The sequence below is a fragment of the Streptomyces sp. 8N706 genome (genome assembly GCF_052245415.1).
In the GTDB taxonomy this organism is placed as follows: Bacteria; Actinomycetota; Actinomycetes; order Streptomycetales; family Streptomycetaceae; genus Streptomyces.
On sequence record NZ_JBQQBW010000046.1, the window covers coordinates 1 to 54,202 of the forward strand.

Here is a 54,202-nt window from a genome sequence, read left to right on the forward strand (position 1 = left end):
GCTCAGTACGGTTGCTCGCCTCCGGCACTCGGGTCCGGTGCCGGTGCTCTCCCCCCGCCGTGCCCCCGCGACCCGGCGCGCCCATGGTTCCCCGCCGCGCCCGGCCTCTCCCCCCGGCCACCGGCGGAGCACCCCCGGACGGAGTCCGGGGGTGCTCCAACGGCCCGCGACCTTCGGCTCGCTCGCCGCTGTCCGATGCCGTCGGTGTCCGTCGGGCGTCAGAGGGCGTCCGGGCCGCGTTCCCCGGTCCGCACCCGGACCGCCGAGTCGACCGGAACCATCCACACCTTGCCGTCACCGATCTTGCCGGTACGGGCCGCCTTCACCACGACCTCGATCAGCTGTTCGGCATCGGCGTCCTCGACCAGCACCTCGATCCGGATCTTCGGCACCAGGTCGACGGTGTACTCGGCGCCGCGGTAGACCTCGGTGTGACCGCGCTGCCGCCCGTATCCGCTCGCTTCGGTGACCGTCAGGCCCTGAACCCCGAAGGACTGCAAGGCCTCCTTGATCTCGTCGAGCCGGTGCGGCTTCACGACCGCCGTGATGAGCTTCATGCGTCCACCTTCTTGTTCTTCGCCTGCTGCGCGGCCGCCGCGGGCTCGTCCTGGCTGCGGGCGGGCACCGTACTACGGCCGGCCGGCGAGCCACCGACCGCGGTGAAGTCGTATGCGGTCTCGGCGTGGAAGGCCTGGTCGACGCCGGAGGTCTCGTCGTCCTCGCTCGCCCGGAAGCCGATCGTGACGTCGACGAGCTTGGCGAGGATCCAGGACACCACGAAGGAGAAGGCCATCACCGAGAAGGCTCCCACGGCCTGCTTGCCCAGCTGGGTCAGGCCGCCGACACCGTCCGTGGCCAGGACACCGACGAGCAGGGTGCCGATGACGCCACCGACCAGGTGGACGCCGACGACGTCGAGGGAGTCGTCGTAGCCCAGCTTGTACTTGAGGCTGACGGCCCAGGAGCAGACGGCACCCGCGACGACACCGATGAGGATCGCGCCGAAGGCGTTGACGTGCGCACCCGAGGGCGTGATGGCGACAAGACCGGCGACCGCGCCGGAGGCCGCGCCCAGCGTGGTGAACGCACCGTGCCGGATCCGCTCGTACGCGAGCCAGCCGAGCATCGCGGCACCGGTGGCGACCTGGGTGTTCAGCGCCATGTTGGCGGCGGTGCCGTCGGCGGCCAGCGCGGAGCCGGCGTTGAAGCCGAACCAGCCGAACCACAGGAGGCCGGCGCCCAGCATCACCAGCGGCAGGCTGTGCGGACGCATCGGCTCCTTCTTGAAGCCGATGCGCTTGCCGACGACCAGGACCGCGGCGAGCGCGCCGATACCGGCGTTGATGTGCACCGCCGTACCACCGGCGAAGTCGATCACCTCGAGCTTGAACAGCCAGCCGTCGGCCTGCCACACCCAGTGCGCGACCGGGAAGTAGACGACGCTGACCCAGAGCGTGATGAAGAGCGCCCAGGCGCTGAACTTCACCCGGTCGGCGAGCGCACCGCTCATCAGGGCGGGGGTGATGATCGCGAACATCAGCTGGAAGAGCGCGAAGGCGAAGACCGGAATGCCTTCCTTGCCATCGGTCAGCGTCTCGGGGCTGATGCCCTGGAGGCCGACGTGGTCAAGGTTGCCGATCAGGCCGGCACCCGTGTCATCGCCGAAGGCCAGGGAGTATCCGTACAGCACCCACAGCACGCTGACGATGCCGAGGGAGATGAAGGACATCATGAGCATGTTGAGGGCGCTCTTCACCCGCACCATGCCGCCGTAGAAAAAGGCCAGTCCCGGCGTCATCAGCATGACGAGCGCGGCACTGATCAATACGAATGCGGTGTCTGCACCATTCAATGTCGAGTCTCCTCGAAGCGACGGCCCGTGCGGGCAGTAATTTGATGTGGGCCGGTTTTCGCCACGACATTGACGCAGGCCGGTTTCAGTCGATGCCGCCGGGTGTTTCGCAGCAGTGACGAAGAGCGCCTGTGTGTTACGCGCAGGTGAACTCTCGGCGGGGCTCCCCGGCACCCGGCTACTCTCCCGCGGACACGGGAACCGGCCGCGACCGCCATCCGGATGACCTGGCATGGGGGGCCGAGTCGGGCTTCACGGGGTGGCGGTCGCGGCCGGGGTCGGGAGGCCGCAGGGGGCAGCGGCAGGAGGAGGATCCTGCGCTCAGACGGCCTGGGCGGTGTCCAGGGCGTCCGGCAGATGTATGGCGAGCTGCTCGGTGAGACGGACGACCTCGGCCACGCCCCCGAAGCTCCGGGCGGCACTGTCCACGGTCTTGCGCAGCCGGGTGTTCACCCTCTCCGAGCGGACCCTCCGGGCGATGCCGAGCGCCTGTTCCGCCAGCTCCACGGACTGCTCGGGCTCCTTCTTGAGCAGATGGACCGTGGCCATCCCGATCAGGTTCAGCGCATACGACCGCAGATGTTCTGTGTCCTGGCCGAAGAGGTCGACGGCCTTGCGCATCACCGGTTCGGCGAGCGAGGCGTACGTCGGGCTGCGTCCGGCCACATACGCCAGGTCGCGGTAGGAGTGGGCGTTCTCGGCGTTCAGCTCCGCCTCGGAGAAGAACCGGATCCAGTCCGGGTCGCCGTCCGCCGCGGAGGCATCGGTGAAGGCGTCCTCGGCCATCCGCACCGCGCGGTGGCACTTGTCGGGCTGGCCCATATTGGCGTACGCCCGGGCCTCCATCGCATACAGCATGGCCTGCGTCCGCGCCGTGGAGCAGTCCCGGCTGCCGTACTGCGCGAGATGGACCAGCTCCAGGGCGTCGTCGGGGCGCCCCATATGGATCATCTGCCGGCTCATATTGGACAGGACGTACGAGCCGAGCGGCTTGTCCCCGGCCTCCTTCGCGGCGTGCAGGGCGAGGACGAAATACTTCTGCGCGGTGGGCTGGAGGCCGATGTCGTAACTCATCCACCCGGCCAGCTCGGCGAGTTCTGCGGCGACCTTGAACAGTCTTCGGGCCACTGCCGGCGGATGCGGCTCCTGGAGCAGATCGGTGACCTCGTGCAGCTGGCCCACCACCGCCTTGCGGCGCAGTCCGCCGCCGCACTGGGCGTCCCACTGCCGGAACATCACCGTGGTGGCCTCGAGCAGGTCGAGTTCCGGCCCGGAGAGCCGGGCCCCGCGCCGGGGGACGGCCTGCGCCTGCGGGGGCAGCAGCAGAGCGTCCGGCAGGCCTCCTGCTGGGGTGGGAACCAGCCAGCGCTGCATCGGCTCGATGAGGGCGGGCCCGGCGGCGAGCGCCAGCGAGGTCCCCAGGAAGCCGCGCCGCGCCAGCATGAGGTCGCTGCGCGAGAACTCGCTGATCAACTCGACGGTCTGCGGTCCCGTCCAGGGCAGATCGATGCCGGACACCGAGGGCGACTGGTGCGCGGAGCGCAGCCCGAGGTCCTCGATCGCCACGACACATCCGAAGCGCTCCGAGAACAGCTCCGAGAGGATGCGCGGGATCGGCTCGCGCGGCTGCTCGCCGTCGAGCCAGCGGCGCACCCGGGAGGTGTCCGTGCTGATGTGGTGCGCACCCATCTGACGGGCCCGGCGGTTCACTTGGCGGGCGAGCTCGCCCTTCGACCAGCCGCTGCGCACGAACCACGAACCCAGCTGATCATTGGGGCGCTTGTCAGCGTTCGTACCGCCACCGCCGCTGCCGCCCACCTGGAACGCCCCCATCCCGACCCTGCTGTCGTCTGCGAACCGCCTCCGGGGTGCCGCCCTGTACGGCCTCCCGTCCCGTGAAGTGCCCTGGCGGCCGGGCGGCAGACGGACTGTCATGCCTCCGGCATACCCAACAGCGGGCGCACTCGCGGGGGTTCAAGCACTGAAAGTAATCCTACGATCACTGCTGCCGCGAGGTCGATCCCGGAAACGCCACCATTCGCCACCCCTTCGAATGAACTCCTTTACAGCGCTTCGCGATTCACTTGAACGGGACACCGAGAGAAAAGATGGAGCGATGCGCACAGGGGCGCACGCGCCGCCACGCACTACCCGACGTGCCACACCACGCCACCAGATCGAGGGGGCACCCACGGAGTGACGACACACGGTGATGGCGAGACTCCATGACGTAACCATCGGCGACTGCGACCCGTTGGAGGGAGCATGGGCTTCACGATCGGCGGCATCCTCGACATGCGGTCCGGCTCGCGGCGGCGCGGCCGCGCGTCCGAGTCCACGGCGGTGACGGCGGTGGCGGAGTACACCGGCCTGTGGGGTTGGGACGTGGCCCCCGGCGCCCGGGCGAAGCGGACCGGCGGTGACGGCGTCGGCGCGGCCGAGTGCTCCTGCGGGACCTCCGACTGCCCCTCCCCCGGCGCGCACCCGCTGAACTTCGCCCCCGAGGTGAGGGCCGGGGCCACGCTCCAGGAGGTCACCGCCGCCTGGGGAGAGGTTCCGGGTGCTGCCGTGCTGCTCCCCGTGGGCCGCTCGTTCGATGTGATCGAGGTCGCCGAGCCCACCGGCCGCCACGCCCTGGTCCGGCTGGAGCGCATGGGCCTGCCTCTGGGGCCCGTCGCCGCGACCCCGCACGGGCGGGCGCTGTTCTTCGTCGCCCCCGGCGCCGCCGCCGAGCTCCCCGAGCTGCTCTACCGCATGGGCTGGGACGACGCCGAACTGGATCTGCACGGCCTCGGCCCCGGCCGCCACATCACCGCGCCACCGTCCGATCTGGCCGGCCTGGGGCCGATGCGCTGGCTGCGCCCGCCGACGCTCGACACCGCAGGACGCCCCCCGCAGGCCCGTGTGCTGGTGGGCACCCTCGCCTACGTCTGTCACCGCTCGGCGGGCTGAGAGTCCTCGAGCACCGGGCGGTCCGAGCGGCCCGCGGGCACCGCTCGGCAGTCCCAGCGGCCCCGGTACCGGGCGGTCCGAGCGGCCTCCGGCACGAACCGCGACGCACAGCAGAGCGCCCCGCCGCAGGGAGACCCGCGGCGGGGCGCTCTGCTGTCGCGGGCCGTCGACTCCTCACCCCCAGTCGCTATGACGGCAAGCGGCCGGGCCCACTCGACGGAGTACGCCAAAGGCCCGGCCGCCGGGCGGTGGTCAGTCGCCGATGAGTGCGTCGACAAAGGCCTCCGGCTCGAACGGGGCGAGGTCGTCCGCGCCCTCGCCCAGCCCGACCAGCTTGACCGGCACACCGAGCTCGCGCTGCACCGCGACCACGATGCCGCCCTTGGCGGTGCCGTCCAGCTTGGTCAGCACGATGCCGGTGATGTCCACGACCTCGGCGAAGACCCGCGCCTGGACCAGGCCGTTCTGTCCGGTGGTGGCGTCCAGCACCAGCAGCACCTCGTCGAGCGGGCCGTGCTTCTCCACGACCCGCTTGACCTTGCCCAGCTCATCCATGAGGCCGGCCTTGGTGTGCAGCCGTCCGGCGGTGTCGATGAGGACGACGTCCGCGCCCTCCTGGATGCCTTCCTTGACCGCGTCGAAGGCGATCGACGCCGGGTCGCCGCCCTCCGGCCCGCGGACCGTACGGGCACCGACCCGCTCGCCCCAGGTCTGCAGCTGGTCGGCCGCGGCGGCCCGGAACGTGTCGGCCGCACCGAGCACCACGCTGCGCCCGTCGGCCACGAGCACCCGGGCCAGCTTGCCGGTCGTGGTGGTCTTGCCGGTGCCGTTCACGCCGACGACCATGACGACACCCGGCACCTCCATACCGCCGTCGGTGCGCACGGCGCGGTCGGCGTCGGTGCCGATCAGCTGAAGCAGTTCCTCGCGCAGCAGGCCGCGCAGTTCCTCGGGGGTGCGGGTGCCGAGTACCTTCACGCGCTCGCGCAGCCGCTCGACCAGCTCCTGTGTGGGCGCGACGCCCACATCGGCGGTGAGCAGCGTGTCCTCGACCTCTTCCCAGGTCTCCTCGTCGAGGTGTTCGCGGGAGAGCAGGGTGAGGAGGCCCTTGCCCAGCGTGTTCTGGGACCGGGACAGCCGGGCGCGCAGCCGTACGAGACGGCCGGCCGTGGGCTCGGGGATCTCGACCGGCGGGACCGGCTCGGTGACGATCGGCGCTTCGGCCTCGGGTGCCGCCGTGGCCTGGGCCTCGGGCAGACCGACTTCTTCGATGGTGCGGCGCGGTTCGTCGCGCGGCGTCTCGGCTTCCTCGCCGACATGCGGTTCGGCGGGTGGAGCGGTGATGGTCGGCGCGCTCGGCGGCGCCGAGGGCGGCAGCTGCTTCTTCCTGCGGCTGCCGACCACGAGACCGCTGACCAGGCCGATCGCGACCAGGGCGATGACTACAGCAAGGATGACGATTTCCATAACGCACCCAGTATCAGTCACTCTGGGGGTTCTCCCGCATCTCCCCCCACGGAGTTTCCGCATGCCCCACACGCCCGACGGCGGCGCCCGTGCCCAGAGCGCGATCGAGACCCGCGGCATCGAGCCGGTGCCCGAGCACGAGCGTCACGGACGGGTCCGTGAGCTCTTCCCCACCTGGGTCGCCGCCAACATCAGCGTGCTGCTGCTCACGATGGGCGCGGGTCTGGTCGTCTTCAACGGCCTCAACCTCTGGCAGATCCTGCTGGTGGGCGGCTGCGCGGCCGGCGTCTCGTACGGCATGGTGGGGGCGCTGTCCGTGGCGGGCAAATGGGGCGGCGCGCCCGGTCTGACCCTTTCGCGAGCGACCTTCGGGGTCCGCGGTAACCATCTCCCGGGCATGATCATCTGGGTCGCCCGGTTCGGGTGGGAGACGATCAACGCGGTGACCGGCGCGTACGCCCTTCTCACGATCCTCGACCTGCTGTTCGGGATCGAGAGCGGCACCGCCCTGATCGTGCTCACCCTCGTCGCCTTCGTCGGGTGCACCTTCCTGGTCAGCGGCATGGGCCGCGGGGTGCTGCAGATATGCAATACCTGGTCGACCTATCTCTTCGGCGCCTTCAGCGTGCTGGTGCTGGGGTATCTCGTGGCGAACACCGACTGGGCCGGCGTCCTGTCCCGCCCCGCGGGCGGCACCGCCACGCTGGTCGCCGGTATCGGCACCATCGCGGCCGGCGGTATCAGCTGGGTGCCCTCCGGCCCGGACTTCGCGCGCTATCTGCCGCACAGCGCCTCGGGCCGGCGGATCGTGGCGACGACGGTTTCGGGTGCGGGCCTCGTGGTGGTCCCCATGGTGCTGATGGGGGCGGTGATGGCGGTGAGCGTGCCGGATCTGGCCAAGGCCACCGACCCCGTCTCCTTCCTCGGCGAGGTGCTGCCGGCCTGGCTGGCAGTGCCGTATCTGATCACCGCGCTGGTGGGCATGCTGCTGATCAACAGTCTGTCGATGTACTCGGCCGGGTTCACCGCCCAGACGATGGGCGTCCGGCTGCCGCGCTCGCTCGCGGTCAGCGTCAATGCCGTGATCAGCCTGGTCGGCGGACTGCTGCTGATGCTGGTGGCCAAGAGCTTCTTCGGTTCCTTCATCACCTTCCTCACCCTGCTGGCTGTCTCCTTCTCCGCTTGGATCGGGGTCTTCGCGGTGGACATGGCCCGGCGCCGGGGCCGGGCGGTGCGCTATCACGAGGACGGGCTGCTGCACACCGGCCGCACCAGCCGCTACTGGTACGCGGGCGGATTCGCCTGGCAGGCGGTGCTCGCCTGGAGCGCCGCGCTGGTCGCGGGCCTGTGCTTCACGAAGGTGGACTGGTTCACCGGCCCGCTGGCCACCACCTGGATCGGCGCCAACGGCCTGGGCTGGGCGGCGACCATCCTCATCGCCGCGGCGGCCTTCGCCCTGCTTCCGCCACCCCGGGAGAACGATCCGCGAAGCCGCGCCGAGGGGCCGGACGCCAGGCCCGCCGCGCGGGACCGTACGGGCCAAGCGTCCGCCGACCTGTTCAACTGACGGAACGTCAACTAGCCTCCGCTTCGCCCGCCCACGGCACCCGTTCATGGCGAAGGGGATGCCGGTCATGCCCGTCACGGTCGTCCGGTTCCATCTCGTCGACCCCGCCGCAACGCCCGGGACGCTGTCGCCCCGCTACCGCTCCGCCGTCGGGATGGCCGCCTACGCCGACGAGCGGGGCGTGTCCACATACGGCAGCCATCTGCTGCGCTAGGCGCGCACGTATGCCTCCTGGAGTCCGGGGCGTGGGTGCGCTCCGCCGTGCGGTCCTGCGAGCGCCGCGAGCGTGGCGGAACTGCGGCGCGAGGGGGTCCACCGCATCGTCACGCGCGAGGAAGTGTCTGGCGCTCTCCGCGTCGGCGGGCAGCACGAGCAGTCCGGTGCTGCACCCGCTGTGCGGCGGCACGCCGGTCGAGGAGGGCAAGGCTCATGCTGCACTTGTCCGGCGAACAGGTACTGCCCCGGCTCAGGGAGTGAGCCGGGGCAGCCTGCCGTGAGGAGAGGGGCAGCGGGGGATTTAGCCCATCTCCTCCAACGCCTTGCCCTTGGTCTCCGGCACCCACTTGAGGATGAAGGGGATCGAGAGCACGGCGAAGACCGTGTAGATCACATACGCGCCTGAGAGATTCCAGTCGGAGAGGGACGGGAAGCTCACGGTGATGACCCAGTTGGCCACCCACTGGGCGGAGGCGGCGACGCCGAGCGCAGCGGCGCGGATCCTGTTGGGGAACATCTCGCCGAGCAGCACCCAGACGACCACACCCCAGGAGAGCGCGAAGAAGAGCACGAAGGCGTGGGCGGCGACGAGCGCCACGGTGCCCTGGAGGTCGGGCATCGAGATGGCATCGCCCGTCCCCGTCTTGTACGAGAAGGCCCAGGCGGCCAGGCCCAGCGAGAGCGCCATACCGGCGGAGCCGATCAGGGCGAGCGGCTTACGGCCGATCTTGTCGACGAAGAGCATCGCGATCACGGTGCCGACGATGTTGATGATCGACGTGGTGAAGGAGTAGAGGAAGGAGCTGGTCGGGTCGATACCGACGGACTGCCACAGCGACGACGAGTAGTAGAAGATCACGTTGATGCCGACCAGCTGCTGGAAGACCGAGAGGCCGATACCGATCCAGACGATGGGCAGCAGTCCGGCCCGGCCGCCGAGCAGATCCCGGAAGGTCGACTTCTGCTCGGTGCGCATCGCGGTCTCGATCTCGTCGACGCGGATGTCGAGATCGACCTCCTTGCCCTCGACCTCTCTGAGGACCTCCCGCGCGTCGGCTGTGCGGCCCACGGAGATCAGGAAGCGCGGCGACTCGGGAATCACGAAGGACAGCAGCCCGTAGATCACAGCCGGGACGACCATCACACCGAGCATGACCTGCCAGGCCTCGAGGCCCGCTATCTCACCGCGCTGGTCGCCGTCGGCGATGTTCAGAACGCCCCAGTTGACGAGCTGGGAGAAGGCGATGCCGATGACGATGGCGGCCTGCTGGAAGGAGGCGAGCCGGCCGCGGTAGGCGGGCGGGGCGACCTCGGCGATGTAGGCCGGGCCGATGACGGAGGCCATACCGATGGCGACGCCGCCCAGGACCCGCCACAGGGCCAGGTCCCACAGCGCGGTCGGCACGGCCGAGCCGATGGCGCTCACCGTGAAGAGCAGCGCCGCGATCTGCATCACGCGGATACGGCCGATGCGGTCGGCGATCCGGCCCGCGGCGGCGGCACCGGCCGCACAGCCGATCAGTGCGGCGGCGATGACCTGGGCGAGGGTCGACGAACCGACGTGAAACCGGTCACGGATGGCCTCGACGGCGCCGTTGATCACCGAGCTGTCGTATCCGAAGAGGAAGCCGCCCATCGCGGCGGCGGCCGTGATGAAAATGACGTGGCCGAGATGCTCCGGCTTGGCCTTGCGGCCTTCTGTCGCAGGTGGCTGCGCGGTGCTGGTCAACGTTTACTCCTTGGCCCGGCCGCGTCGCCGGGCATGGGGGGCACTTCCAGTGGGGCGCAACGCCTGGTAGCCACCACTTGAAGGTAAAAGGAACGTTGCAGAGACTATTCTTTCAAGTATCGAAGTCAATAGGTCGTGACCAGAATGTTTCTGAGACCGCCATCAGGGCTCGCGTTCAAGACTTGAAGCTTGCGCGGGAAAGGCTGGTCAGCGCAGCCTCTGGCTGATGACCTTCGAGACCCCGTCGCCCTGCATCGAGACGCCGTACAGGGCGTCCGCGACCTCCATCGTCCGCTTCTGATGGGTGATCACGATCAGCTGCGAACTCTCCTGGAGCTCCTCCATGATCCGGATGAGCCGCTGGAGGTTGGTGTCGTCGAGCGCCGCCTCGACCTCGTCCATCACATAGAACGGGCTCGGCCGGGCCTTGAAGATCGACACCAGCATGGCCACCGCGGTCAGCGACCGCTCACCGCCCGAGAGCAGCGACAGCCGCTTCACCTTCTTGCCCGGCGGCCGGGCTTCGACGTCCACGCCCGTGGTGAGCATGTTGCCGGGGTCGGTGAGGACCAGCCGCCCCTCACCACCCGGGAAGAGCCGCGAGAAGACGCCTTCGAACTCACGGGCCGTGTCCCGGTACGCCTCCGTGAACACCTGCTCGACGCGCTCGTCGACCTCCTTCACCACCTGCAGCAGATCGGCGCGGGTCTTCTTCAGGTCTTCGAGCTGCTCGGTGAGGAACTTGTGGCGCTCCTCCAAGGCCGCGAACTCCTCCAGCGCGAGCGGGTTCACCTTGCCCAGCTGCTGGTACGCACGCTCGGCCGCCTTGAGCCGCTTCTCCTGCTGGCCGCGGACGTAGGGCACCGGCCGGTTGCGCGGGTGCTCCGGGTCGTCCGGCAGCTCCTCGCCCTCGGCGGGCGGGGACGGTGGCACCAGCTGGTCCGGGCCGTACTCCATGACGAGTCCGGCCGGCTCCACCCCCAGCTCCTCCAGCGCCTTGGTCTCCAGCTGCTCGATCCGGAGCCGCTTCTCGGCGCCCAGCACCTCGCCCCGGTGCACGGAGTCGGTCAGCTTGTCCAGCTCCGACTTCAGGTCCCGGCCCCGGTTGCGCTCGGCGACGAGTCCGGCCTCGCGCTCCGCCTTCGCCTGCTCCGCCGCGGCCCGCTCCGCCTCGGCCCGTACCAGCGACACCTCGACATGTGCGAGCAGCTGGCGGGCGCCGTCCGCCACAGCGGAGGCCACGGCGGCCTCATGGCGGAGGCGGGCGCGCCGCTGCTCCGCTCGCGCCCGTGCCTCACGCTCGGCGCGCGCCCCCCGGTCGAGCGCGTCGGCCCGCCCCGCGAGCCCCTTGAACCGCTCCTCGTGGGTACGGACCTGGAGCCGCGCCTCCATCTCCGTCTGCCGGGCGTTGGCGCCGTCGGCGGCGAGCCGGTCCCGTACGGAGGTGTCGGGCTCCTCCGTCCCGTGCGCGAGCGTGGACTCCTCCTCGGCCACCATGAGCCGCTCGGTGAGCTCCTCGACCTCCGCCTCGGCGTTGAGCAGCGCTTCCTCGGCCCTGGCCGCGGCAGCGGTCATCCGCTCGGCCTCGCCGGCCGCCCCCCGGGCCTGGCCGGCCAGCCGCCCGAGCGACTGGGCGACCGTCGACTTCTCCCGGTCAGCGGCGCTGCGCCGTGCGGCCAGCTCCTCGACACGCTCGGCGCATGCGGTGCGACGCTCCCCTGCCCGGCGCTGTTCCCCGGCCAGCTCCTCGCACCGTACGGCCAGCTCCTCCAGCTCGGCCGCCGCCTCGTCGACGGAGGCCTGCACCTCGAGGAGGCTGGGTGCGCCGGCGGAACCGCCGTGCGCGAAGTGCGTCCCGAGCAGATCGCCCTCACCGGTCACGGCAATCAGCTCCGGCCGCGCGACGAGCAGGTCCTCGGCGTCCTCCAGGGTCCCGACGACCACGACATCGCGCAGCAGTCTCCGTACGGCAGGCATGAGGGCGGCCGGACCGCTCACAAGATCCGCGGCATACGGCCGAACGGCGGGCCTCGGCTCCTCGGCGGCCTGCGGCTCACCGGCTTCCGCCATGCGCCGCTCGCTCGGGAGGGCAGGGGCGCCCGAGACCGGGGACTCCACGGCCGAGGAATCCATGGCCAAGGGCTGCCTGGCCGAGAGATCCCCGTTCGGGGACGCCGTGGCCGGGGGTTCCGGACGGGCACCGCCGACCGTGGCGGAGGGAGCGCCGGCGCCGTACTCGGCGGTCTCACCGGTTCCGTCCGAGGAGTCCCCGGTACCGCCCAGCACCAGGGCCGCGCGGCCCGCGTCCTGCTTGCGGAGCAGACGCAGCGCGTCGGCCGCCGTGGCCGGGTCGGCGACGGCGATCGCGTCGGCGGCCGCCCCCAGGGCGGCCGCGACCGGCACCTCGAAGCCTTGAGCGACCGTGAGGAGTCCGGCGGCGGGACCCAGCAGCCCGGTGAGGCGGTCGGCGGCGCCCAGCAGGGCCCCCGTACCGTCCTTGCGGCGCAGGCCGAGGGCCAGGGCCTCATGGCGGGCGGCAGTCGCGGCGCGCTTGCGCTCGGCGGTGGTGACGGCCTCCCGCGCAGCGCTCAGTGCGGACTCGGCCGCGGCCAGTTCGAGTTTGGCCTGTTCATGCTGCCCGGTGAGTTCCGCGTCATCCGCGTCGAGCCCGTCGACCTCGGCCTTGAGCTGCTCGTACTCCTCCTGGGCCGTGACCGCCCGCTCCTGCGCCTCGTCCCGGGCGCGCGCCAGCCGGTCGATCTCGGACTTGGCCGACCCCGCGCGGCTGCGGGCAGCGTTGACCTGCCCGTGCAGCCGCGCCAGCCCTTCGCGCCGGTCGGCGATGGCCCGTGCCACGTCCTTGAGCCGCCGCTCCTCCAGCGCCAATTCGCGCTCCAGTTCGGCCCGATGGGCGACCGTGTCGTCCAGTGCCCGGTGGGCGGCCTCCATCGCGGCTTCCAGCTCCGCCTCCTGCTCGCGGATCCGGGCCGCTTCCCGCTCCATGTCCTCGGGGTCGCGGCCCCGGCGCTCCTCGGCCGGGGCGGATGTCGCGCTCTTCACCCGTGCGTCCGCGAGACTGATCGTGCCGCGCACCCGCTCGGCCAGCTGCGACAGCTCGTACCAGGTCTGCTGCGCCCGCTGGAGCCGCGGGGCCAGCGCGCCCACCTCCTGTTCGAGCGCCGCCTCACGCTGGAGCGCCGCACGCAGATCGGCCTCGGCGGCCTCCTTGCGCTGCTTGAGCGCCGCCTCGTCGGCGACCTCGGCACGCAGCGCCTCCCGCAGGGTCACCAGGTCGTCGGCGAGCAGCCGGAGCCTGGCGTCCCGCAGATCGGCCTGGATGACGGCCGCCCGCCGCGCCACGGCGGCCTGCCGTCCGAGCGGCTTGAGCTGCCGCCGCAACTCATCCGTCAGATCCTGGACGCGCGCCAGATTGGCCTGCATCGCGTCGAGCTTCCGCAGCGCCTTCTCCTTGCGCTTGCGGTGCTTGAGGACGCCCGCCGCCTCCTCGATGAAGGCCCTGCGACCCATGGGGTCGGCGTGGAGGACGGAGTCGAGCTGCCCCTGGCCGACGATGACATGCATCTCCCGGCCGATGCCGGAATCGGACAGCAGTTCCTGAATGTCGAGGAGTCGGCAGGTATCGCCGTTGATCTGGTATTCGCTGCCGCCGTTGCGGAACATGATCCGCGTAATGGTGACCTCGGCGTAGTCGATGGGCAGCGCGCCATCGGCATTGTCGATGGTGAGGGACACCTCGGCCCGGCCGAGCGGCGGCCGGCCGGTGGTCCCGGCGAAGATGACGTCCTCCATCTTGCCGCCGCGCAGCGACTTGGCTCCCTGCTCGCCCATGACCCAGGACAGTGCGTCCACGACGTTCGATTTGCCGGAACCGTTGGGGCCCACCACACAGGTGATGCCCGGCTCGAAGCGCAGCGTCGTGGCCGAAGCGAAGGATTTGAACCCGCGCAGGGTCAGGCTCTTGAGGTGCACGCCGTCGGACTCTACCTTCGCGTTCGGGTTTCACCAGGGAGTTTCACCGGGGGAAACGCAGGGCACATCAGTCGGTAGGGGAGGCGCCTCTGATCCGGCGGAAAAGAAAGAAGGGACGCCCAGGGCGTCCCTTGCAGATTCTCAAGCGGCTGACGTGCAGCCCGACCGGCCTAGGGCTGTGGTCAGGTGAGCGCAGGCTCCGCCTGGGGTACGTCGATGTCAATGCTGCCGAGCAGCGATTCACCGTGGTGCGCGGCGGCGGACAGCGCGTCGTTCTCGGCCTGAATCCGTACGAGCTCGGACTCGAGGTCCTGGACACGCTGCTGAAGCCGTCGCATCTCGGCGAGGAGTCGCGGGTCGGAGCCGCCGACGTAACCGAGAAGCGCCTTTGCCATGATGGATGGTCCTCCACACTGAGTGACCGACCGAAGCGGTGTGGGTCGTGAGGGAATGTCGCACCCGCGTGTCTGTCATCACCAACGATCTCAATGTCAAACAGGTAGGGTGCGCGGGGATTCCAGCGTCTCACCAAATGTATTGAGGGTCAACACGATCACACCCCGTATCCTCGGGTGACCTGGGAGCGCGCGGCGGCTCACTGCGCGGCGCTGCTCTCTCCAGGGGGCCCGCGGGGCGTGGAGATCATCTCTTGGATCGCAGCCTTGCACGACCTCGCGTTCTTGGCAACCACCAGGTCATCGCTCCCCCGCGCACGTGCCCACGGCACTTCCGGGGCCCTTTCCGGACCATTCGGCGCCCGCACCGGCGCCGGCGCTCAGCGGATCGCGAAGCTGTCGTAGGCGCCCCGCGGGGTGTCCCAGATCTCCGTGACGCCGTCGACCCGCCCGGGCGTGTCGCCGGCGCGCAGCCAGTCGAGCAACTTCTCACAGCTGTGCCGGGACCCCTCGGCGACCACCTGGACCCGCCCGTCGGCCAGATTCGAGGCGAAGCCACGGAGGTCGCCGATCTCCAGGGCGTTCGCCCGGGTGAACCAGCGGAAGCCCACCCCCTGGACACGACCGCGGACCCAGACGATGAGCCGGACATCTTCGTTCATGTGTGCACGCTAACCGGCCAATTACTCAGTGAGCAGTTCGCCCCCATCCGTGGTGGCGTACAGTCGCCGCTCAACGAACCTCACTCGTACGAGTGAGGCATGGTGACGTCGAGCATGTGGAGGAAGGCAGCGATGGGCCGCCACCGACGCACTGTCCCCACCGGGCTTCCGGACCGGTCCGCGGGCCGGCACCGGGGGGCGCGCCATGTCGCCGCGCCCGTGCGGACGGGCCTTCTGGGCGTGTCCGCCGCTGTGGCGATGGGCGCGGTCGCCGTGGCCTCCGGGCTGCTGCCGGGCCAGGGCGACGACTACACGCTGGGCGGGGGCAACGACCCCGGTGGCCGGGTACGGGCCGGGGGACTGCCGGACCTGGAGACCCAGGGCCCACCCTCCGCCACCCCGACCGGCCGGACCTCCGTACCCGCGGACCGCGGAAGCGAGCGCAGCCAGGGCCCCAGCTCCTTGCCTTCGGCGTCGCGGACCCAGGGCAGGCCCTCCGCCACCACTCCGACGCCGCAGCGGCCCAGCACCGAGCCCGAGGACCGCGGCGCCGGTACCCCGCGCCCCTCCCGTACGGCGACCGTGGTGCCGGAGAAGTCCGCGTCCGCCGCGCCGCAGGCGCCCGCCGACGAGACGGGCGCCGAATCCGAGGTGCTGACCCTGGTGAACCGCGAGCGGGCGCGGGCGGGCTGCCGGCCGGTGACCGCCGACCGGAAACTCGCAGGGCTGGCCGAGGAGTACAGCGAGGACATGGCCGAACGGCACTTCTTCGACCACACCGACCCGGATGGCGCCAACCCCTGGGACCGCGCGAAGCTCCTGGGCATCGGCGGTCTCGGCGGCGAGAACATCGCGCGAGGACAGGGCGACGCCCAGGCGGTGATGGACGCCTGGATGGGCAGCCCGGGGCACCGCGCCAACATCCTCAACTGCGACTACCGGACTCTGGGGGTCGGCGCGCACTTCGCCGACGGCGGTCCCTGGTGGACGCAGGACTTCGGCTTCTGAACGCCCGCCCGGCCCCGAGCGCAGCGCGCTGCGGCGTGAGTCCTGGGACTGCGGCACGGAGGATCGCACCGCGGCGTGGGGACGGGCCGCGTGTTACGGCGTGGGGGCCGTCGGCCGGCGACGCGGTACGGTCGCCCGCCACAGCCGCACGCAGGAGAGCAGCGCCGCCGCGAGCAGCAGCAGATTTCGCAGCCCCACCACCGCGGCGCCCTGCCAGGAGCTGTTGATGACCGCGCCGAAGAACAGCGGATAGTCGACCGTCGTCACCGCCGTCACGAGCAGCAGCAGCACCGCGACCGGGCGCTGGGTGGTCCGTCCGGCGGTCAGACAGACCGCGGCGAGCCCGATCAGCCAGATGAGGTACTGCGGGCTGATCACGCGGCTGGTGGCTGTGAACAGCAGCACGGCCGCGAGCGCGGCGTCGTACGGCGTCGCGTCGGTCCAGCGGCGCGCCCGCAGCCGCCACAGCAGCAGCCAGCCGAAGGCCACCGCGGTGAGCAGGACCGACCCGAGGGCCACCACCGAGACGTACGGCCCGACGAATTCGAACGAGCCGTACTGGTGCTTCACCCGTCCCGGCCATCCGAGGGCGCGCGCCGCGTGCAGTGCCGCGCCGCCCATCGACTCGATCTCCACACCCCGCTCCTGCTGGGCGAACAGGAAGTCGAAGGCGCCGCGGAAGCCGGCGCCGAGCAGCACGAGGAGGGCCCCGGCGGACACCGTGAGCGCGAGCCAGGCCTCGCGGGTGGTCCGGCCGCGCGGCGTGCCCAGCACGGTGAGCACCGGCCACACCTTGATCACCGCGGCCAGGCCGGCCAGCGCACCGCCGAGCCCCGGCCGCCCGGCGAGTGCGAGCAGCCCCAGCACGGTGATTCCGGTGACGAGGACGTCGTAACGGGCGTACGGCAGGCTCAGCAGCAGCGGCAGACCGAGCGCCCACACCCAGGCCCCCGCGAGGCTCTTTCCCCTGCCCCGGCGCACGGCCCCCACCAGTGCCAGCAGCACCACGGCGTCGGAGGCGAGCATGACCAGGACGAATCCCTGGAGATAGCTGGCCACGGGCACCAGACCGGGTGCGACCATCACCAGCGCGGCCCCCGGCGGATACTGCCAGGCGACGTCGCCGACAGGGAAGGATCCGCCCCGCAGCCGCCCGTCCCAGCGGTGGTAGAGCGTATGGACCTCGCGGGCGATGTCGCCGTGGCCCTGGCGGAGGAGCGCGAGCATCACCAGCCGGGAGGCCAGCCAGTACGCGGCGAGGAGGAACCACTCACGGGGCCAGGTCCGGGGCCGGTGCCAGCTGATACGGCTCATGGGCGCACCCGCCGGTCCGGTGCGGCCGGCCTTCGGCGTCGCGGGGGCTTCGCCATCCGTCATCGGCTGTTCCGGGCCAACCACCGTGGGCGCGTCCGTCACCATCGCCTCCGCATACGCAGATGAGGAATCCCTGAAACGGGACAAACCTCACTGAATATAGGCAATCCACACCTCTGTGTGGATCACCCGCGCCGGGCCCTCAGCGGGGAGTCAGCACCCTGCGCGCCGGAGGGCGCTGGCAGCGGGGGCAGTAGTAGCTGGAACGGTTCATCCAGGGGCGGCGCCGGACGGCGGTCCCGCAGCGGCGGCAGGGCTCGTCCTCGCGGCCGTACACGTCCAGGGAACGGTCGAAGTACCCCGACTCGCCGTTCACATTGACGTAGAGGCTGTCGAAGCTGGTCCCGCCGACGGCGAGGGCCGCGTTCATCACGTCCCGTACGTGGCCGAGGAGTTCGGCGCTGCGGGGCCGGGTCATGGTCGCGGTCGGCCGCTCGTAGTGGATCCTCGCCCGCCACAGCGCCTCATCGGCGTAGATGTTGCCGACCCCGCTGATGAGGGACTGGTCGAGCAGCGCGCGTTTGACGGTCGTCCGGCGGCGGCGCAGCGCGGCGTGGAACCCGGCCTCGTCGAACTCGGGGTCCAGCGGGTCGCGGGCGATGTGCACGATGGCGTCTGGCAGCCCGTCCGGGTCGCCGGGGACCTGGGTGTGCAGCGACAGTCCGCCGAACGTCCGCTGGTCGACGAAGCGGAGCTCGGTGCGGTCGTCATCGGCGAACCGGACGCGTATGCGCAGATGGGTCTCGTCGGGTGCGTCCTCGGGCTGTACGAGCAGCTGGCCGCTCATCCCGAGGTGGCCCAGCACCGACGTACCGGTGCCCTCGACGGGGATCCAGAGGTACTTGCCGCGGCGGTGTGCCGTGCCGAGGCGGCGGCCCACGAGCCGGTCGGCGAAGTCGGCCGCACCCGCCAGGTGGCGGCGGATCGCACGGGCGTGCCGGACCTCGACCGAGGTGACCGTGCGGCCGGAGATCCACCGCTCCAGTCCGCGGCGCACGACCTCGACCTCGGGCAGCTCTGGCACGGGGGGCCTCCTCCGGAGGGGTTCAGTAGGCGCGCGAGCGCGCACCTGGGTCCGGCGGTGCCGCACGGAGACAGGCCGGGCGGCTCTCGCCGGAACGTGTGCCGCCCATCCACCCCGGTCAGGGGCGGATGGGCGGCCGGAAGTCTCGCGCCGGAGCGCGATCAGCGGACGGCGCGCGAGGCGCCGGACGGTCTGCCGGCCGAGGCGGTACGGTCCGCGGCCTGTGAGGCATCGGCCTCCGCCCGGGGCGCCCCGGTGGGGCGCTCGTCCGGCTCCGCCGAGGACTCCGCGGCGGAGCCGTCGGCCGCGCCTGTCGCTTCGGCGGCCGTGACGGCTGCCGAAGCGTCCGCGGCCTCGCGGATGGCGAGCCAGGCCGCCTCCGCCGCCTGCTGTTCTGCTTCCTTCTTGCTGCGGCCGGTGCCGGTGCCGTACGCGACACCACCGACGCGGGCAGCAGCCGTGAAGGTCTTCTCGTGGTCGGGGCCCGTCTCGGAGACCAGGTACTCGGGAACGCCGAGTCCCTCCGTGGCGGTGAGCTCCTGCAGGCTGGTCTTCCAGTCCAGGCCGGCACCGAGGTTCGAGGACTTCTCGATCAGCGGGTCGAAGAGCCGGTGCACCAGCTCCGCGGCCGCTTCCAGCCCCTGGTCCAGATAGACGGCGCCGATCACCGCTTCGAGGGTGTCGGCGAGGATGGAGGCCTTGTCCCGGCCCCCGGTGCCCTCTTCGCCCCGGCCGAGCCGGATGAAGGAGCCCAGTTCGAGGCCGCGGCCGACCTCCGCCAGCGCACGCGAGTTGACCACCGCGGCCCGCAACTTGGCCAGCTGGCCTTCGGGCAGGTCGGGGTGGATGCGGTACAGCGTGTCGGTGACCACCAGGCCGAGCACGGAGTCCCCGAGGAATTCGAGGCGCTCGTTGGTGGGCAGACCGCCGTTCTCGTATGCGTACGAGCGGTGGGTCAGCGCACGCACCAGAAGGGCGGACTCGAGGTGATACCCGAGCCGCCCTTCCAGAAGCGTGTGGGACGAGGCCGTGTCCGCCTGCTGCGCCGGGGCACCCCCGCGTTTACGGGGAGGAGTCGGCGTGTTGGCGTCTGACATGAAGCCTGTCACCCGCCGATCAGACCTCGAGGACCTGGCGGCGGTTGTAGGTGCCGCAGCTCGGGCACGCGATGTGCTGCTGCTTCGGCTCGTGGCAGCGCTCGCACGCCACCAGGGTGGGGACCGCAGCCTTCCACTGCGACCGGCGGTGGCGCGTGTTGCTGCGCGACATCTTCCGCTTCGGAACAGCCACGGCTACTTCTCCTGCTTCTTGTCGACGCCCGCTTCGGCGCCGCCCATATCGTCCTTCTCGCCGCCCTGGATGGTCTCGGCGAGTCCCTGCAGTGCCGCCCAACGGGTGTCGACGGCGTCATGGTGGTGGTCCGGGTCGTCCGCGAGCCGCGCCCCGCAGTCGGGGCACAGTCCGGGGCAGTCCTCCCGGCACACCGGCTGCAGCGGCAGTGCGAGCACCACCGCGTCCCGCAGCACGGGTTCGAGGTCGAACAGGCCGTCCTCGAGGAAGAGCATGTCCTCGTCCTCGGAGTCGTCGCCGGATTCCGTCTCGCGGGTCCGGTGATCGGCGTCGGGGTAGGAGAACATTTCCTGGAAGTCCGTCTCGAGCTCTCGCCCCAGCGGATCCAGACACCTTACGCACTCGCCTGTCAGCGGTGCACGGGCGGTGCCCGTGACGAGCACCCCCTCCATGACCGACTCCAGGCGGATGTCGAGCTCCACGGTCACGCCGTCGGGGACCCTGATGACCTCGATACCGAGATCGCCCGGTGCCTCGACCGAGCGGGAGAGCCGCTGGAGCGCACCCGGCCGCCGCCCCAGCTCATGTGTGTCGAACACGAGCGGGTTGCGATGGTCGAGACGGGCGTTCAGGGCTTCCTGCTTTCTACGCTGCGGTACCGGCGGCCCGATGCCGAAGCGAAGCGGGCAGCCGAGATCGCGGACGTACGCGCGACCGAACAGCCAGGATACTGGACGGCTCGCCGGAGACCCAATCCGCTCCGGGGCGACCGGTCAGCGGCCCTGCTCGTACTGGCGCAGCTGGTCGAGGTCGATCATGCTCGTGTCGAAGAGGCTCGCCTCGTCGAGCGCGGCGGCCTGCTGCTGTTGCTGCTGTTGCAGGTGCTCGTGCTGTTGCAGGTGCTCGTGCTGTTGCAGCTGCTCGTGCTGTTGCTGCTGTTGTTGCTGCGGGGCGTAGCCGGTGTTCGGGTCGTACGCCTGCTGGTAGCCGTACGGGTCCTGCTGCTGGTAGCCGTACGCATCCTGCTGGACGTAGCCCTGGTAGGCGTACGGGTCCTGCTGGTAGGCCGCGGCGTAGTAGTCCTGCTGGGGCTTCTGCTGGGGCTGCTGGGGCTGCTGGGGCTGCTGGGGCTGCGGCGGCAGCTCGGGCTGCTGAAGCTGCTGGGGCAGCTGCACCGGCATGTCCTGCTGCTGCGCGGGCACCTCCTGATGCTGCGGCATCCGCTGCGGCCCGCCCTCGGGCCCGGCCAGGCCCGCCAGGTAGTCCGCGTCGCTGGTCTGCGGCGCCTGGACGACTCCGTCCTGGGCCGCCATATGTGCCCCCAGCTCGTCCGCGGCCTGCCGCCCGTGCAGCTTCTGCCGGCCGCGGCCGACCGCCTCGAGGGTCTTGGAGAGCACGGCCTCGAAGGCGCCGAGCTTGGTGTCCACATAGGCGTCGGCCCGGTCACGGAGGGTGGCCGGGTCGGCGCTGCGCTCGGGGGCGTCCTCGTCCTCGTAGCCCTGTTCGTCCAGGCCGGGCCCGCGGCCGAGCAGCTTCTCGCGGCCGCGGTCGACGGAGCCGAGGGTCTTGGTGAGGACGACCTCGAAGTTGGCCAGCTTGCTGTCGACGTAATCGTCGGCCTCGGCGCGGATCTCCTCGGCCTCGCGACGGGCCTCGGCGAGGATGCGGTCGGCCTCCTCCTGGGACTGCCGGGCGACCTCGGTGTCGGAGATCAGCGAACCGCGCTGGGCGCGCGCGGACTCGAGGATCCGCTGGGCCTCCAGCTGGGCCTCCTCGACCATCCGGTCGCGGCCGCCGATCAGCTCCTGCGCCTGGGCGAGGGAGCCGGGAAGGGCGGCACGCACCTCTTCGAGCATGGCCAGCAGCTCGGCGCGGTTGACCACACAGGAGGCCGACATGGGCATGGACCGGGCGCTGCCGATGGTCTCGACGATCTCGTCGAGCTTCTTCTGCACGTCCACTGAGGGTTGCTCACAGTCTTGTCTGGCCGGGGTCCGGGGTTCCCCCGGGAGGACCAGCTGGCCGATGGGTCGGGACGGGACGACTGTACGGCCATAGGGCACTCCGCCGACACCTGCTGACAGGACGTCAGCTCAGCTGGGGCTCAGTTCCGCTCCGCGAGGCGCTCCGTGAGGGCTTCGAGGACCAGCGGCGGCACCAGGTGCGAGACATCGCCGCCCCAGGCCGCGACCTCCTTGACCAGGCTGGAGGAGAGGAAGCTGTAGGTGGGGTTGGTGGGGACGAAGAGCGTTTCGACACCGGAGAGCCCGTTGTTCATCTGGGCCATCTGGAGTTCGTAGTCGAAGTCGCTCACCGCGCGGAGGCCCTTGACGATGGCCGGGATGTCGCGCTGTTTGCAGAAGTCGACGAGCAGGCCGTGGAAGGCCTCGACCTGGACGTTGCCGTACTCCGCGGTGACCTGGCGGAGGAGATCGATCCGCTCGTCGACGGTGAACAGGCCCTGCTTGGACTTGTTGATCATCACGGCCACGTGCACGACGTCGTACAGCTTGGACGCACGGCCGATGATGTCGAGGTGTCCGTTGGTGACGGGGTCGAAGGACCCCGGACAGACTGCGCGGCGCAACAGTGGTTCCTCGCTCTCCGGTCCGTTCATGACACGCTGGGGGGTGTCGCAGTGGGGCGCGTCGGGGCGGCGCGACCGTACCAAAGCGTGCCCTCGCCGTAACGACGGGCCCGCAGCCCCTCGAACCCGGCGGGCCACCGGAATTCGCCACCCCGGGTGCTGCGCTCCACGGTGGCGAGCGCGTCCTCCGCAAGCCAGCCCTTGTCGCGGAGTGTGAGCAGAATCTCGCGCAGATCGTCGTCGGTGACCCCATAGGGCGGGTCCAGGAAGACCACGTCGTACGGGGCGCCGGGAGCCGGTCCGGCGAGCACCTGCTCGGCCTTGCCTGCGCGCACCTCGGCGCCCGGCAGACCGATCGCCCGGACGTTCTCGCGGATGACGCGGGCCGCCCGGGCGTCGGCCTCGACCAGCAGGACATGCCCGGACCCGCGGGAGAGAGCCTCCAGGCCGACGGCGCCCGAGCCCGCGTAGAGGTCCAGGACCCGGGTGCCGTGCAGGCTGCCCAGCAGCGACTCCAACGTGGAGAACATGCCCTCGCGCGCCCGGTCGGAGGTGGGGCGGGTGCCGGTGCCCGGCGGTACGGCCAGGCGGCGTCCGCCGGCGACTCCGGAGATCACGCGGGTCATGGGGTCGGGTCCTTCGTCGTGGGGCGGCGGCCGGCGTGGCCGCTGCCTTCCACGATATGGCTTCCGTCCTGTGCGGTTGCGCGTCAGTCCGGGTGCGGGCGCGGTGGTGCTGCTCCGGTCCCGTGCGGTTGCGCGTCGGTCCCGGGCGTTGCGTGTCGGTCCCCGTGCGGTTGGGCCGCGGTCCCGGGCGCTGGCGTCCGTCCCGCACCGACTCCTCCACCGCCCCGACGAGAGCCGGGGAGGCGTACCGCGGCCAGGACAGGCAGCCGTCCGGCGGGCAGTACTCCGGGCGGCGGGGTCGTGGCCGAGTTCACGGAGCTTGATGCGCACCGGGTCCGGGGGTCGGCCGGAGCGGGCGGCTGTCCGGGCGATCGTCCCGCCCTCGTGGAAGCGCTGGGTGAGGCCCTCCTCGTGCTGAGGCACCCACGGGCGCCGTGGCCGGGGAACAGCTCGCGCAGGACGTCCCGGTCCGGAATCGGTTCGGCGACGTCGGCGACGAGCGCGAGGGCGCGCAGGGCGCGGTCGAGGGCGATACAGCGGCGGTACGTCGGTGAGCGGCAGGGTCAGTGCGCCGGAGGCGAGGGGCCGCTCCGGGATGTCCGCCGGCCGATGAGGGTCAGGGGCACGGTGGAGTCCTCGTCGCCGGCGGGCTCGGTCCGGAAGGCCTCGTCGCCGAGCGGCAGTTCGTTCAGATACCTCAATGCCGGGAAAGCAGCTCCTATGACCCAAGTCCCCCCATCTGCTGATGAATCGGCTCGTACTGTTCCCATGCTCCCAGAGTGGTCCGACACTTCAGCCGCGCGCCGACCCGCCCTCGGTCACCGCCCGGGATCAGCCCTTGTCCAGGTACTGCTCGCGTCCGGCGTCCAGCAGGGCGTCCAACGCGGTACGCAGCTCCGGGAGTCCGGTGAGGTCCGGGTCGGCGGAGACGATCGCCACCGCCTCCTCGCGGGCGGCCGCGATCACGTCCTCGTCCTCGATGACAGCGAGCATCCGCAGGGAGGATCGGACTCCCGACTGGGCCTGGCCGAGCACATCGCCCTCCCGGCGCTGCTCCAGGTCGATCCGGGACAGTTCGAAGCCGTCGAGGGTGCTCGCGACCGCGTCGAGCCGGGCCCGGGCGGGGCTCGCCTCCGGCATCTCGGTCACGAGCAGACACAGCCCGGGGGCGCTGCCGCGGCCCACCCGCCCGCGGAGCTGGTGCAACTGGGAGACGCCGAACCGGTCGGCATCCATGATCACCATCACCGTGGAGTTGGGCACGTTCACCCCGACCTCGATGACCGTGGTCGCGACCAGCACGTCGACCGTGCCCGCGGCGAACCGGCGCATCACGTCGTCCTTGGCGTCCGGCTGCATCCTGCCGTGCAGGACCTCCACCCGCAGACCGCTCAGCGGGCCCTTGGTGAGCTGGTCGGCCACCTCGAGGACGGCCAGCGGCGGGCGGCGCTCGGCCTCGTCCTCCGGGGACTTCCGCACGGCCTTGTCGTCCTCCTCGTCGCCGATCCGCGGGCACACCACGTACGCCTGGTGGCCGCCCTCGACCTCCTCCCGCACCCGCTCCCAGGTGCGCTCCAGAAAGCGCGGTTTGTCCTTGGCGGGGACGACATGGCTGGCGATCGGCGAGCGCCCGGCCGGCAACTGGTCGAGAACCGAGGTCTCCAGATCGCCGAAGACGGTCATGGCGACGGTGCGCGGGATCGGTGTCGCCGTCATCACCAGCAGATGGGGCGGCTGCTTGCCCTTGGAGCGCAGGGCGTCGCGCTGCTCGACGCCGAAGCGGTGCTGCTCATCGACCACGACGAGGCCCAGGTCGTGGAACTGGACCTTGTCCTCGATCAGCGCATGCGTCCCGATGACGATCCCGGCTTCGCCGGTGGCGAGGTCGAGCAGCGCCTTACGGCGGGCGGCGGCGCCCATCGAACCCGTGAGAAGCACGACCTTGGTGGCCTGTTCCGCTCCGCCGAGCATCCCGCCCTCGGCCAGCTCGCCCATCATCTCGACGACGGACCGGTGGTGCTGCTGGGCCAGGACCTCGGTCGGCGCGAGCATCGCGGCCTGCCCGCCCGCGTCCACCACGCCGAGCATCGCCCGCAGCGCCACCATCGTCTTCCCCGAGCCGACCTCGCCCTGGAGGAGGCGGTGCATGGGGTGTTCGGTGGCGAGATCGTCGAAGATCTCCGCCGACACGGTCCACTGCCCCTCGGTCAGCGTGAAGGGGAGCTTGGCGTCGAAGGCGTCCAGCAGACCGCCCTCCGGCGGGACACGGGGCGCGGCGGGTGCCTGCGCATCGGCGTACCGCCGCCGGGCCAGCGCGGTCTGGAGGACGAACGCCTCGTCCCACTTGAGGCGGGCACGGGCCTCGGCGAGGTCTGCCCTGGTACGCGGGCGGTGGACTTTGCGCAGGGCCTCGGGGAGCGTGCTCAGGCCGCGGTTCTCCCGCAGCGTGGCGGGCAGCGGGTCGGCGAGGTCCCGCCAGCCGTCCGCCTCGAAGGTGTCGAGCACCGCGCCGACCGACTTGGCGATCCTCCAGGAGGGGAGCTGCTTGCAGGCGGGGTAGAGCGGCAGCAGTTGGTGGGCGAAGCTGTCCACCGCCTCGGCGCCGCTGTCCCGGTCCAGCAGCTCGTAGTCGGGGTGGGCGAGCTGGCGGGTGCGGTTGAAGACCGAGACCTTGCCCGCGAACATGCCCCGCCGCCCGGGCAGCAGTTCACGCTCGTGGTGGTGGGCGGCCCGGCCGAAGAAGACAAGGGTGAGCGAGCCGCTGCCGTCGGTGACGACGACCTCCAGCCGGACTCCCTTGCCGCGGTTGAAGGTCTTCTTGGCGGCCTTGGCGACCTGGGCGACCACGGTGACGTGCTCGTCCAGGGGCAGGTCGGCGAGCCGGGTCAGCTCGCCGCGCTCGGCGTACCGCCGCGGGTAGTGGTGCAGCAGGTCGCCCACGGTGTGCAGGCCGAGCTGGTCGGCCATCACCTTCGCGGTGCTGCCGCCGACCGTCTTCTTCAGGGATTCATCCAGCGCGGGCACGCTGTCCATTGCACACCATGGGTGTGACAGGACGTCCTGTGCGACTCGGCTCACGCGGCGCTCGCCGCTGCGGCTCAACTCACCCGAGGCACACCCGAGGCACACCCGAGGCTCATTCGACGCCGATGAGCAGCGGTACGGAGGGCTGCCCGCCCCGGTACACCACCGTGTCGACGGCGAGGTGGTGCTCGCGTACGTGTGCCTCCAGACGGTCGGCGAGGTCGTCGGGGATGCCGGAGCCCAGCACGAGCGTGACCATCTCCCCGCCGGCGGCGAGCATCCGGTCCAGTACGGTCATGGCGGTTCCGGTCAGATCGGGGCCGATCACCGCGACGTCGCCGTCGACCAGGCCGAGTACGTCCCCGGCCTGGCAGACGCCTGCCATGGTCCACGACTGGCGCTCCGCGACGGCCAGTTCGGCGTACCGGGTGGCGCCGGCGGCCGAGGTCATCGCGACGACGTCCTCGTCGAAGCGGCGGCCGGGCTCGTGCACGGCCAGCGCGGCGATGCCCTGGACGCTGGAGCGGGTGGGGATGAGGGCGACCCGCATGCCCTCGGCGCGCGCCTGCTCCGCGGCCGCGGCGGCGGTGTGCCGCAGGGACGCGTCGTTGGGCAGCAGGACGATCTCGCGCGCGTGGGCCCGGCGGATGGCCTGGACGAGCTCGCCGCTGGCGGGCGGCTCCCCGGGGCGCGCGGTGACCACGTTCGCGCCCGCGTCCCGGCAGAGCCCGGCGAGCCCCTCGCCGGGCACGACGGCGATGATGACGCGCTGTGTCCGCTCCCGGCCGGCCGCGTCGTACTCCGCGCGCGCTTCCCCCGCCAGTGCGGCTGGTGCGCGGTCCTGGGCCCGGTCCGGCGCGGCGGAGGCGAAGTGGGTGATACGGATCCGGTACGGACGGCCAGCGTGGAGACCCGCCTCCACGGCCGCGCCCGCGTCGTCGACATGGACGTGGACGTTCCACAGCCCGTCCCCGCCGACCACGACGAGGGAGTCGCCGAGGGCGTCGAGCCGGGTGCGGAGGGTGGCGACGGCGTCGTCGTCCGCCTCCAGCAGATAGATCACTTCGTAGGCGGGGCCGGTACGGAGCCCCTCGCCGAGGCGGCCGGAGAGAGCAGCGGGCCCGCGGGCGCCGGGCGGGCAGCCGGCGGGGGTCGCAGTCGCCCGGTGGCTCTCGTCGCCGGGAAACCCGGACGGCCCAGGGCTTCCGTGGCCGCGCTCCCCGGCCGTCGTCCCCACAGTGGCCGCATCCGCCGGAGGCGTCGTCGACCGCTCCTCCACGGCCGCACCGGAAAGGGCGGAGTGGGCGGGGTGTGCCGGAGCGAGGGCGGTCCGGCCGGGAGCCGTGAGCCGCGCCGTGGAGGCAACCGCCGCCGCGCCCCTTCCGGATACGGCGCTTCCTGATTCGGCGCTTCCTGATTCGGGCGCGGCGGCTCGGGACGTGGTGGCCCCGAACCCGGCGGCTCGAGCTGCGGCGGCTTCGGAGGCGGCGGCTCCGATCGCCTCCGGTCCTCCAGGTCCCCCGGCCCGGGCCCTCGGTGCGGCTCCACTCGTGCGGAGCGCCGTCGGCAGGGTCCGGTACGCCTTCGCGCTCCCGCTGCCGAGGAGCCCCATCGGCATCTCGCCGGAGACGGCCCCGGCCAGCGCCCGTAGGACGGCCACGAGACCGCAGCCACCCGCGTCCACGACCCCGGCGCGCGTCAGCACGTCGAGTTGTCCGGTGGTCGCCTCGAGCGCCGCGTACGCCCCTTCGTAGGCCGCGCGTGTCACCACCGCGGCACTGCCCTGGGCGCGCTCGGCTGCATCGGCGGCGGCCGTGGCCACGGTGAGCACCGTGCCTTCAACGGGGTGCGCGACGGCCCGGTACGCCGACTCGGCAGCCCTGCGCAGCGCACGCCGCAGCGCTTGGGCGTCCCCGGCGCCCGCGGTGCCGGGCGCATCGCCTCCGGCGTCCGCGGGACCCTCCGGGCCGCCGGGCCGCCCGACGGCAGGGGGTTCCGGGGCACTGACCGTGTCCCGCGAGGTGCCCGGCGCCGCGCCGGTGTGCGTGTGCGTGTGCGTGCCATGGTCCGCTCGCACATCGATACCGGCGTCCGTTCCGGAGTTCCGCGCCACGCCCCTCTCATCCGGGGCGCCACCTGATTCCGGTTCCGTGTCCGTTCCCACGCCCGGTCCGGAGACCGGTCGCACACCGCTGCCCCCGGCGTCCATGCCGGAACCCGGCGCCGGGGGAGCCACGTCCCGGCCCGGGTCCCTCCGACGCTGGGTCGGGGACGGTGCGGGGTCCCCGCCGGGCCGAGCGGAACCGGCCAGTACCTCGGCCATCCCGCGCAGCAGCTGCGCCAGGATCGTTCCCGAGTTGCCCCGCGCCCCGATCAGCGCGCCGTGGGCCATCGCCCGTACCGCGTCCGGCAGCCTCGGGCCCTCCGCGTCGGCCACTGCCCCATGGGCCGCGAAGACCGCCTCGACGGCCTGTGCCGCCGACTCCACGGTCAGATAGAGATTGGTGCCGGTGTCACCGTCCGCGACCGGGTAGACATTGATCGCGTCGATCGCCTCACGGGCCTCCCCCAGCTCCTCGAGGGCCAGCTCGCACCACGTGCGTACCGTCGTGGCGTCGAGGCTGTACGGCACCTGCGTCCTCCTCGGGCCGGGGCGGGAATTGCACCGCAGGGTAGTAGCGGGACCGGGGTTCGCCCGGACCGGGGCCCGGGCAGTCATGGTAGTTTCGTTGTACGGGAGCGGTCGTTGTATGCTGCTCCGGTTGCCCGATGAGAATCGGGCCATTCCCACCTGGCACCGTCGGTCAACCACTGATGTCGGCGCGCCGGGATTTCACCGTAAGTGCATCTGAAGTCTTTGGAGTGACCCGTGGCTGCCAACTGCGACGTCTGCGGCAAGGGGCCGGGCTTCGGCAACAACATTTCGCACTCGCACCGCCGCACTCGCCGTCGTTGGAACCCCAACATCCAGACGGTGCGCGCTGTGGTCGGGCGGACGCCGAAGCGGCTCAACGTCTGCACCTCGTGCATCAAGGCCGGCAAGGTCTCGCGCTGACGTTCCCGTCGTAGCGCAGCCTTCGCTGGTTGCCGGAGCCGGTCCACCGCACGGTGGACCGGCTTTCTGCTGTCCCGGGCCGGTCCGTACCTCTCTGGTCACGTCCAGGGGTGCCCGTCGCCGCTCGCCCTCCCCGGCCGACCGCGCGATCATGTCCTCACCTGCCGACGGCCCCACCGACCTGTCGGCACCCCACCGACCGTCAGCGCCACCGCCACGCGTGGTCCACCGGGCCGATCCCCCCGCCCAGCGGAAAGCCCGCGGCGATGGCACCCGTCACATAGTCCTTGGCCTCGGCCACGGCCTCCGGCACCGGCCGCCCCTTCGCCAGCTCCGCCGCGATCGCGCTCCCCAGCGTGCAGCCGGTGCCGTGCGTATGCCGGTTGTCGTGCCGTACGGACCGCAGCCAGTGCTCCTCATCGCCGTCCGTGAGCAGATCCACCGCGTCCCCGTCGAGGTGGCCGCCCTTGATCAGGGCCCAGCGCGGTCCGAATCCGAGGATCGCGTCCGCCGCCCGGCGCAGGTCCGCCTCGCCCCCGACCCGTACACCGGTCAGCTGTGTCACCTCGTCGAGATTGGGCGTGGCCACGGTCGCGACCGGCAGCAGCTTCGTACGGACCGAGTCGAGCGCCGAGGCCGCCAGCAGCGGATCGCCGTGCTTGGAGACCCCCACCGGGTCGGCCACGACGGGGGCGCCGACGTCCGCGAGCAGTTCCGCGACGGTCTCCACGAGTTCGGCCGAGGCGAGCATGCCCGTCTTGACGGCCTGGACGCCGATGTCGTCGACGACGCTGCGGAACTGCGCCCGTACGGCCTCGGTGGGCAGCTCCCACGCGCCCTGTACGCCCAGCGAGTTCTGTGCCGTGACCGCCGTGATCACGCTCATGCCGTGCACCCCGAGAGCGAGCATCGCCTTCAGATCGGCCTGGATGCCCGCGCCGCCACCGGAGTCGGATCCGGCGACGGTGAGCACACGGGGAGGTATACGCGGCTGAGGTGTCCGCGACGGCACCTGGGGGTGTCTCTGCATACGCCCGAATCTAGTGCCGCGTCAGCCGAGGTTCACCCCGCTCGCTGCCCTGGCACGGCCTCCCCGGCTACCTCCCCCGGCCGGAGGCTGGGGGAGGGCCCCCAGGAACGTTGCCCGATCGACCGAATAGGCCCTCCCCCGGCCTTCGGCATGGGGCACCCCAGAGGACGATCCGGCGCCTTGCAGATGACCGCACCAGGTCACCTCGCTACCGGGCAAACCTCGGCGGTCACAGCACTAGGGCGTGTTTCGAAGGTAGCGCCGTCCGCCCGAAGGGCGGGGGTCGCGGCGGCTGGTGCGTGCGATCGCAAGGCGGTGGGGGTACCCCCGGCCGGAGGCTGGGGGAGGTCGTCCTCGTACTGGGCGTACTCGGACGAGCCCGACAACGCAGCGAGCGTGCGTGCCAGGCGTCGCGGGTCAGGCGGGACTTTCGAAACACGCCCTAGCGGGCGTCCTCGATGTTTCCGAAGTGGTCCCAGCCGGCCTTCTCCCAGGGCGCCCCGTCCACGGTCACCTGGGGCAGCGCCGACGGGTTGAGCACCTCGCCGATCACGCGCCAGCGGGCGGGGAGCTTCACATCCTGCGGGAAGGTCGCCACGATCGCATGGTCCTCTCCCCCGCCCAGCACCCAGGTCAGCGGGTCCACCCCGACGGCCTGCCCGATGTCGGACATCTGCGTGGGGATGTCGATCGCGGCCGAACGCAGGTCGATACGGACCTTGCTGGCGTCCGCGATGTGCCCGAGATCGGCGACGAGGCCGTCGCTCACATCCGTCATCGCGGTGGCTCCGAGTCCCGCCGCCGCGGGGCCCGCGTGGTACGGGGGCTCCGGCCGCCGGTGCGCCTCCACGAAGGCGCGCGGCGAGCGGAAGCCCCGGGAGAGCACCGCATGTCCGGCGGCGGACCAGCCGAGCCAGCCCGTCACCGCTACCACGTCGCCCGGCTGTGCCCCGGCACGGGTGACCGGCTCGTGGTTGCGCATATCGCCCAGGGCGGTGATGGCGACGGTGATGGTGTCACCGCGTACGACGTCGCCGCCGACCACGGCCGCGCCCGCCACCTGGCACTCGTCGCGGATGCCGTCCATCAGCTCCACCGGCCAGGTCACCGGGAGTTCGGCGGGGACGACCAGGCCGACCAGCAGCGCCGTGGGGACCGCGCCCATGGCCGCGATGTCGGCGAGGTTCTGCGCGGCGCTCTTGCGGCCGACGTCGTAGGCCGTCGACCAGTCGCGGCGGAAGTGCCGGCCTTCCAGGAGTACGTCCGTACTGGCCACGACCCGGCGGTCCGGTGCCGCGACGACCGCGGCGTCGTCCCCGGGCCCGAGCCGTACGGCGGGGGTGGTGGTGAGCCGTGAGGTCAGTTCTCTGATGAGCCCGAACTCCCCCAACTCGCCCACGGTGCCCTTCATCACTATGCCCCTTCTGCCCCAATGCGATTGCGCTCGCGTGCCGACAACGCTGCCGGTGCCGTCAACGTCTCTTCCCTGCCCGCCGCGCCGAGCACGCCGACGGCCGCGCGGGTCTCCCCGTGCCACTCGGCGACGCGGTACCGTGGCGTCCCTTCTCCCCACATGATCCTCGTGGCCGCCCTGGAGGTTCCGTGGTACAGGCGTACATCCTGATCCAGACCGAGGTCGGCAAAGCGTCGACCGTAGCCGAGACGATTGGCAAGATCCCGGGGGTGATCCAGGCCGAGGACGTCACCGGTCCCTACGACGTCATCGTGCGAGCGCAGGCCGACACCGTCGATGAGCTGGGTCGCATGGTGGTCGCGAAAGTCCAGCAAGTGGACGGCATCACGCGTACGCTGACCTGTCCGGTCGTCCATCTGTAGCCCCCGTCTATGCTCGGCCGGTGAGTGTTTTCCCTCGCCGGCTTCTCTGCCTGCCCGCCGCTGCCCTGCTGATTGCCGCCGCCGGTTGTTCTTTCACCGACGGCACGGGCGCCCGGCCGGTTCCCACCCCGTCGGCCGCCGCCGCCGGGATGTGCCGGGCGCTGCAGGGGCAGCTGCCGAGGACCGTGGACGGGCTCGACCGGAGCTCCACCGGGCCCGAGTCGGATTTCGCGGCCGACTGGGGCGACCCGGCGGTGCAGCTGCGCTGCGGGGTGTCACGGCCCGAGGTTCTGACACCCGGGAGCGAACATTACAACCCCACGGCGGACGCGGTGGAGGTCAACGGCGTCACCTGGCTGCTGGAGAAGCAGGACGACGGCTACCGGTTCACCACGACGGGCCGCAAGGCCTTCGTCGAGCTGACCGTTCCGGGGAAGTACGCCCCCGAGGTCGATCCGCTGACCGACCTCGCGAGCGCGGTGAAGAAGACGGTGCCGAGCGAGCTCTGAGCCGTGACGCGCCCGGTGCGACGGGCGGACGGCGCCACTTCCCCGCCGCTCAGCGCAGCCCGGTCGGGCGGCGCAGCGCCGCCTGGACGAGCCGGTCCACCAGCTCCGGGTAGCTCACACCGCTCTCCTGCCACATCCGCGGATACATGGAGATCGGGGTGAAGCCGGGCATCGTGTTGATCTCGTTGATCACGAACTCCCCGCTCTCCAGCAGGAAGAAGTCCGCACGGACCAGGCCCTCGCAGGAGACGGCGTCGAAGGCGCGTACGGCCAGCTCCTGCACGCGCGCGGTCTGCTCGGGGCTGAGCGGTGCGGGCACCAGGCCCGCGGCGGAGTCGATGTACTTCGCCTCGAAGTCGTAGAAGTCGTGCGCGGTCACCGGCGGGATCTCGGCGGGCACGCTCGCCCGGGGCCCGTCCTCGAACTCCAGCACGCCGCACTCGATCTCCCGGCCCCGCAGCAGCGACTCCACCAGGATCTTGGGGTCGTGGCGGCGGGCCTCCTCGACGGCCTCGTCGAGCCCCTCCAGACCCTCGACCTTGGTGATGCCCATGGAGGAGCCGGCGCGCGCGGGCTTGATGAAGACCGGCCAGCCGTGCTCCCCGGCGAAGTCGACGATCTTCTTCCGCGCGGTGGCGGGGTCCTGCTCCCACTCCCGGGGACGGATCACCTCGTACGGGCCGACCGGCAGCCCGAAGCCGGTGAACACCCGCTTCATGTACTCCTTGTCCATGCCGACGGCGGACGCGAGCACACCTGCGCCCACGTACGGCACACCGGACAGCTCCAGCAGCCCCTGGAGCGTGCCGTCCTCGCCGTACGGCCCGTGCAGCATCGGGAAGACGACGTCGACCTCGCCCAGCACCTTGGGCACCGCGCCCGGCTCGGTGTAGACGACCTCACGGCTGGCCGGGTCGACCGGCAGCAGTACGGCGCCCTCGCCCGGCTCGGTGAGCTGCTGGACGCTCGGCAGCTGCCGGTCGGTGATCGCCATCCGCTCGGGGTCGTCGGCGGTCAGCGCCCAGCGGCCGTCGGTGGTGATGCCGATGGGCAGCACCTCGTACTTGGAGCGGTCGATGGCCCGCAGCACGGCGCCCGCGGTGACCACGGAGATGGCGTGCTCGGAGCTGCGTCCGCCGAACACGACGGCGACGCGCGGCTTGCGGGCAGGGCTGTGGGTGGAGGACTCGCTGCTCATATCGCGATGACACTACCTTGCCTTGGCTCGGGGGTCCCGGGGCTGTCCCCCGGAATGTCGCGGCCGCGCGGGCCCGCGGCCGGGACCTCGGCGCCCGGCCGGGACCGGCAGCCGGGGCGGCGGCGGACCGGCCGGGAACTGCGGTCCGGTCGCGGCGCCGGCCTGGACCGGCCCGGCCGGTCAGCGGCGTTCGGCCTTGGCGCTGCGCCCCATCAGTTCCTTGAGCGCCACGAGTGGCGCCTTCCCCTCGTGCACGATGCCGACGACGGTCTCGGTGATCGGCATGTCCACCCCGTGCCGACGGGCCAGATCGAGCACGGACTCGCAGGACTTGACGCCCTCCGCGGTCTGCTTGGTGACCGCGATGGTCTCTTCCAGTGTCATACCGCGGCCCAGGTTGGTGCCGAAGGTGTGGTTGCGGGACAGCGGCGAGGAGCAGGTGGCCACCAGATCCCCCATGCCCGCCAGACCCGCGAAGGTGTGCGCGTCGGCGCCCATGGACAGCCCCAGCCGGGTCGTCTCGGCGAGCCCCCGGGTGATCAGCGACGCCTTGGCGTTGTCGCCGAGCCCCATGCCGTCGGCGATGCCGACGGCGAGCGCGATGACGTTCTTGACCGCGCCGCCCAGTTCGCAGCCGACGACATCAGTGTTGGTGTACGGGCGGAAGTACGGGGTGTGGCACGCGGTCTGGAGCCGCTGCGCCACCGGCTCCTCGACACAGGCGACGACCGCCGCGGCGGGCTGCCGGTCCGCGATCTCCTTGGCGAGGTTGGGCCCGGTGAGCACCGCAACCCTCCCCCTGACGTCGTCGGGGGCCGCCCCGCCGGGCGCCTTGCCGACCACTTCCTCGATGACCTCGCTCATCCGCTTCGCGGTGCCGAGTTCGACGCCCTTCATCAAGCTGACGAGCACGGTGTCGGAGGGGAGTAGGGGCGCCCACCGGGCGAGGTTGTCGCGCAGGGTCTGGGAGGGCACGGCGAGCACGGTGAACTCGGCGTCGCGGGCGGCCTCCGCGGGGTCGGTGGTGGCGGTGACGGAGTCGGGCAGCTGGGCCCCCGGGAGGTAGTCGGGGTTGGTGCGGCCGGTGTTGATGGCCTGCACCACCTCCGCACGGCGGGCCCAGAGGGTCACCTCGCAGCCCGCGTCGCCGAGGATCATCGCGAAGCCGGTGCCCCAGGACCCGGCGCCGTAGACCGCGCAGCGCGTCACGTGCTCTCCCCCTGCTCCCGGACCTTCAGCCGCTCGGTCTTCCTGCGCTGCTCCGCGCGGGCCTTGCGGTGGTCGTACGGCTCGGCGGGCGCGGGCTCGCCGCGTACCTCGGCGAGGAGTTCGGTGATCGCCGTCATGATGGTGTCGGTGGCGGCGCGCAGCACCTCGGCGGTCGGCTCCATGCCGTAGTAGTCGGAGAGGTCGACCGGCGGACCGGCCTGCACCCGCAGGGTCTTCCGCGGGAGGAGACGCAGCTTCCCGACCTTGGCGTACGGCGGCACCGCGTGGTTGGCGCCCCACTGCGCGACGGGGATGACCGGCGCCTTGGTCATCAGCGCGACACGGGCGGCACCCGTCTTGCCCTGCATCGGCCAGTGGTCGGGGTCGCGCGTGAGCGTGCCCTCGGGATAGAACGCGACGCACTCGCCCCGTTCGATGGCGTCGATGGCGGCGCGGAAGGCGCTGACGGCGTCGGTGGACTCACGGTAGACGGGGATCTGGCCGGTGCCCCGGAGCATCATGCCGACGAACGGTGTCCTGAAGAGCCCGGCCTTCGCGAGGAATCGTGGGACGCGTCCGCTGTTGTACTGGAAGTGCGCGTAGGAGAGCGGGTCGAGATACGAGTTGTGGTTGACCGCGGTGATGAATCCGCCGTCGGCGGGAATGTGCTCCATTCCGCGCCAGTCCCGTTTGAACAGCACCACCAGCGGCGGTTTTGCGATGACCGCGGCCAAGCGGTACCAGAAGCCGATTCTGCGGCGGGACACTCGGACACCCTCCTCATAGGACCTGCTGAGCTGCGGACGGGCAGCCGCACAAGTGTCGCCCCAGGTCCCCGGTCTGTCGAGAACACCGTAACCCCGCAGGTCCCGGGCGGCTGCGGCAGCAGGCGAGAATGAGGCCGATGCGAAGAGTCGGAGAGGCCGTCGCGGGCGGCGGGTGGTCCCTGGTGGTTCCGCTGAAGCCGCTGGCGCTGGCGAAGAGCAGGCTCACCCGGGCGGCCGGGGACGGGCTGCGGCCGGGGCTGGCGCTGGCGTTCGCGCAGGACACCGTGGTCGCGGCGCTGGCCTGCCCCGCGGTCGCGGATGTCATGGTCGTCACCGACGATCCGCTCGCCAGGGTGGAACTGACGGCGCTGGGGGCGCGCGCCGTGGCGGACAGCCCTCCATCCTCCGGCGCGGGCCCTTCCCGGGACGGTCTGAACGCGGCGCTGGCGCACGGGGCTCGGACGGTCCGGCAGCAACGGCCGGCGGCGCCGGTGGCGGCGCTCAACGCGGATCTGCCGGCGCTGCGCCCCGGTGAACTGGAACGGGTCCTGGCGGCGGCGGCCGCATTCCCGCGGGCATTTCTGGCGGATGCGGCGGGTGTGGGGACGACCTTTCTCTCCGCGGCGCCGGGGACGGCGCTCGAGCCGGGTTTCGGGGGAGCCTCGCGGGCACGGCACCGGGCCTCGGGAGCCGCGGAAATCCTGCTGTCCGGCGTCGATTCCGTACGGCGGGACGTGGACACGGGCGAGGATCTGCGGATGGCGCTGGCCCTGGGCGTGGGTCCGCGGACGGCGGTCGCGGCGGCGGGGCTGCTCATCCCGGAATAACGCACAGGCGGGAACACACAGCCGAAAAAGGGACTCCAGAAATGGGGCAGGCCGGGAACGAAGAGCGCACCCCACTAGTCTTTGCGTATGCAGGCGACCGCTTATACGTACGACTCCGATACCCGCACCGGCAGTGTGCTGCTCGACGACGGCACCCCGGTGCCGTTCGGCTCCGAGGCCTTCGACGCGGGCGGGCTGCGGCTGCTGCGACCGGGCCAGCGGGTGCGGATCGAAGTCGAGGGCGAGGAGGGCGAGGGAGAGGGCCGCCGGATCGTCCTGGTGACACTCCAGACCCTCTGAGCCCCTCCCTGCACAGAAGTCTCCGGACACACCGCGGGCCGGGCTCCCCGAGGGGAGTCCGGCCCGGCGCGGGTGGTACTACTTCTTCCTCGCGGTCTTGGCGGTGGTCTTACGTGCCGTGGCCTTGCGGCCGGGAGCCTTCTTGGCGGTGGCCTTCTTGGCCGGAGCCGTCTTCTTGGCGGTCTTCTTCGCCGTCGTCTTCGCGGCGGGCGTCTTCTTCGCCGTCGTCTTCGCGGCGGAGGTCTTCTTCGCCGTCGTCTTCTTCGCGGGTGCCTTCTTCGCCGTCGCCTTCTTGGCCGGTGCCCTCTTCGCCGCGGCCTTCTTCCCCGCTGCCTTCTTGGTGGCCTTCTTCGCGGCGGCCTTGGCGGTAACCCCGCCCGTGAGGCTGCCCTTGGGGGCCTTCTTCACCGCGACCTCGCCGCCTCTGGGCAGCTTCTTCGAGCCGCTGACCAGGTCCTTGAAGCCCTGGCCCGCACGGAAGCGGGGCACGGCGGTCTTCTTGACCCGGACGCGCTCGCCGGTCTGCGGGTTCCGGGCGTACCGGGCCGGGCGCTCCACCTTCTCGAACGAGCCGAAGCCCGTGACCGAGACCCGTTCCCCGGCGACAGTTGCACGCACGATCGCGTCCAGTACCGCGTCGACAGCCTCGGCGGCCTGCTGCCGCCCGCCGAGCTTGTCGGCAATTGCTTCTACGAGCTGCGCCTTGTTCACGTCTTCCCCTTCGGAGACATTGCCGGAACGAAAGTGTTCAAGCTTTTTCGCACGTTAGGCAGATATATACCGCAAATCAAACACGAAACGGGCTAATCACCCTTGTGCCGCAACGAACTCGACCGTCACGGAGTTCCGTCGGCCTCAGTCGCCTTCAGGGAAACGACCTTCGTCGAGGTCCTTCATGAACCGGTCCAGACGCCTTGCCGCACCAGCGAGATCATGCTTCGCCGCGTCCGTGATGACCAGCAGCTTCCGGGACAGCGCCATCCGTACGCCCTCCGGGACTTGCAGCGAGCGCACCCTGGTGTGCGCCTCCTTCAGCCGGCCCGCGACGGTCTTGTAGAGCTCGAGTTGGCTGTCACGGTCCATGCACCGATTGTGCCATCTGCGGCGAGTTGTCGCTTCATGGGGCTTCAACGGTGTGCCGGAACGCCACTGCGCCCCCTGCCCGGTGGGCAGGGGGCGCAGACGCGGGGGATCGTGCTGATCAGACCTCTACGGTGCGGGGCTTGAAGGCGGGCCGGGACGCCTCGTACGCCGCGATGTCGGTCTCGTTCTTCAGTGTGAGGCTGATGTCGTCCAGCCCTTCCAGCAGCCGCCAGCGGGCGTTCTCGTCCAGCTCGAACTCGGCGGTCAGCACGGATCCGTCGGGCCCTTCCGCCCTGACCTCCCGCGCGACCAGGTCGACCGTCACCCGGGCAGTCGGGTCGGCCTCGGTCAGCTGCCACAGCCGCTCCACCGTGTCCTGCGGCAGCACGACCGTGAGCAACCCGTTCTTGAGCGAGTTACCGCGGAAGATGTCAGCGAACCGGGAGGAGATCACGGCCTTGAAGCCGTAGTTCTGCAGCGCCCAGACGGCGTGCTCCCGCGAGGAGCCGGTGCCGAAGTCGGAGCCGGCGACCAGCACGGTCGCACCCTGCCGCTCGGGCTGGTTGAGCACGAAGGTGGGGTCCTTGCGCCAGGCCTCGAACAGACCGTCCTCGAAGCCGTCGCGGGTGACCTTCTTCAGCCAGCTCGCGGGGATGATCTGGTCGGTGTCGACGTTGCTGCGGCGCAGCGGGACGGCCCGGCCGGTGTGCGTGGTGAAAGCTTCCATGGTTCTCAGGCCTCCACGAGAGCTGGGACGTCGGACAGGTCGGCCGGGGAGGCGAGGTGCCCCAGTACCGCGGTGGCGGCGGCGACCTGCGGGGAGACCAGGTGAGTACGGCCGCCCTTGCCCTGCCGCCCCTCGAAGTTGCGGTTGGAGGTGGAGGCGGAGCGCTCACCCGGCGCCAGCTGGTCCGGGTTCATGCCCAGGCACATCGAGCAGCCCGCGTGCCGCCACTCGGCGCCGGCGGCGGTGAAGACCTTGTCCAGCCCCTCTTCGACGGCCTGGAGGGCGACCCGTACGGAGCCGGGGACCACCAACATCCGGACGCCGTCGGCGACCTGGCGGCCCTCCAGGATCGACGCGGCCGAGCGCAGGTCCTCGATCCGCCCATTGGTGCAGGAACCTACGAAAACGGTGTCCACGGAGATCTCGCGCAGCGGCTGACCCGCCGTCAACCCCATGTAGTCCAGGGCCTTTTCGGCGGCGTAGCGCTCCGAAGCATCTTCGTACGAAGCCGGGTCGGGCACGACGGCCGACAGCGGGGCGCCCTGGCCGGGGTTGGTGCCCCAGGTCACGAACGGCGCCAGCTCGGTGGCGTCGACGACGACCTCGTGGTCGAAGACGGCGTCCTCGTCGGAGCGCAGCGTCTTCCAGTACGCGACGGCGGCGTCCCAGTCCTCGCCCTGCGGGGCGTGGTCGCGGCCCTTCAGATAGTCGAAGGTGGTCTCGTCCGGCGCGATCATGCCCGCGCGGGCGCCCGCCTCGATCGACATGTTGCAGATGGTCATCCGCGCTTCCATCGACAGCTTCTCGATGGCCGGGCCGCGGTACTCGATCACATAGCCCTGGCCGCCGCCGGTGCCGATGCGGGCGATGATCGCCAGGATCAGGTCCTTGGCGGTGACCCCGTCGGGCAGCTCGCCCTCAACGGTGATCGCCATGGTCTTGAACGGGGCCAGCGGCAGCGTCTGGGTGGCCAGGACGTGCTCGACCTGGCTGGTGCCGATGCCGAACGCCAGCGCGCCGAAGGCGCCGTGCGTGGAGGTGTGGCTGTCGCCGCAGACCACGGTCGTGCCGGGCTGGGTCAGTCCCAGCTGCGGTCCCACGACGTGGACGACGCCCTGCTCGACGTCGCCCAGCGGGTGCAGCCGTACACCGAATTCCGCGCAGTTCTTGCGCAGCGTCTCCAACTGGGTGCGCGAGACCGGGTCGGCGATCGGCTTGTCGATGTCGAGGGTGGGGGTGTTGTGGTCCTCGGTGGCGATGGTGAGGTCGGTGCGCCGCACCTGGCGCCCGTTCTTGCGGAGGCCGTCGAAGGCCTGCGGGCTGGTCACCTCGTGCAGCAGGTGCAGATCGATGAAGAGGAGGTCGGGCTCGCCATCGGCGCGCCGGACGACATGGTCGTCCCAGACCTTCTCCGCGAGTGTCCGTCCCATCGCTTTCCCTCCGGCCGGCCGCATTGCCGGCCCGCTCGATTCCCTGTGCCCATGCCCGAACCCCGGGGTCCGGGAAGGGCGTACGGACCGTGGTCCGCGGTCCGCCATTCCAGAGTGACGGGTTCCGCAGAAATATGAACTTGCGTTTCACAGAGTGAGACGCGAGTATCGTTGCATGGACAACTCTAGCGGCGTCGGCGTTCTCGACAAGGCAGCGCTGGTACTGAGCGCTCTGGAGTCCGGTCCGGCCACCCTCGCCGGGCTGGTCGCGTCGACCGGTCTCGCGCGCCCCACGGCCCATCGGCTGGCGGTGGCACTGGAACATCACCGGATAGTGGCGAGGGACATGCAGGGCCGGTTCATCCTCGGCCCGCGCCTGGCCGAGCTGGCCGCGGCGGCCGGCGAGGACCGGCTGCTGGCCACGGCCGGGCCGGTGCTCACCCACCTTCGCGATGTCACCGGCGAGAGTGCTCAGCTCTACCGGCGGCAGGGAGACATGCGGATCTGCGTGGCCGCGGCAGAACGCCTGTCCGGCCTGCGGGACACCGTGCCGGTCGGCTCCACGCTGCCCATGAAGGCCGGGTCCGCGGCGCAGATTCTCATGGCCTGGGAGGAGCCGGAGCGGCTGCACCGCGGGCTCCAGGGAGCACGCTTCACCGCGACCGCGCTCTCGGGCGTACGGCGCCGGGGCTGGGCCCAGTCCATCGGTGAGCGCGAGCCGGGCGTCGCCTCGGTCTCCGCGCCGGTGCGCGGCCCGTCCAACCGCGTGGTCGCCGCCGTCTCGGTCTCCGGACCGATCGAGCGGCTGACCCGCCACCCGGGCCGGATGCACGCCCAGGCCGTCATCGACGCGGCGGGCCGGCTGAGCGAAGCGCTGCGCCGCTCGGGCTGAGACGGGGGACGGGACATGCCCGCGCGGAACGGTCCGGCGGGCAGGGCGCGGCTGAAGCGGTCCGGCGGCCACGGGTACGGTCGATACACAGGGCCGCCGATGCACGGGCGGCCGGACGCCCGGGGCGGCCTGCGCCACCGGGCACCAGGCGGGGCTCCGGACGTGTGTCGGTCCGGAGCCCCGCCTGGTGTCGTGCTTCCCGGAAAAAGGCGAAAGCCCCTCCGCGAGGAGGGGCTTTCCCATGCGTACCCCCGACCGGATTCGAACCGGCGCTACCGCCTTGAGAGGGCGGCGTGCTAGGCCGCTACACAACGGGGGCCCTGGCAGATCCTCGCCCCATCGCCGCCTCCGGGAGCGACCCGGATGGTGACGGAAGGAAGGATCAGTACCCCCGACCGGATTCGAACCGGCGCTACTGCCTTGAGAGGGCAGCGTGCTAGGCCGCTACACAACGGGGGCTCGGCACTTCTGATCAAGAGTTCCACAACATCGGGAACTCTCGCTGGGGTACCAGGACTCGAACCTAGACTAAGTGAACCAGAATCACTCGTGCTGCCAATTACACCATACCCCACCAAAACGCAACCCCCTGAGGGGGCTTTGTTTGGGTTGCGCTTCCCGGTTCCGGCCTTGTCGGCCCGCTCGGGCGGCGCAGGAAGAACATTACCCGATGGGGGACGGCGCTCCAAAACGGGTATCGCCGCGCAACAGTGCGGGCAGCTGGGCCAGACTGGTGATCCGCCGCAGGCCACACCCGCTGCCGCGGTCGGCGCGATCCAGCCAGACCCCGAAGAGGCCCGCCGCCACGGCCGCACGGGCGTCGATGTCGGCCCGGTCACCCACGTACGCCACCTGCTCCGGCGGGAGGCCGAGCGCCGCGCAGCCCGCCAGGAACGCCTCGGCCGCGGGCTTGGAGCAGCCCAGCTCGTCGGCGCACAGCAGCACCTCGAAGCGGTCGCGGAGGCCGAGGGCCCGCAGCTTGCGGTCCTGGTTGACAACGCTCGAGTTGGAGAGCACGCCGTGCCGGTAGTCGGCCGCGAGGGTGTCGAGTGTGGGGACGGCGTCCGGGAACAGGACCCAGGCCGCCTCGTAGTGGGAGATGTACCGGCCGAACCACGCGTCGGCCTCGGCATCGGACAGCGGCTTGCCCAGAAACGTACGGGCCCGCTCGCGGCGGTGCTCCAGAAAACCGAGTTCGCCGGCGACGAAGCGTCCGAACTCGATCTCCATGGCCTCCCGCCAGAGACGGAGGGCGTGCTCCTCACTGTCGTATGCGGCGAGGAGGCCCTCGGCCTCCAGATGGCGAAGCGCACCGGTCCGGTCGGACCCGGTGTAGTCGAAGAGCGTGTCGTCAACGTCCCAGAGCACGGCGCGGATGGTCATACGGGGACGCTATCGCTCGAGGTCCCCGGCCGAGGTGCGGCAGGAACGGAGTCCGGCCACAGCGGAGGTGGGGGCGGCGACGGCGTCGAGGCCTCCCCTGTCGTCACCCTTCGTCGGCCAACGGTGACGGCCGGCTTGTCCATGATGCACCCCGTCGAAGGGGCGTCACGGAATTCTCGTTCCTGGCCGTGCGGTTCGTCGTACGGGCCCGTGATCCGCTTTCCGGACCGGAGACCGGACCGCGCCGATGCCGTGGCGGCCGCAGCGGCGACGGGCGGGACGTCTTGTCGGTCAGCTCGGGCGCGAGTGGAAGACGGAGAACGGTGGGCACGGCACCGCCGCCGAAGCGGTAAGGCACCCGGACAAGCGGTTCGGCGCCCCCCGCACCACGAGCTGCTCGGGACCGAGCGGGCGGCGAGGCACTGCTCGTGCTGTAAGACGCATACGCCGGAGGGGTGGGAGCCCAACCGGCTCCCGCCCCTCCGGCGTGCAACAGACCCTTACGCCTCCAGCTTCAGCAGCGCCGCGTCGATCCGGGCCAGGGTGCGGTCACGGCCCAGGACCTCGAGGGACTCGAAGAGCGGCAGGCCCACCGTACGGCCGGTGACGGCGACGCGGACCGGGGCCTGGGCCTTGCCGAGCTTGAGGCCGTGCTCCTCGCCGGCGGCCACGACGGCCGCCTTGAGGGCGTCGGCGTTCCAGTCGGCGTCGCCCAGCTTCTCGCGGGCGGTCCGCAGCAGGCCGTCCGCGCCCGGCTTCATGGCCTTCTGCCAGGACGCCTCGTCCTCGACCGGCTCCTCCAGGAAGAGGAAGTCGACGTTGGCGGTGATGTCCGACAGGACGGTGAGGCGGGTCTGGGCCAGCGGGGCAAGGGCCTCGAAGGCCTGGGGGTCGAACGCCTCGGGGGCCCAGGGAGCGTGCGGAGCCTTCAGCCACGGCTCACAGGCGACGATGAAGTCCTTCACATCCATCCGGCGGATGTGATCGGCGTTGATGGCCTCGGCCTTCTTCAGGTCGAAGCGCGCCGGGTTGGCGTTGACGCCGTTGATGTCGAACGCGGCGACCATCTCGTCGATCGTGAAGACATCACGGTCGGCGGAGAGCGACCAGCCCAGCAGCGAGAGGTAGTTGAGCAGGCCCGCGGGCAGGAAGCCGCGCTCACGGTAGAGGTTGAGCGAGGCCTGCGGGTCGCGCTTGGAGAGCTTCTTGTTGCCCTCGCCCATCACATACGGCAGATGGCCGAACTCCGGGGTCCTGCCGCTGCCGACCCCGATCTCGGCGAGCGCGCGGTACAGCGCGATCTGGCGCGGGGTGGAGGACAGCAGGTCCTCGCCGCGCAGTACGTGCGTGATCTCCATCAGCGCGTCGTCGACCGGGTTGACCAGCGTGTAGAGGGGGGCGCCGTTGGCCCGGACGATGCCGAAGTCCGGCACGTTCTCCGGGGAGAAGGTCAGCTCGCCGCGCACCAGGTCGTGGAAGGTGATCGGCTCGTCGGGCATCCGGAACCGGATGACGGGCTCGCGCCCCTCCCGCCGGTACGCCTCGATCTGCTCGGCGGTCAACTCGCGGCACGCGCCGTCGTAGCCGGAGGGCCTGCCCGCGGCGCGGGCGGCCTCGCGGCGCTGCTCCAGCTCCTCGGTGGTGCAGTAGCACGGGTACGCGAAGCCGCCCTCCTGGAGGCGGCGGGCGACATCGGCGTAGATCTCCATGCGCTGCGACTGGCGGTACGGCTCGTGGGGGCCGCCGACCTCGGGGCCCTCGTCCCAGTCGAAGCCCAGCCAGCGCATCGCGTCGAGCAGCTGCTCGTACGACTCCTCGGAGTCACGGGCCGCGTCGGTGTCCTCGATGCGGAAGACGAACTGAGCACCGCTGCCGCTGTGGTGGCGGGCGAACGCCCAGTTGAAGAGGGCGGTGCGGACCAGGCCCACATGGGGGTTGCCGGTCGGCGAGGGACAGAAACGTACACGTACGGGTGCGCTAGCCACGCTTGATCACCTTGTTGGTGAGAGTGCCGATGCCTTCGATGGTGACGGCGACCTCGTCGCCGACGTTGAGCGGGCCGACCCCGGCCGGGGTGCCGGTGAGGACGACGTCGCCGGGGAGCAGCGTCATCGCCTCGGTGATGTGCACGATCAGGTCCGTGATCGAGTGGACCATGTCGCTGGTGCGGCCCAGCTGGCGCTGCTCGCCGTTGACCGTGCACATGATGCCGAGGTCGCCCGGGTCGAGCTCGGTCTCCACCCAGGGCCCGAGCGGGCAGGAGCCGTCGAAGCCCTTGGCCCTCGTCCACTGGCTCTCGCGCCGCTGCACATCGCGGGCGGTGAGGTCGTTGGCGCAGGTGTAGCCGAGGATCACGTCCTGCACCCGGTCGCGTGGGACCTCGCGGCACATCCGGCCGATGACCACGGCCAGCTCGGCCTCGTGGTGCAGCTCGCCGGAGAAGGAGGGGTACGCGACGGGGTCGCCGGGGCCGGCCACGGAGGTGGACGGCTTGAAGAAGGCGATCGGGACGTCGGGGACCTGCTGGCCCAGCTCGGCGGCGTGCTCGGCGTAGTTGCGGCCGATCCCCACGACCTTGCTGGGCAGGACGGGGGGCAGCAGCCGGACCTTGTCCAGCGGGACCTTCTGTCCCGAGCGCTCGAACTCGGCGAAGGGGTGGCCCTTGATGATGTCGAGGACGGGGCCGCCTTCAGCCGCTGCTGAAGACGGGTCCCCCTCCACCACGCCGAAGCCGACGTTGCCGTCGATGGAGAACCTGGCAATGCGCACGGGAAGCCGCTGCCCCTCACTGGTCACTGGCCGGAGACTGACACTCCAGGCTATCGCGGGGGCGCGTCCGCCCCGGCCGGCGTCCGCGGCGGGGGCGCGGTCAGCCCTGGGGGGCGTCCGTCAGGATGGTGCGGCGCGGGTTCGCGGTCCGGGCGGGCAGCTCCGCGGCGCGCTCCTGCTCCTCGGATGCGGCGGGGTCGACGGTCCGCAGTTCCTCGGCGTCCTTGAGGTGGGCGAGGGTGGTGCGTCGCGGATTGGCTATGTTGCGGAACATCATCGTCGTCTTCACCGGGTTTCTGCCTCGCCTTGTCATTTGTCGTTCCGGCCGTCTGTGTAAAGCGTCAGGCTAGACGCGCGATTCCCCGGAGATCCGGTGAAGAAGCCCCGACCTACATGTGAGTTTGCTCACGACGACCTTGGCAAATACGGCATTCCGGTCAAGCAACTCGACCTCTTGAAACGGACATTGCCACACCGAAGCGAATCTTCCGCTCCCGATCACCGCTACTGGGACAGCAACCCTTCGTGCACAACTCGTCGGCAATGGTCCGTTATGGCCGACATGACTTTCTACGCCTGGTGATGTTTTCCGCACATAGCGTCACGCGTGTCACGGCCTGAAGCGCCGCCCTTGTTGGAGATCCGGCACTGTGCTGGAATTCCACGGACCGCCGGGGCCGATGTCCCCATGACTCCATACCGCTCCGCCGCTGACGCGGTGGGGCGCCTGGTCCAGAGGTTGCGACGCTAGTGCAGGGACGTTTCAAGAGGGATGACAGCGCTGCGGCGGACTCGGAGCCGCGCGGTGGAACCGACCGTGGCTCCTCACCCCAGCGTGCCCAGGGTTCCGGGATCACACCGGAAGCCCAGGGCTCCGATCGCGCCGCGCGCCCGAGCGCACTGAACAGCGGGGAGTCCGCCGGGCCGCAGCGGAAGGGCCCGGCCGGACCCGGTGCACGCGTAGCCCTGCGCAACTGGCGCATCAGCACCCGGCTGGTCTCCCTGCTGGCTCTCCCCGTGGTCGCCGCGACGACGCTGGGCGCGTTGCGTATCGACACCTCGATGGACAACCTCCAGCAGCTCGAGAACATGAAGCTGCTGACGGAGATGACCAAGCAGGCGACCGAACTGGCGTCCGCACTCCAGGAGGAGCGCGACCACTCGGCGGGCCCGATGGTCACCGACGACGCGAAGAACGACGACGTCGTCTACCCGCGGATCAAGACCGACCGGGCGAAACAGGCGTTCCGCGAGGCCACCCAGGAGATCGAGGCCTCGAACTCCGAGGACCTGGTGGGCGTCAACTCCTCGCTCGTCAACATCCTCAAGCAGCTCGAGAAGATCAAGACGATCCGCGCCACCGCGTACGACGACGAGAACTACATCGCGCAAACCGTCAGCAACTACAACGAGCTCATCACCTCGCTGCTCTCGCTCTCCCAGGACATGGCCCAGGCCACCAGCAACAGCGAGATGATCCGCAGCACCCGCGCGCTGGCCGCGTTCTCCTCCGCGAAGGAGTACGCCTCGATGCAGCGCGCCGTGATCAGCGCGGGCCTCGCCCACGAGCCCAAGCCGAAGCTCTCCCCCAACGACCGGCTCTACGGCCAGTCCGCGCAGCAGAGCGAGGAGTCCGCGCTCGCCCAGTTCATCCAGGTCTACGCGGGCAAATCGAGCTCCCAGGAGCTGCTGCAGGCCCTGGAGGACGGCGGCAACTCCGAGATCATCCTGGCGGACACCTACGCCGGCCGGGTCCTGAAGACCAACGGTGCGATCTCGGCCGAGAAGCGCTCGTACAAGGACTGGTACGACCAGGACTCCACCAAGATCGACGAGATGTCGCGCATCGAGCAGACGCTTCTCTCGGAGATGGAGGAGAAGGCGCGCGAGCTGCGCTCCGAGGCGCAGCAGGTCGCCATCATCAACGGCGCGATCATCCTGCTCGTCCTGGGTGTCTCCCTCGTCGGCGCCTTCGTCGTCGCCCGGTCCATGGTCCGCTCCCTGCGCCGGCTCCAGGACACCGCGCAGGAGGTCTCGCAGAGGCGCCTGCCCGAACTGGTCAAGCAGCTCTCCGAGTCCGACCCCCAGGACGTGGACACCTCCGTCGAGTCGGTGGGTGTGCACAGCCGGGACGAGATCGGACGGGTCGCCGCGGCGTTCGACGACGTGCACCGCGAGGCGGTCCGCCTCGCCGCCGAGCAGGCGCTGCTGCGGGGCAACGTCAACGCGATGTTCACCAACCTCTCGCGCCGCAGCCAGGGCCTCATCCAGCGTCAGCTGTCGCTGATCTCCGAACTGGAGAGCCGCGAGGCCGACCCGGACCAGCTGTCCTCGCTCTTCAAGCTCGACCACCTCGCGACCCGTATGCGCCGGAACGGCGAGAACCTCCTCGTCCTCGCGGGCGAGGAGCCGGGCCGTCGCTGGACCCGTCCCGTCCCGCTGGTCGACGTACTCCGCGCCGCCGCCTCCGAGGTGGAGCAGTACGAGCGGATCGAACTGAGCTCGGTCCCGGCGACCGAGGTCGCCGGGCGGGTCGTCAACGACCTCGTGCACCTGCTCGCCGAGCTGCTGGAGAACGCCACCTCCTTCTCCTCGCCGCAGACCAAGGTCAAGGTCACCGGCCATGCCCTGCCCGACGGGCGGGTGCTGGTCGAGATCCACGACACCGGCATCGGCCTCTCCCCCGAGGACCTGGCGGCGATCAACGAGCGGCTGGCCAGCCCGCCGACCGTGGACGTCTCGGTGTCCCGGCGCATGGGTCTGTTCGTGGTCGGCCGGCTGTCCCTGCGGCACGGCATCCGGATCCAGCTGCGGCCCTCGGACTCCGGCGGCACGACCGCGCTCGTCATGCTTCCCGTCGATGTCGCCCAGGGCGGTGCCAAGGCGGGCGGCAAGCCCCCGGCGCCCGTACCCGGAGGCAGTGGCGGCAGCGGCAACCAGCCCACCAGCCGTCTCGCGGGCATGCAGCCACGCGGTCAGGTGCCGGGCGGCGCCCGTCCGGCCCTGCCGGGCCGCGACGCGGGCGGTCCGGGCGGACAGCCGGGCCGTACGGGCGGCGCACTGCCCTCCCGTCCGGGCGCCGGTGCCCCCGCGGGCGGCCCCTCCGACGGTCCGGGCGGGCGCGACGGTTCGGGCTTCGCCCCGGCGGACCGTACGGGCTCCACCGCGGGCAGCGGTACGGGCATGGCCGGGGCCTTCGGCAACCGCCCCGGCTCCCCCACGGGCCAGGGCCATGCCCAGGGCGGACGCCCCGGCGGCTCCGGCAGCGGCTTCGGCTCCGAAGGCCTGCCCGCCGCGGGCGGATCCCAGGGCCGCTCCTCGGCCCCCGCACGCCGCGACGCCCCGCGGGACCCCGCCAACCGTGCGGCTGTGCCGCCGCGCGACACCGGGCCCGGCAACCCGACCGTCGCGCCGCCCACCGGCGCACCCACGCGCTCCGCACAGGGCCCTGGCTCTTCCGGTGCTCAGGGCGGGCGCCCGCAGCTCCCGCCGCGCGGCCCCGCCGCCGAGCTCCCGGGCGGCTCCTCCGGGACCGGCAACGGCCCCCGGCCCCAGGAGCCCGGCAGCAACTGGGACGCACGACGGGCCGCCGGTTCCGACGACTGGCCGTCCGCCGCACCGCGCGAGGCCCAGGACGCACCGCGCGGGCACGAGGAGGCCGAGTCCACCGCGCAGTTCCCGCGTCCGGACTACGACGCCCCGCCCCAGCGCCAGAACACCGGTCAGTACGCACTCCCGCCGTCCGAGACGGACGCGCTGCCGCCCGCCGGCCCCGGCGACGGCCGCACCCCGCTCTTCGACACCCTCGAGTCGGACTGGTTCCGCGGCGCCCGCGGAGACGAGCAGCCCGCCGAGCCTCCGGCGCCTGCCGTACCCCCGCAGCCGCAGCGACCCGGCCCCCGCCCGCCGGCCTCCGTACCGCCCAAGCCGCGGCACGATCCCGGCGGTTCCGGGGTCTCCTGGCGTACCTCGCCCAACGACGAGCTGGGCCGGCAGGCCGAGCGGGTCCGCCAGCCCGCGGCGGGCGGCGTCACCACGTCCGGACTGCCACGCCGTGTGCCGCGCGCCAACCTCGTCGCCGGCACCGCCACACAAGAGCAGTCCGAGCGGACCGGTCCGCAGGTCTCGCGTGCGCCTGACGACGTACGCGGGCGGCTGACCAACCTCCGACGGGGCATCCAGCAGGGCCGTCAGGCCGGCACGACCACCGGCCGTGACAGTCGTGGCAGTAACAATCAAGGCTTCGGCCCCACTTACCAGCAGGAGCGTTAGTTGAGTCCGATGAGCCAGGCGGCGCAAAATCTGAACTGGTTGATCACCAACTTCGTGGAGAACACCCCGGGGGTGTCCCACACGGTGGTGGTCTCCGCCGACGGACTCCTTCTCGCGATGTCCGAAGGGTTTCCCCGCGACCGTGCCGATCAGCTGGCGGCCGTGGCCTCCGGCCTGACGTCGCTGACGGCCGGCGCCTCCCGTATCTTCGAAGGCGGCTCGGTCAACCAGACCGTCGTGGAGATGGAACGCGGCTTCCTCTTCATCATGTCCGTCTCCGACGGTTCCTCACTGGCCGTGCTCGCCCACCCCGAGTGCGACATCGGCCTCGTGGGCTACGAGATGGCTCTCCTGGTCGACCGGGCGGGCACCGTTCTCACCCCGGATCTGCGCGCAGAACTCCAAGGCAGCCTTCTCAACTGACCGACCGACGTAAGCTCAACCGACCGACCCGTCCGGCCGATCGCCCTCCCCCCACCGGCCCCGCCAGACGACAACCGTTGTCCCGCCCGGAGGAATCGATTCATGACTCCGTCCCACTCGCCCGGCCCGTACGGCGCCTCCGACGAGGCGTCGTACGGGGATGAAGGCGATCAGCCGCTGGTGCGGCCGTACGCCATGACCGGGGGCCGGACCCGGCCTCGCTACCAGCTCGCCATCGAGGCGCTGGTCAGCACGACGGCCGACCCGGCCCATCTGGGTGGGCTGCTCCCCGAGCACCAGCGGATCTGCCACCTGTGCCGGGAGGTCAAGTCCGTGGCGGAGATCTCCGCCCTGCTGGCGATCCCGCTCGGGGTGTCGCGGATCCTCGTCGCCGATCTGGCGGAGGCCGGGATGGTGGCGATCCACCAGCCGGGCGGCAGCGGAGAGGCCGGCGGCACGCCGGATGTGACACTGCTCGAAAGGGTGCTCAGTGGACTTCGGAAGCTCTAGCGGCGCTGCCCGCTCCACCACCTCCGCGAAGATCGTGGTGGCGGGCGGCTTCGGCGTGGGCAAGACCACGTTCGTCGGCGCGGTCTCGGAGATCAACCCGCTGCGCACCGAAGCGGTCATGACGTCCGCCTCGGCGGGCATCGACGATCTGAGCCACGTCCAGGACAAGACCACGACGACCGTGGCGATGGACTTCGGCCGTATCACCCTGGACCAGGACCTGATCCTGTACCTCTTCGGTACGCCCGGACAGGACCGCTTCTGGTTCATGTGGGACGACCTCGTCCGCGGTGCCATCGGCGCCGTCGTCCTCGTCGACACCCGCCGCCTCGCCGACTGCTTCCCCGCCGTCGACTACTTCGAGAACAGCGGACTGCCCTTCGTCATCGCCCTCAACGGCTTCGACGGACACCAGCCCTACGCCCCCGAAGAAGTCCGGGAAGCCCTCCAGATCGGCCCCGACGCCCCCATCATCACCACCGACGCACGCCACCGCGCCGACGCCAAGAGCGCCCTCATCACGCTCGTCGAGCACGCCCTGATGGCCCGGCTCAAGTAGGCACCGGGGAGCGTCAGTTGAACCACCGGCGGGCTGTGTCGTTTGACACGGCCCGCCGCTGTGTTCATAACGTTTCGAAAGAGAATTGGCAGCACCCCAGCACCCGACGCATTCAGGTGGCTTCGCTGTGCGCACAATCACGCTGCTTTTTGCCGTGCCTCGCGCTTAATGCCCCATTTATCTTGCCCTTACAGGCCCTGATACGGGCACCTCCCGTTGTTTGGTGGGCAAGCCCCTGACGTGCTGCAATTCATGAACTGCCGAGTAGTCACGGCCCAGAAGACAAACGGCACACCGTAGGTGCCGACGCCGAGAGGTTGTTGGTCGAGTGAGGCGAAGCAAGCCCGGCCCCGCGCAGCAAGCGTCGCGAGGCAACTTCACCCCGCCGCCGCGCGCAGCGGCGTCGCCCGCCGATGCGCCCGATACGGCGCTCGCGAGCGGCAGCCGGCTGTCCCCCCGCAACTGGCGCGTACCCACCAGACTGAACGCGATCCTGCTGATACCCGTACTGGTCGGGCTGGTGTTCGGCGGTTTTCAGGTCAACGGCTCCATCCAGACATGGCGTGAGGCGGAGGATGCCGAGAACATCGCTCGGCTGGTGCGGGCGGCCGAGACCTACGGCCAGGCCGTGGTCAACGAGCGCGACCGGACCGCCGTCCCGCTGCTGAACGGTGACCGTGACAGCAAGATCGTTACTGAGGCCCGGGCCACGACGGACGCCGCGAAGGAGGAGTTCGACCTCCGCGTCGCCGAGATGCCGGACAAGCCGGGTCTCCAGCGGCGTCTGAAGATCTTCCGGGAGGGCGAGGGACAGCTGGAGCAGCTCCGTCAGGGCGCCTACACCTCCGCCCTGCCCGGTGTGAAGACCGAAGAGGGCTACGTCCAGATCCAGCACCCGCTGATGGAGTTCGCCAACGAGCTCGGCCTCGGCACCGGCAACATCACCAGCTACGGCCGTACGGTCTACGCGATCTCCCTCGCCAAGGCCGCCGAGTCGCTGCAGCGCTCCATCGGCATGCACCTGCTGGTCAAGCCCGGCCCCGGGGTGAAGAACCGCGGCGCCCAGGTCACCGCCTTCACCTCGTACGCCTACCTGGAGAACATCGCTCTCGGCGAGTACGTCTCCGGTGGTACCGCCGAGGACCAGGAGCGCCTGAAGACCGCCCTCAAGGCGGCCCAGGCGAAGGGCAAGAAGCAGGTCGCGCAGGCCAAGCAGCAGGCGGAGGCCACCGGTAGGCCGTTCGTGACCCCACCGCCGATGAAGGACATGATCACGGCGATCGGCCGGGGCACCCCCGCCTCCGAGCTCAAGACGCAGGGCATCACTCCGGAGAGCTGGTACGCGACCTCCACCGGCAAGTTCGACGTGTACCGCTCGATCGAGAAGGACCTCGTCGACAAGGCCGTGAACGAGGCCTCTCAGATCTCCGACGACGCCAAGCAGGACGCGATCGTCAACGGCGCCATCGTGGTGCTCGCCCTGCTCGCCGCGTTCATCATCGCCGGGATGATGGCCCGCTCGATGAGCAACAGCATGAGCCGGCTGCGCACCGCCGCCTTCGACGTCGCCGAGCAGCGGCTGCCGATGCTGGTCGACCAGCTGTCCCGTACGGACCCGGGCCGCGTGGACACCCGCGTCCAGCCCATCCCGATCCACACCGCGGACGAGATCGGCGAGGTGGCCCGCGCCTTCGACCAGGTCCACCGCGAGGCCGTCCGGCTCGCTGCCGAGCAGGCGCTGCTGCGGGGCAACGTCAACGCGATCTTCACCAACCTCTCCAGCCGTAACCAGGGCCTCATCGAGCGCCAGCTCTCCCTGATCACCGATCTGGAGAACAACGAGGCCGACCCGGACCAGCTGGAGAACCTCTTCCGGCTCGACCACCTCGCGACCCGTATGCGCCGGAACGGCGAGAACCTCCTCATCCTCGCGGGCGAGGAGCCCGGCCACCGCTGGAACCAGCCGGTGCCGCTGGTGGACGTGCTCCGTGCCGCCGCGTCCGAGGTGGAGAACTACGAGCGCATCGAGCTGACCGGCGTGCCGGAGAGCGAGATCCACGGCACCGCCGTCACCGACCTCGTGCACCTGCTGTCCGAGCTGCTGGAGAACGCCACGTCCTTCTCCTCGCCGCAGACCAAGGTGCGGGTCACCGCCACCCGGCTGCCGGACGGCCGCGTCATGATCGAGATCCATGACAAGGGCATCGGCCTCACCGCCGAGGACTTCGCGGACATCAACCACAAGCTGGCGAACCCGCCGACCGTCGACGCCGCGATCTCCCAGCGCATGGGCCTGTTCGTGGTCGGCCGGCTGGCCGACCGGCACGGCATCCGCGTCCAGCTGCGGCCCTCCGGCGAGCAGGCGGGCACCACCTCGCTGGTCATGCTCCCGGACGCCATCACGCACGGCGGTGGCGGCGAGCAGCTGCCACAGGACGACTTCACGGTCTCCCGGATCGTGCCCGAGCAGGAACAGTCCTACGACAACGGGCAGCAGCTCCCGATGCGTACGGCGGCGGAGCTGGGCTTCGACGAGTCGCGCTACGCCGACGTCCCGGACGACATCCGTGAACTGGACCCGCTGGGCCGCTCGCTGATGCGTGAGGAGCTGCGGGCGCAGCTGGAGGACCGGTCGCCCGCCGACGAGCGCCCGGTCTTCCGCGACGACACCCAGCAGCCCGCGTACGACGAGCGCCAACAGGCCTACGACACCGCCGAGTTCCCGCAAGCCGCCTATCCGGAATCCGGGTACCAGCAGAACGGCTACCCGGAGCCCGGCTACCCGGAGGCGGCGTACGGCGAGCCCACGGGTCAGCACCAGCAGGCGTACGCGCAGTACGACGCCGAGCCGCAGCAGAACGAGTGGACCAGGTCCTCCTCGTACGAGAGCCGCTACGAGCCGGATTACGGAGCGGAATCGGAATCTCGGGGCGCTCCCGCGGACGCGCCGGAGCGCGTAGGCTTCGATCGTCCCGGACCCTCCCCGAGCGGCACCCGCTCCGTGACCGGCGCCGGTCTGCCGCGCCGCGACAAGGGGTGGCAGCAGCCCGAAGAACCGGAGCGGACCCAACAGGTCCCTCAGGTCCAGCAGGAGAGCGGCAACGACTGGCGGTCGGCGAACGACGACCGCTGGCAGCGTGCCGAGCAGCTCCGGGAGCCGAAGGCCGGTGGAGTCACTCCGTCCGGACTTCCCCGGCGGGTACCCAAGGCCAACCTGGTCGAGGGCACCGCAGAGCAGACCCCGCAGGGCGGCCCCCAGGTCTCCCGCGCCCCGGAGGACATCCGCGGCAGGTTGAGCAACCTGCGGCGCGGTGTCCAGCAGGGACGCAACGCAGGGACGGACACCAATGGCCAGGGCTTCGGCCCCGGCGGCAGTACCTACGATCAGGAGCGTTAGTGTGAGCCCGATGAGCCAGGCGGCGCAGAACCTGAACTGGTTGATCACCAACTTCGTGGACAACACCCCGGGGGTGTCCCACACGGTGGTGGTCTCCGCCGACGGACTCCTTCTCGCGATGTCCGAAGGGTTCCCGCGCGACCGTGCCGATCAGCTGGCGGCCGTGGCCTCCGGCCTGACGTCGCTGACGGCCGGCGCCTCCCGTATCTTCGAAGGCGGCTCGGTCAACCAGACCGTCGTGGAGATGGAACGCGGCTTCCTCT

At 71.1% G+C, this 54,202-nt stretch carries 47 protein-coding genes, 3 tRNA genes and 1 pseudogene; 16 read left to right on the forward strand and 35 right to left on the reverse strand.

Features of this window, described 5'->3' with window-relative positions; translation table 11 throughout:
- Positions 1 to 218: 218 nt before the first annotated feature.
- From ACTWQE_RS18765 to nsdA, 3 genes are all read right to left on the reverse strand, one after another.
- The gene (locus ACTWQE_RS18765) at positions 219 to 557 is read right to left on the reverse strand and encodes a P-II family nitrogen regulator (protein WP_443330123.1); all 339 of its coding nucleotides are present in this window, start codon (positions 555 to 557) and stop codon (positions 219 to 221) included.
- Positions 554 to 1,852: an ammonium transporter gene (locus ACTWQE_RS18770; RefSeq protein WP_443330124.1), complete on the reverse strand. Its 1,299-nt coding sequence runs from the start codon at positions 1,850 to 1,852 to the stop codon at positions 554 to 556. The genes ACTWQE_RS18765 and ACTWQE_RS18770 overlap by 4 nt, the downstream gene beginning before the upstream one ends.
- Positions 1,853 to 2,173: 321 nt before the next feature.
- Positions 2,174 to 3,670: a transcriptional repressor NsdA gene (gene nsdA, locus ACTWQE_RS18775; RefSeq protein WP_443330164.1), complete on the reverse strand. Its 1,497-nt coding sequence runs from the start codon at positions 3,668 to 3,670 to the stop codon at positions 2,174 to 2,176.
- Between the two features lie 447 nt (positions 3,671 to 4,117).
- On the opposite strand from nsdA, the gene ACTWQE_RS18780 reads away from it, so the two are divergent.
- Positions 4,118 to 4,804: a bifunctional DNA primase/polymerase gene (locus ACTWQE_RS18780; RefSeq protein WP_443330125.1), complete on the forward strand. Its 687-nt coding sequence runs from the start codon at positions 4,118 to 4,120 to the stop codon at positions 4,802 to 4,804.
- Between the two features lie 252 nt (positions 4,805 to 5,056).
- Here ACTWQE_RS18780 and ftsY read toward each other — a convergent pair whose 3' ends face one another.
- Entirely contained in the window at positions 5,057 to 6,271 is a 1,215-nt protein-coding gene (gene ftsY / locus ACTWQE_RS18785) for a signal recognition particle-docking protein FtsY (protein WP_443330126.1), read from the reverse strand.
- 61 nt (positions 6,272 to 6,332) lie between these two features.
- Here ftsY and ACTWQE_RS18790 point away from each other — a divergent pair, with 61 nt between their 5' ends.
- Positions 6,333 to 7,838 (forward strand): purine-cytosine permease family protein, encoded by a 1,506-nt coding sequence (locus ACTWQE_RS18790; RefSeq protein WP_443330127.1) that lies wholly within the window; start codon positions 6,333 to 6,335, stop codon positions 7,836 to 7,838.
- 67 nt (positions 7,839 to 7,905) lie between these two features.
- Positions 7,906 to 8,052 (forward strand): hypothetical protein, encoded by a 147-nt coding sequence (locus tag ACTWQE_RS18795; protein WP_443330128.1) that lies wholly within the window; start codon positions 7,906 to 7,908, stop codon positions 8,050 to 8,052.
- Positions 8,053 to 8,355: 303 nt separating this feature from the next.
- On the opposite strand, the gene ACTWQE_RS18800 is transcribed toward ACTWQE_RS18795, so the two are convergent.
- From ACTWQE_RS18800 to ACTWQE_RS18815, 4 genes are all read right to left on the reverse strand, one after another.
- The gene (locus ACTWQE_RS18800; RefSeq protein ID WP_443330129.1) at positions 8,356 to 9,783 is read right to left on the reverse strand and encodes a sugar porter family MFS transporter; all 1,428 of its coding nucleotides are present in this window, start codon (positions 9,781 to 9,783) and stop codon (positions 8,356 to 8,358) included.
- Positions 9,784 to 9,990: 207 nt separating this feature from the next.
- Complete coding sequence (locus tag ACTWQE_RS18805) at positions 9,991 to 13,773, reverse strand: chromosome segregation SMC family protein (RefSeq protein WP_443330130.1); 3,783 nt, start codon at positions 13,771 to 13,773, stop codon at positions 9,991 to 9,993.
- A gap of 182 nt (positions 13,774 to 13,955) precedes the next feature.
- Complete coding sequence (locus tag ACTWQE_RS18810) at positions 13,956 to 14,168, reverse strand: hypothetical protein (RefSeq protein ID WP_443330131.1); 213 nt, start codon at positions 14,166 to 14,168, stop codon at positions 13,956 to 13,958.
- A gap of 380 nt (positions 14,169 to 14,548) precedes the next feature.
- Entirely contained in the window at positions 14,549 to 14,830 is a 282-nt protein-coding gene (locus ACTWQE_RS18815) for an acylphosphatase (protein WP_443330132.1), read from the reverse strand.
- 132 nt (positions 14,831 to 14,962) lie between these two features.
- Here ACTWQE_RS18815 and ACTWQE_RS18820 point away from each other — a divergent pair, with 132 nt between their 5' ends.
- Complete coding sequence (locus ACTWQE_RS18820) at positions 14,963 to 15,838, forward strand: CAP domain-containing protein (protein WP_443330133.1); 876 nt, start codon at positions 14,963 to 14,965, stop codon at positions 15,836 to 15,838.
- Positions 15,839 to 15,931: 93 nt separating this feature from the next.
- Here ACTWQE_RS18820 and ACTWQE_RS18825 read toward each other — a convergent pair whose 3' ends face one another.
- The 11 genes from ACTWQE_RS18825 to ACTWQE_RS18875 form a co-directional block, all read right to left on the reverse strand.
- Positions 15,932 to 17,152 (reverse strand): glycosyltransferase 87 family protein, encoded by a 1,221-nt coding sequence (locus ACTWQE_RS18825; protein WP_443330134.1) that lies wholly within the window; start codon positions 17,150 to 17,152, stop codon positions 15,932 to 15,934.
- A gap of 202 nt (positions 17,153 to 17,354) precedes the next feature.
- Positions 17,355 to 18,236, reverse strand: a complete 882-nt coding sequence (gene mutM, locus ACTWQE_RS18830; RefSeq protein ID WP_443330135.1) for a bifunctional DNA-formamidopyrimidine glycosylase/DNA-(apurinic or apyrimidinic site) lyase — start codon at positions 18,234 to 18,236, stop codon at positions 17,355 to 17,357.
- A 161-nt stretch (positions 18,237 to 18,397) separates the two neighbouring features.
- Positions 18,398 to 19,333 (reverse strand): ribonuclease III, encoded by a 936-nt coding sequence (gene rnc, locus ACTWQE_RS18835; protein ID WP_443330136.1) that lies wholly within the window; start codon positions 19,331 to 19,333, stop codon positions 18,398 to 18,400.
- 19 nt (positions 19,334 to 19,352) lie between these two features.
- On the reverse strand, positions 19,353 to 19,526 hold the full coding sequence (gene rpmF, locus ACTWQE_RS18840) for a 50S ribosomal protein L32 (RefSeq protein WP_009714764.1): 174 nt from the start codon (positions 19,524 to 19,526) through the stop codon (positions 19,353 to 19,355).
- A gap of 2 nt (positions 19,527 to 19,528) precedes the next feature.
- Positions 19,529 to 20,158, reverse strand: a complete 630-nt coding sequence (locus ACTWQE_RS18845; protein ID WP_443330165.1) for a YceD family protein — start codon at positions 20,156 to 20,158, stop codon at positions 19,529 to 19,531.
- A 141-nt stretch (positions 20,159 to 20,299) separates the two neighbouring features.
- Positions 20,300 to 21,487: an ATP synthase F0 subunit B gene (locus tag ACTWQE_RS18850; protein ID WP_443330137.1), complete on the reverse strand. Its 1,188-nt coding sequence runs from the start codon at positions 21,485 to 21,487 to the stop codon at positions 20,300 to 20,302.
- Between the two features lie 143 nt (positions 21,488 to 21,630).
- Positions 21,631 to 22,113: a pantetheine-phosphate adenylyltransferase gene (gene coaD, locus ACTWQE_RS18855; protein ID WP_443330138.1), complete on the reverse strand. Its 483-nt coding sequence runs from the start codon at positions 22,111 to 22,113 to the stop codon at positions 21,631 to 21,633.
- Positions 22,114 to 22,139: 26 nt separating this feature from the next.
- On the reverse strand, positions 22,140 to 22,739 hold the full coding sequence (gene rsmD / locus ACTWQE_RS18860; protein WP_443330139.1) for a 16S rRNA (guanine(966)-N(2))-methyltransferase RsmD: 600 nt from the start codon (positions 22,737 to 22,739) through the stop codon (positions 22,140 to 22,142).
- Positions 22,740 to 23,302: 563 nt separating this feature from the next.
- Complete coding sequence (locus ACTWQE_RS18865) at positions 23,303 to 23,440, reverse strand: hypothetical protein (RefSeq protein ID WP_443330140.1); 138 nt, start codon at positions 23,438 to 23,440, stop codon at positions 23,303 to 23,305.
- A gap of 130 nt (positions 23,441 to 23,570) precedes the next feature.
- Positions 23,571 to 25,772, reverse strand: coding sequence for an ATP-dependent DNA helicase RecG (gene recG, locus ACTWQE_RS18870; protein ID WP_443330141.1), 2,202 nt, complete (start codon positions 25,770 to 25,772; stop codon positions 23,571 to 23,573).
- Positions 25,773 to 25,875: 103 nt separating this feature from the next.
- Entirely contained in the window at positions 25,876 to 28,395 is a 2,520-nt protein-coding gene (locus ACTWQE_RS18875; RefSeq protein WP_443330142.1) for a DAK2 domain-containing protein, read from the reverse strand.
- Between the two features lie 237 nt (positions 28,396 to 28,632).
- On the opposite strand from ACTWQE_RS18875, the pseudogene rpmB reads away from it, so the two are divergent.
- Positions 28,633 to 28,743 (forward strand): annotated as a pseudogene (rpmB, locus tag ACTWQE_RS18880) (50S ribosomal protein L28); the annotation flags it as partial.
- Between the two features lie 277 nt (positions 28,744 to 29,020).
- Here rpmB and thiD read toward each other — a convergent pair.
- Together thiD and ACTWQE_RS18890 are read right to left on the reverse strand one after the other, a co-directional pair.
- Positions 29,021 to 29,848, reverse strand: coding sequence for a bifunctional hydroxymethylpyrimidine kinase/phosphomethylpyrimidine kinase (gene thiD, locus ACTWQE_RS18885; RefSeq protein ID WP_443330143.1), 828 nt, complete (start codon positions 29,846 to 29,848; stop codon positions 29,021 to 29,023).
- A gap of 442 nt (positions 29,849 to 30,290) precedes the next feature.
- On the reverse strand, positions 30,291 to 31,259 hold the full coding sequence (locus ACTWQE_RS18890) for a thiamine-phosphate kinase (protein WP_443330144.1): 969 nt from the start codon (positions 31,257 to 31,259) through the stop codon (positions 30,291 to 30,293).
- 191 nt (positions 31,260 to 31,450) lie between these two features.
- Between ACTWQE_RS18890 and ACTWQE_RS18895 the strand changes: the two genes are divergently transcribed.
- Positions 31,451 to 31,684 carry an Lrp/AsnC family transcriptional regulator gene (locus ACTWQE_RS18895; RefSeq protein WP_037625030.1) on the forward strand — a complete coding sequence of 78 codons (234 nt, stop codon included), beginning with the start codon at positions 31,451 to 31,453 and terminating at the stop codon, positions 31,682 to 31,684.
- A gap of 20 nt (positions 31,685 to 31,704) precedes the next feature.
- Positions 31,705 to 32,193, forward strand: coding sequence for a DUF3515 domain-containing protein (locus ACTWQE_RS18900; protein WP_443330145.1), 489 nt, complete (start codon positions 31,705 to 31,707; stop codon positions 32,191 to 32,193).
- A gap of 49 nt (positions 32,194 to 32,242) precedes the next feature.
- Here the strand turns inward: ACTWQE_RS18900 and ACTWQE_RS18905 are convergent, their stop codons facing one another.
- The 3 genes from ACTWQE_RS18905 to ACTWQE_RS18915 form a co-directional block, all read right to left on the reverse strand.
- The gene (locus ACTWQE_RS18905) at positions 32,243 to 33,391 is read right to left on the reverse strand and encodes a D-alanine--D-alanine ligase family protein (protein ID WP_443330146.1); all 1,149 of its coding nucleotides are present in this window, start codon (positions 33,389 to 33,391) and stop codon (positions 32,243 to 32,245) included.
- Between the two features lie 180 nt (positions 33,392 to 33,571).
- Positions 33,572 to 34,600, reverse strand: a complete 1,029-nt coding sequence (locus tag ACTWQE_RS18910; protein WP_443330147.1) for an NAD(P)H-dependent glycerol-3-phosphate dehydrogenase — start codon at positions 34,598 to 34,600, stop codon at positions 33,572 to 33,574.
- On the reverse strand, positions 34,597 to 35,367 hold the full coding sequence (locus ACTWQE_RS18915) for a lysophospholipid acyltransferase family protein (protein WP_443330148.1): 771 nt from the start codon (positions 35,365 to 35,367) through the stop codon (positions 34,597 to 34,599). Before ACTWQE_RS18915 ends, ACTWQE_RS18910 begins: the two co-directional genes overlap by 4 nt.
- A 137-nt stretch (positions 35,368 to 35,504) precedes the next feature.
- On the opposite strand from ACTWQE_RS18915, the gene cofC reads away from it, so the two are divergent.
- Positions 35,505 to 36,194 carry a 2-phospho-L-lactate guanylyltransferase gene (gene cofC, locus ACTWQE_RS18920; RefSeq protein WP_443330149.1) on the forward strand — a complete coding sequence of 230 codons (690 nt, stop codon included), beginning with the start codon at positions 35,505 to 35,507 and terminating at the stop codon, positions 36,192 to 36,194.
- Between the two features lie 87 nt (positions 36,195 to 36,281).
- Positions 36,282 to 36,494: a hypothetical protein gene (locus tag ACTWQE_RS18925; RefSeq protein ID WP_443330150.1), complete on the forward strand. Its 213-nt coding sequence runs from the start codon at positions 36,282 to 36,284 to the stop codon at positions 36,492 to 36,494.
- Between the two features lie 78 nt (positions 36,495 to 36,572).
- On the opposite strand, the gene ACTWQE_RS18930 is transcribed toward ACTWQE_RS18925, so the two are convergent.
- From ACTWQE_RS18930 to leuC, 4 genes are all read right to left on the reverse strand, one after another.
- Entirely contained in the window at positions 36,573 to 37,205 is a 633-nt protein-coding gene (locus ACTWQE_RS18930; RefSeq protein WP_443330151.1) for an HU family DNA-binding protein, read from the reverse strand.
- Between the two features lie 144 nt (positions 37,206 to 37,349).
- A complete protein-coding gene (locus ACTWQE_RS18935; RefSeq protein ID WP_443330152.1) occupies positions 37,350 to 37,577 on the reverse strand; it encodes a hypothetical protein in 228 nt (75 codons plus the stop codon).
- A gap of 118 nt (positions 37,578 to 37,695) precedes the next feature.
- Positions 37,696 to 38,304, reverse strand: a complete 609-nt coding sequence (gene leuD, locus ACTWQE_RS18940; protein ID WP_443330153.1) for a 3-isopropylmalate dehydratase small subunit — start codon at positions 38,302 to 38,304, stop codon at positions 37,696 to 37,698.
- Between the two features lie 5 nt (positions 38,305 to 38,309).
- Positions 38,310 to 39,734: a 3-isopropylmalate dehydratase large subunit gene (gene leuC, locus ACTWQE_RS18945; RefSeq protein ID WP_443330154.1), complete on the reverse strand. Its 1,425-nt coding sequence runs from the start codon at positions 39,732 to 39,734 to the stop codon at positions 38,310 to 38,312.
- Positions 39,735 to 39,909: 175 nt separating this feature from the next.
- Here leuC and ndgR point away from each other — a divergent pair, with 175 nt between their 5' ends.
- Complete coding sequence (ndgR, locus tag ACTWQE_RS18950) at positions 39,910 to 40,626, forward strand: IclR family transcriptional regulator NdgR (RefSeq protein WP_443330155.1); 717 nt, start codon at positions 39,910 to 39,912, stop codon at positions 40,624 to 40,626.
- 246 nt (positions 40,627 to 40,872) lie between these two features.
- On the opposite strand, the gene ACTWQE_RS18955 is transcribed toward ndgR, so the two are convergent.
- The 7 genes from ACTWQE_RS18955 to ACTWQE_RS18985 form a co-directional block, all read right to left on the reverse strand.
- A tRNA-Glu gene (locus ACTWQE_RS18955) sits at positions 40,873 to 40,945 on the reverse strand.
- Between the two features lie 67 nt (positions 40,946 to 41,012).
- A tRNA-Glu gene (locus ACTWQE_RS18960) sits at positions 41,013 to 41,085 on the reverse strand.
- 43 nt (positions 41,086 to 41,128) lie between these two features.
- A tRNA-Gln gene (locus ACTWQE_RS18965) sits at positions 41,129 to 41,200 on the reverse strand.
- Between the two features lie 89 nt (positions 41,201 to 41,289).
- Positions 41,290 to 42,009 carry an HAD family hydrolase gene (locus ACTWQE_RS18970; RefSeq protein WP_443330156.1) on the reverse strand — a complete coding sequence of 240 codons (720 nt, stop codon included), beginning with the start codon at positions 42,007 to 42,009 and terminating at the stop codon, positions 41,290 to 41,292.
- Positions 42,010 to 42,509: 500 nt separating this feature from the next.
- The gene (gene gltX / locus ACTWQE_RS18975; RefSeq protein WP_443330157.1) at positions 42,510 to 43,994 is read right to left on the reverse strand and encodes a glutamate--tRNA ligase; all 1,485 of its coding nucleotides are present in this window, start codon (positions 43,992 to 43,994) and stop codon (positions 42,510 to 42,512) included.
- Positions 43,987 to 44,778, reverse strand: a complete 792-nt coding sequence (locus ACTWQE_RS18980) for a fumarylacetoacetate hydrolase family protein (RefSeq protein ID WP_443330158.1) — start codon at positions 44,776 to 44,778, stop codon at positions 43,987 to 43,989. Before ACTWQE_RS18980 ends, gltX begins: the two co-directional genes overlap by 8 nt.
- Positions 44,779 to 44,878: 100 nt before the next feature.
- The gene (locus ACTWQE_RS18985; RefSeq protein WP_443330159.1) at positions 44,879 to 45,067 is read right to left on the reverse strand and encodes a hypothetical protein; all 189 of its coding nucleotides are present in this window, start codon (positions 45,065 to 45,067) and stop codon (positions 44,879 to 44,881) included.
- A gap of 461 nt (positions 45,068 to 45,528) precedes the next feature.
- Here ACTWQE_RS18985 and ACTWQE_RS18990 point away from each other — a divergent pair, with 461 nt between their 5' ends.
- The 6 genes from ACTWQE_RS18990 to ACTWQE_RS19015 form a co-directional block, all read left to right on the forward strand.
- Entirely contained in the window at positions 45,529 to 49,050 is a 3,522-nt protein-coding gene (locus ACTWQE_RS18990) for a nitrate- and nitrite sensing domain-containing protein (RefSeq protein WP_443330160.1), read from the forward strand.
- Positions 49,051 to 49,059: 9 nt separating this feature from the next.
- Positions 49,060 to 49,473 carry a roadblock/LC7 domain-containing protein gene (locus ACTWQE_RS18995; RefSeq protein WP_443330166.1) on the forward strand — a complete coding sequence of 138 codons (414 nt, stop codon included), beginning with the start codon at positions 49,060 to 49,062 and terminating at the stop codon, positions 49,471 to 49,473.
- Positions 49,474 to 49,575: 102 nt separating this feature from the next.
- Positions 49,576 to 49,983, forward strand: a complete 408-nt coding sequence (locus tag ACTWQE_RS19000; RefSeq protein ID WP_443330161.1) for a DUF742 domain-containing protein — start codon at positions 49,576 to 49,578, stop codon at positions 49,981 to 49,983.
- Entirely contained in the window at positions 49,964 to 50,542 is a 579-nt protein-coding gene (locus tag ACTWQE_RS19005; RefSeq protein ID WP_443330162.1) for a GTP-binding protein, read from the forward strand. Before ACTWQE_RS19000 ends, ACTWQE_RS19005 begins: the two co-directional genes overlap by 20 nt.
- A 328-nt stretch (positions 50,543 to 50,870) precedes the next feature.
- The gene (locus tag ACTWQE_RS19010; protein ID WP_443330163.1) at positions 50,871 to 53,939 is read left to right on the forward strand and encodes a nitrate- and nitrite sensing domain-containing protein; all 3,069 of its coding nucleotides are present in this window, start codon (positions 50,871 to 50,873) and stop codon (positions 53,937 to 53,939) included.
- Positions 53,940 to 53,949: 10 nt separating this feature from the next.
- Positions 53,950 to 54,202: roadblock/LC7 domain-containing protein (locus ACTWQE_RS19015; protein ID WP_443330167.1), on the forward strand; the 253-nt coding region annotated here is incomplete at its 3' end.

What these genes read in the sequence shown, in the direction of transcription:
- ACTWQE_RS18765 (WP_443330123.1), bottom strand. Translation starts at nt 557, where the DNA reads ATGAAGCTCATCACGGCGGTCGTGAAGCCGCACCGGCTCGACGAGATC.
- ACTWQE_RS18820 (WP_443330133.1), top strand. Translation starts at nt 14,963, where the DNA reads ATGGGCCGCCACCGACGCACTGTCCCCACCGGGCTTCCGGACCGGTCC.
- recG (WP_443330141.1), bottom strand. Translation starts at nt 25,772, where the DNA reads ATGGACAGCGTGCCCGCGCTGGATGAATCCCTGAAGAAGACGGTCGGC.
- thiD (WP_443330143.1), bottom strand. Translation starts at nt 29,848, where the DNA reads ATGCAGAGACACCCCCAGGTGCCGTCGCGGACACCTCAGCCGCGTATA.
- ACTWQE_RS18810 (WP_443330131.1), bottom strand. Translation starts at nt 14,168, where the DNA reads ATGGCAAAGGCGCTTCTCGGTTACGTCGGCGGCTCCGACCCGCGACTC.
- ACTWQE_RS18790 (WP_443330127.1), top strand. Translation starts at nt 6,333, where the DNA reads ATGCCCCACACGCCCGACGGCGGCGCCCGTGCCCAGAGCGCGATCGAG.
- ACTWQE_RS18935 (WP_443330152.1), bottom strand. Translation starts at nt 37,577, where the DNA reads ATGGACCGTGACAGCCAACTCGAGCTCTACAAGACCGTCGCGGGCCGG.
- leuC (WP_443330154.1), bottom strand. Translation starts at nt 39,734, where the DNA reads ATGGGACGGACACTCGCGGAGAAGGTCTGGGACGACCATGTCGTCCGG.
- rnc (WP_443330136.1), bottom strand. Translation starts at nt 19,333, where the DNA reads ATGTCAGACGCCAACACGCCGACTCCTCCCCGTAAACGCGGGGGTGCC.
- ACTWQE_RS18890 (WP_443330144.1), bottom strand. Translation starts at nt 31,259, where the DNA reads ATGAAGGGCACCGTGGGCGAGTTGGGGGAGTTCGGGCTCATCAGAGAA.
- cofC (WP_443330149.1), top strand. Translation starts at nt 35,505, where the DNA reads ATGCGAAGAGTCGGAGAGGCCGTCGCGGGCGGCGGGTGGTCCCTGGTG.
- ACTWQE_RS18825 (WP_443330134.1), bottom strand. Translation starts at nt 17,152, where the DNA reads ATGAGCCGTATCAGCTGGCACCGGCCCCGGACCTGGCCCCGTGAGTGG.
- ACTWQE_RS18925 (WP_443330150.1), top strand. Translation starts at nt 36,282, where the DNA reads ATGCAGGCGACCGCTTATACGTACGACTCCGATACCCGCACCGGCAGT.
- rsmD (WP_443330139.1), bottom strand. Translation starts at nt 22,739, where the DNA reads ATGACCCGCGTGATCTCCGGAGTCGCCGGCGGACGCCGCCTGGCCGTA.
- ACTWQE_RS18970 (WP_443330156.1), bottom strand. Translation starts at nt 42,009, where the DNA reads ATGACCATCCGCGCCGTGCTCTGGGACGTTGACGACACGCTCTTCGAC.
- ACTWQE_RS18815 (WP_443330132.1), bottom strand. Translation starts at nt 14,830, where the DNA reads ATGAACGAAGATGTCCGGCTCATCGTCTGGGTCCGCGGTCGTGTCCAG.
- ACTWQE_RS18795 (WP_443330128.1), top strand. Translation starts at nt 7,906, where the DNA reads ATGCCCGTCACGGTCGTCCGGTTCCATCTCGTCGACCCCGCCGCAACG.
- ACTWQE_RS18780 (WP_443330125.1), top strand. Translation starts at nt 4,118, where the DNA reads ATGGGCTTCACGATCGGCGGCATCCTCGACATGCGGTCCGGCTCGCGG.
- ftsY (WP_443330126.1), bottom strand. Translation starts at nt 6,271, where the DNA reads ATGGAAATCGTCATCCTTGCTGTAGTCATCGCCCTGGTCGCGATCGGC.
- leuD (WP_443330153.1), bottom strand. Translation starts at nt 38,304, where the DNA reads ATGGAAGCTTTCACCACGCACACCGGCCGGGCCGTCCCGCTGCGCCGC.
- ACTWQE_RS18905 (WP_443330146.1), bottom strand. Translation starts at nt 33,391, where the DNA reads ATGAGCAGCGAGTCCTCCACCCACAGCCCTGCCCGCAAGCCGCGCGTC.
- ndgR (WP_443330155.1), top strand. Translation starts at nt 39,910, where the DNA reads ATGGACAACTCTAGCGGCGTCGGCGTTCTCGACAAGGCAGCGCTGGTA.
- ACTWQE_RS18995 (WP_443330166.1), top strand. Translation starts at nt 49,060, where the DNA reads ATGAGCCAGGCGGCGCAAAATCTGAACTGGTTGATCACCAACTTCGTG.
- ACTWQE_RS19000 (WP_443330161.1), top strand. Translation starts at nt 49,576, where the DNA reads ATGACTCCGTCCCACTCGCCCGGCCCGTACGGCGCCTCCGACGAGGCG.